The following is a 52,373-nucleotide window of genomic DNA, read 5'->3' as shown; positions in this document are numbered from 1 at the left end:
TCGCCCCCCCCCGCCCCCACCCCCCCCCCCGGGGCCCCCACAACCCCCCCCCCCCCCCCGGGGGGGGGGGGGGGGGGGGGGGCCCCCGGGGGGGGGGGGGCCCCCCCACGCCACGATGAGGGTTACGCCTTCGGCATCAGAACGGTGTCGATGATGTAGACGTTGGCGTTGGCGGTCTTGACGTTGCCGCAGACCACGTTGGCGGAGTCGTTGACCTTGTACGACTCGTCGGAGCCCGCGGTCGTCAGCTTGGACTTCTCCAGTGTGGCGAACGAGCCGTTGTTCAGGTCCTTGGGAGCCAGCTTCTGACCCACGACGTGGTATGTGAGGATCTTGGTGAGCGTGGCCTTGTCATTGAGGACCTTGTCCAGGTCGGCCTTCGGGATCTTCGCGAAGGCGTCGTTGGTCGGCGCGAACACGGTGATGTCCTGGGCGTTGTTGAGGGTGTCGACCAGGCCGGCCTTCTTGACCGCGCTCACGAGGGTGGACAGCGCCGGGTTGTTCGAAGCGGCGGTGGCGACCGGGTCCTTGGCCATACCGTCGAAGGAGCCGGAACCGTTCTTGGGCACGGAGGCGCAGGCCGGGCCGAACGGCTCGTCCTTGCCGCTCATGTCGCCCGACCCGGTGTCGGTTCCCTTGGCGGTCGACTTGTCGGAGGCGGCGGACGACTTGGTGTCCGAGGATGCCTTGTCCTTGCCGTCGTCGCTCGAGCAGGCGGTCAGGGCCAGCGGCAGCATCGCCGCCGCGGCGAGAACGAGGGCTCCACGGCGGGTACGGCGGGTGATGACAGTCATCTTCTGCTCCTTGATGATGTTGGTGGTTGCAGGTAGGTAAGGGTTGGAGTCGAGGAAGTCAGGAATCTTGGGTGGCTCAGTCCACGGTGACCACCACCGAATGCCGGCCGCTGGCCCCGTCAGGGATGGTGGGGGTCCGTTTCGCAGTCTGTGTCTCGCCGGTGCGGTCGGTGGCTCGGACGGTCAGGGTGTGGCCGCCGGAGGTGGCCTCCCACGCGTAAGACCACTGCCGCCAGGTGTCCCGGGTGTCCTCGGCCGCGAGCGTGGCACGCTCCCACGGCCCGTCGTCGACACGCACCTCGACCTTGTCGATGCCACGGTGCTGAGCCCAGGCCACCCCGGCCACCATGACCATGCCCGCCATGGGCCGCGCGAACGGCTTCGGGGTATCGATCCGGGACTGCGTCTTGATCGGCGCTTTCCGGGCCCAGTCCCGCTTCACCCAGTAGGAGTCGTAGTCATCGAACGTCGTCAGCTCGATGTCCTGGATCCACTTGCACGCCGACACATAGCCGTACAGGCCCGGAACCAGCATCCGCACTGGGAAGCCATGCGCGAACGGCAAGGGCTGACCATTCATCCCGAGCGCCAGCATCGCGTCCCGGCCGTCCATCACGTCCTCGACCGGACTGCCGATCGTCATACCGTCCACCGACCGCGCCACCAGCTGGTCCGCCGGTCCACCCTTCGACGGAGGCGTCACACCACTAGCGGCCAGCAGATCCGCCAGACGTACGCCGATCCAGCGCGCGTTGCCCACGTACGGCCCGCCCACCTCGTTCGACACACACGTCAACGTGATGTCCCGCTCGATCAACGGCATCCGCAGCAGGTCGTCGAACGACAGAGTCCTCTCCCGGGCGACCCCCTTCCCATGGATCCGCAACCGCCACGTCGTTGCATCCACTTTCGGCACTACCAACGCCGTATCGACCCGGTAGAAGTCCTGATTGAGCGTCATGAACGGGCTGACGCCCTTGATCCGCAGCCCCGCTCCCTTGGGCACGGGGGCGGCGGCCGAGGCCGGCGCCGGCAGCATCACCTGCGTCCGGGAAGCGACCGCGTTCTGCCCCTGCGAGCCATTCAACGAACGGCCCAGCACTCCGACGCCCGTAGAGGCAGCCGCCGCAGCAGTCGCGGCGACGATGAACCCACGCCGGTCCCAGCCCGACTCCCCCTCGTCCCGCATCGAGGCTTCTCGGCCGCCCAAGACCGTCATGCCTTCATCAACTAGAGGCTCTTCGCCGCGGGCCCGCCCTCTCCGCGACCGCAGGCGACCCGACAGCCAGTACAGAAGGCCCGCTCCCACCACGGCGCCGACGACCGAGGGCAGTGCGTCCGAGACGCTCGTGGAGTCGGGCCGACTCGTCGCGGCCACAGCCCCGACGACGCCGAACAGCAGCACTCCAGCCGAGCCGATGCGCCGGTACCAGACCGCCACCACACCGAGGACGAGAGCGAGAAGGGCGAGGACAACGAGGATGCCCAGTTGCAGGACGAGTTTGTCGTTCGTACCGAAATGGCGGATCGCCCAGTCTTTGACCGCGGCCGGCGTGCGGTCGATGGCCGCACCACCCACCGACACGACCGGACTGGACTCGGGACGCACCGCCGCGGACACCAACTCGGCCGTCGCCAGAGCGGCATAGCCGGCCAGGAGGCCACTCAACGCGCCAAGGCCCGCCTGGCGCCAGACCACTCCTGTGCCCCTCGATGCCTTCGCTTCTTTGCTCACACCGGCTATCCGGAGCCGCGACAGGCCGCGGATTGGTCTCCGATCGGTCACTCACTCATTTGAGGGAAATATTCTTCTTCGACCAATCTAAAGGGCCCGCAGATTCGAATAGATGGGCCGCGTTCCTTGACCAGGCCCTCCTGTCGCCGAGTGTGCGGCGGCTGCTTGGCAGCCTCGCGTCCCCATGAAGTCGCCTTGGAGCAAGTGGTATTCGGGCGGCGATCCGGTAGGCCCGCCGGCCCCGTCCCTCAGTGGCGACGAAGCACAACCACCGGCGGCAGCGAACAGCCCTTGCGGCACCTGAGGATCTCGATCGTCCTGTTCACCTCCGACCTCCGCGTACACGATCACCCGCCACTGCGGGCCGCACCCGCGTCGGCGGACGCGGTGGTGCCGCTGTTTGTCCGGGACGCGGGGATCGCCATCTCCGGTTTTGCGGCGCCCAGCGGGAAGGCGTTCCTCGCCGGCCCACTTCGTGGCACAGGCAAGACGCTACGACCCTGACGGCACCCATGTGCGCCGCTGGGTTCCTGACCTCTCCGGCCTCACAGGGCCCGCTGTGCACGAGCCGTGGAAGCTTCCGGGCCCTCAGCGTGCGGCGCATGACTTTCCCGACCCGATCGTCGCGCTCCCGGAGGGGCTGGACCGGTTCCGGCGAGCACTTGGGCTGGACTGACCGACATATACGGGAACGCGGCCAGGGCCGACGTAAGACCATTCAGCGTGGGGCGGACCAGTCCGGTGCTCCCGGCCGCTCCGAATTACTCACAAGCAGGGAGGTGATGGTGCGATGACTGACGAAGAGTTCGACGAACTGATCGCTCAGGCCCGTCGGGAGATCCGGCAGCGGCGCCTAACTCCGCCGCCTCCACGCGACAAGCGGGACGACGTCTACGCTGCGAGCGCACGGCACGCGGAGTTCGGGGCCTGCGCCCACTGACACCGCCAGGAAGCGGAGATCGTTCGCCCACGCGGATGAGAGTCAGCTTCCAACCCTATACACCGGACCGAGCTCCATGGAGAACCGATCGGGGGGTGTGACAGCGGCCCTCGCGGCAACATCTGCGTCTGCGGGTATAGACAGCGCCAATCCGCGGCGGCGTCGGCTACGAATCAAGGGCGGCTCTCCGAAATTTCCACGGTGAGGACAGGCACTGACTCGAGTCGGCGATGATGTGGGCATGAGGCAAGCGGTGTTCATCAGCGGCAATCCGGACGACAAACCGGACCTGGCCGCACTGATGAAGCAGATCGCCGACGGCGATGAACAAGCCTTCGACAGACTCTACGAGGCTGTCGCAGGGCCGGTCTTCGGGATCGTGAAGGCCGTGGTACGCGACGTTGCGCAGTCCGAGGAAGTGACGCAGGAAGTGCTGGTGGAGGTGTGGCGTCATGCCGCCGCTTACCGGCCGGAACGGGGATCAGTGATGAACTGGGTGCTCACGCTGGCGCATCGGAGAGCCGTCGATCGCGTCCGATCCGTCGTGGCCTCCGCCGCACGTGAAGAGCGGGCCGCCCGACGCGAGCGCCTACCTGAGTTCGACGTGACCGAAGCGGAAGTCGAGGCCCGCCAGGAACGCGAAGACGTGCTGCGGTGCCTGGGAACACTGACGGAAATCCAGCGCGAGTCGATCACTCTGGCGTATTACCAGGGCCTGACCTACCGCGAAGTGGCCGAGCGTCTTTCCGCATCGCTCGGGACGGTCAAGACGCGCATGCGGGACGGACTGATCCGGCTGCGTGACTGCCTGGGGGTGGCTACATGAGTCTCACCGACCCCCACACCTTCGCCGGCGCCTATGCGCTGGACGCTCTGGATGCCGACGAGCGTGCCGCGTTCGAGGCGCATCTGGATGCCTGCCCGGACTGCCGTCTGGAAGTCGCGGAGTTCGCGGCCACTGCCGGGCGCCTCGCTCTCGCCGTGGGCGTTACTCCGCCTCCCGCACTCAAGGACTCCGTCCTCCGGCAGATTAGCAACGTCCGGCAGGAGCCTCCGCGCACGGGCCGGGATCCGCAGGTCGAGCGATCGTCCGGGCGGTCTTTGCTCTGGATGCGCCGGTGGATGCTTGCCGCCTGCTTCGTCGCAGCCGCCCTGGGCGGCGTGGCGACCTGGCAGCACCAGGAAGCGCAGGACGCACAACAGCAGGCAGATCAGGCTCAGGCCAGTGCCGAACAGGTGGCCGCGGTTCTCGGCGCGTCCGACGCCAAGACACACGCGACGTCCTTGCCCGACGGCGCCCGAGGCGTCGTCGTAGTGTCGAAGCGCCAGAACCGTGCAGTCTTCACCGCATCCGGCCTCAGCACACCGCCCGAGGGCAAGGTCTACGAACTGTGGTTCGACGACCACGGCACCATGCGCCCCGCAGGCCTCCTCGGCCCGGACCGGAGCAACCAGATCACGCTCATGGACGGCACCGTCGACCAGGCCAGCGGCGTCGGCATCACCGTCGAACCCGCAGGAGGGTCCAAGACGCCCACACTGCCACCCGTCGGCCTGATCGAGTTCCCCGCCTGAAGTCGTCAGGCGGCAGCATGCGCCGGCTCTTCTCCGGCCAATCCTTCGCCGCAGTGGCTCCGAATCACTCGTGAGAGCTCCGGACGGAGCCGGCGGGAGGAACGGATCCATGACGCAGGCAGCACAGCGGATACGGACGGCGGTCGTAGGAAGTGGTGTAGCGGGCCTGACCGCCGCCCACATCCTCGGCCGCTGCAACAAGGTGGTGCTGTACGAAGCCGACGACAGGACCGGCGGACACGCACACACCCACGAACTGCCGTCGGCCGACGGAAGCCTGCACCGGGTCGACTCCGGCTTCATCGTGCACAACCGCAGGACCTACCCGAATCTGCTGCGGCTCTTCTGCGAACTCGGCGTCGCCACGCAGGAGTCGGAGATGAGCATGTCGGTACGGTGCGAGGGATGCGGTCTCGAGTACGCGGGCGCGCGCGGGCCCGCCGGCCTGTTCGCCCAGCCCCGCAACGCCGCGCGCGGCCGGTACCTGCGCATGCTGGGCGAAGTGCCAGTGTTTCACCGGGCGGCCCGCCGCCTGATCGCCGACGGTAACAAGGACAGCCTCACGCTCGGCGAGTTCCTGGCCCTTAACCGCTTCTCCCCCTACTTCGTCTCGCACTTCATGACCCCGCTCGTCGCCGCCGTCTGGTCGTGCGACGCGGCCACCGCGCGGCGCTATCCGGCGGGCTACCTGTTCCGCTTCCTGGCACACCACGGAATGCTGTCGACCGGCGGCTCACCCACATGGCGCACCGTGACCGGCGGCTCACGCAGCTACGTCGAACGCGTCGTCAAGCAACTCGACGCCGTACATACCTCCACCCCCGTTCGAGCCGTGCGACGCCACCCAGCCGGCGTCGAGATCACCACCGAGGACGGGCAGACCTCGTCGTACGACTCGGTCGTCATCGCCACCCACCCGGACCAGGCGCTCCGGCTCCTCGCCGACCCCACACCCGAGGAACTCCAGGTCCTCGGAGCCTTCCGCTACTCGCGCAACGAAACCCTCCTGCACACCGACACCAGCATCCTGCCGAAAGCACCGGGCGCCCGCGCCGCGTGGAACTACCTCATGCCCTCCTGCGACGTGGCCGCCGACCGCGTCCGGGTCAGCTACGACATGACCCGCCTCCAGCGCCTCACCACGTCCGAGACCTTCGTCGTCACCCTCGGCGGCGAGGACCTGGTCGACCCCGGCAGCGTCCTGGCCAGAATGACCTACGAACACCCCGTCTACACGCCCGAGTCCGTAGCCGCCCAGCGCCGGCTGCCCGCTCTCAGCGGGCCCGTCACCGCATTTGCGGGTGCCTATCACGGCTGGGGTTTCCACGAGGACGGCTGCAGCTCCGGAGCTGCGGCAGCCGCGGCGCTGGGGGTGGTCTGGTGATCCCCACCCCCGCGCTCTATCCCTGCACGGTCACCCACGTACGGACTGCGCCGAAGCGCCACACGCTGCACCACCGCACTTGTCTGTGGCTCATCGACGTCGACCACCCACCCCAGATCCCCACCGTTCTGCGGCCCCTGGCCCGGTTCCGGGCGCGCGACCACTTCGGGGGAGACGAACCCACCCTGCGCGCGGGATTGGAGAAGTTCCTCACCGCACACGCCGTCGCTCCCCCGCGCGGCAAGGTCGTCATGCTGGCGCAGGCCCGCGTGCTGGGCTACGTCTTCAACCCCCTGAGCCTCTACTGGTGTTACGACCCACAGGGCGAACTGCTCTATGTCGTGGCCGAGGTCCACAACACCTACGGCGAGAGGCACTGCTACCTGCTGCGTACCGACGCCGCGGGACGGGCGAGCGTGGACAAGGAGTTCTACGTCTCGCCGTTCTTCCCGGTCGACGGGCACTACCGGATGCGCCTGCCGCCGCCCGGGGAGCGGCTCGATGTCGCCGTACACCTGGAACGGGCCGACGGCCGGCCATTCACCGCGACTGTCCGCGGGAGCCGGCGAGACGCCACCTTGAAAGGCCTCGTGCGCGCCGCGGTGCGCTACCCGTGGTCCACTCTCGCGGTCTCGGCCGCGATCCGGGTGCACGGCATCCGCCTGTACTTGAAAGGGCTGCCGGTGGAGCCCCGCCCCCACCACCGAGTACAGAAAGGCATGAAATGAACTTCCCGGTGACCCGCCGCCACAGCGTGGAGCGACGATCCGCCGCCCAGGCAGTCGACGCGACCCGCTGGCCGCACGTCGCCACGCCGCCCCACGCCTCGCGCGCGCGAGCCGCCGTCGCCGAGGCTGTGGTGCGCGGCGCCCTGGCCCGCCTCCCTCTGCGCGTACATCTGGCTGGCGGGAGTCAACTCGGTCTGGGCGGCCCCTTGTTGAACATCCACGACCCAGACGCCTTCTACAGGCGTATCGGCGTGTCCGGGCTGGTCGGCTTCGGCGAGTCGTACATGGCCAGGGAGTGGGACGCACCCGACCTTGTGGCGGCCCTGACCGTGCTCGCCGGCCACGCCGCCGATCTCATCCCTGGGCCCCTTCAGCGACTGCGCAAGGTGTGGGCACTGCGGCAGCCCGCGTCCCAGCGCAACACCCCCGCTGGTGCCCGCGACAACATCAGCCGCCACTACGACCTGTCCAACGACCTGTTCGCCCTGTTCCTCGACGAGTCGCTCAGTTACTCCTCCGCCATCTTCCGCGGCTTCCCCGCGACCTGGCAGCGCCTCGAGACGGCACAGCACAACAAGATCGACCGGTTGCTCGACCTCACCGAAGTCGGTCCGGGCACACGCCTGTTGGAGATCGGCACCGGCTGGGGAGAACTGGCGATCAGGGCCGCCGCTCGCGGAGCCCGCGTCACCACGCTCACCCTCTCGGCTGAACAGCGGGACCTGGCACGCGCACGCGTCGAGGCAGCAGGGATCGCCGACCGCGTCTCCATCGTGCTGTGCGACTACCGCGAGGCCACCGGGACGTTCGACGCCGTGGTGAGCGTCGAAATGATCGAGGCGGTGGGCGAGGAGTTCTGGCCCGTCTACTTCCAGACCCTCGACGCACGCCTCGCACCCGGCGGCCGCGTCGCCCTCCAGGCCATCACCATGCCGCACGACCGGATGCTCGCCACCCGCGACACCTACACCTGGATCCACAAGTACATCTTCCCCGGCGGTCTGCTGCCCTCCGTGGAAGCGATCGACAGCACGGTGCAAGACCACACCGGGCTGCACACCGTCCGCCGGGACGGCTTCGGCATCCACTATGCCGAGACACTGCGCCTGTGGCGCGAGCGCTTCACCGAACGCGCCGACGAGGTCGATGCGCTCGGTTTCGACGAGACGTTCCGCCGCATGTGGACCTTCTACCTCGCCTACTCCGAGGCCGGCTTCCGCTCGGGCTACCTCGACGTCCAGCAGTATCTGTTCACAAAGGGAGCATCGTCCGCCGGCAGCACCACCAGGGACGCGGGCCGGCAGCTGGGCGGGTCCGGGCGATGAACGGATTCGCCTGGGCCGCGTTCTCCCAGAACCTCGCCCTGTCGGCGGGCGCCGTCCTCCTCGTCATGCTGGCCACCTTCGCCCTCGCGCTGCGCGTCGGTGTGCACCGGATCGTCGACGTGGCATGGGGCATCGGCTTCACCGCCGTCGCACTCGTGTCCTTCGCAGCGTCGGACGGACAGGGCGACGTGGGAAGGCGGCTGCTGATCACGGCGCTCACCTCGGCTTGGGGGCTTCGCCTTGCCGTGCACATCGCCCGGCGCGGCCGGGGCCACGGCGAGGATCCCCGCTACCAGCGACTACTCTCCAAGGCCCGCGGCAACCGCGACCTGTACGCGTTGCGCATCGTCTATCTGCTGCAGGGCGCGCTGATCTGGTTGGTGTCGCTTCCCGTCCAGGCCGCGCAGTACGGTGCGGTGCCCCTCTCGGGCCTCGCCCTGGCCGGTGGCACTCTGTGGGCAGTGGGGCTCTTCTTCGAGGCGGTCGGTGATCATCAGCTCGCCCGTTTCAAGTCGGACCCTGCCCATCAGGGCCGCGTCATGGACCGCGGCCTGTGGCGCCTGACCCGGCATCCCAACTACTTCGGCGACTTCTGCGTGTGGTGGGGACTCTTCGCCATCGCCTGCGACGCCGGGTCGCCCCCAGCACTCGTTGCCATCGTCTCCCCGCTGACGATGAGCTACCTGCTCATCAAGGGCAGCGGGAAGCCTCTGCTGGAGCGACACATGGCCGAGCGGCCCGGATACGCCGCATACGTCGCCCGCACCAGCGGCTTCTTCCCTCGCCCACCGAGGGGAGACGGTTGACTCGGGACCACGGCCGAACCCAAGCCGACCCGCGCGTCGTCCGCCGAGGGGCATATGCGTCCTCATCCTTGCATCAAAATCGTGAGACACCCGTCAGCACACCGCGAAAGGTCGCGACCTCGGAGGGCATGACCGTCGGGTCATCCGCGACATCTGTCAGGTCCCGCAGGCCGACAATGAGTCCGGAACGTACCTGCGTAGTGTGCTGCTCCCCTACCGAGCCGAGACCCTCTGTCAGAGGCTCGCCGGTTCGGGGTGGGGGGCGCCCAGGTAAGGAAACTGGGTCTGCAGGTCAGTATGGGGACCGATATGGTCGCTGGTGATCTTGCCGCCGGAGACCATGTTCAGCCGGGCGGAGGTGACGTCGTCGGTGAGGGCGCGTCCGTTGGGGTAGGCCGCGGGCTTGGAGCGGTCGAAGCGCAGGATGTCTGGCAGGACCGTACGCAGTGCTTCCTCGGCGGCCTGTGTGTCATAGCCTCCGGTGTGCTGAAGCACCTCGGTCCACGGCTGGAGGTAGGTGTCCCAGTCCTGGGCGGGCTCGGCTTCGTTGTACGCGGTCTTGGCACTGTTCTCGGGGTTGAAGTAGGCGGTCAACGACGGGTGCGCGCCGCGGTCCACCGACTTGAGCTGACCGTCCTGGCGCAGGCTCACCCGTCCCCACAGCCCGATGACCGGGTCTGGACCCAGCTCCGAACTGGGCATCTCCAGCGCGATGCTGAAGATGTTCTTGTCGGCGCCCCAGTCCTTTCCAGTCCACTTGAAATCCTGCGCGATGCCCTCCAGATCGGCGAAGAAGGGATCGCTGCGCAGTCCGGCGGAGAACATGAACGGACCGGAGGTGACCGTCCGGGGTTCCGCGCCGAAAGCAACAGGCCCGCCGCTGACGATCTTTTCGCCCCCTGCTTCGTGATCGCGCGCCTGCTGCCCGGTCGCCCGGAACACGGTGACGGTCTGCCGGCCGTCTTGCGGTGGAGAGAAGACGAAGCTGAACGCCACGTCCGCCTGATGGTCCCCGTCGGTATCGACATTGATGCGGTAGACCGCATCGGGGTGGAACGCGGAGCCTTCCTTGGGAACGGCCGGGTGAGCGTTCATGATCAGTACGGTGCGGTCCCCCGGCACCGTGAACGCGAAGAGATCGGTCATGTCCAGCCGGGCATCGCCCATGGGTGAGCGCAGATCTGGGCCACTGAGGTGATGAGACATAGCCCCAATGCTGCACCGGCCACCAGGACACGACATGGAAGCTGCGCCGCACACCACGCCGGATCACTCCGTTGCTCACAAGTGACACGGTTGGCTTCTGCAGTGCACTGAAAGAGCGCGACGTGCGGGAAGCGGGCACGAGGCAGGCCGATCGCGAGAGCCCAGCTCCCCCTGGTTGACACCACTCGGCACGTGACACCAGCTGGTCCCGCCTGCGCAGGTACGTCCGGGCGCCGAGTTCGGTCGTGAGGGCGCTAGTTGTATTGAGCATGAGCGTTGTTGACACGCGCGGGCCTTGAAGAAGGCGAAGGCCTCCGTGTGTGGTGGAGGTGTCGAATCTGCACCGCACGGAGGCCTTCATGTCCCACCGTAACGCCCGTCTGACCCTTCACGGCAGGCGGATCCTGGTCGACCGAGTCTGCTCCGGACGGCCAATTGCGCACGTCGCAAAGGAAATGGGCATCTCCCGCCCCACCGCCTACAAGTGGGCACGACGCTGGCGAGGGGAGGGAGAGGCCGGGCTTTACGACCCGCTCCTCTCGCCCTTACGCAGCACCGCCCGCTGGTCCACGGCCACGGTCGGGCCGGACATCCACATCAAGGTCGGCCGCACTCTCTACTCGGTTCCCTGGAAACTGATCGGCCGCAAGGTCGATGTCCGGGCAACGGCCACGATGGTGCAGATCTTCCGCGACGGCGAACTCGTGAAAACGCACGCGGCCCTCGAACAGGGAAGACGCACCGACAAGCACGACTACTCGCCGGAGAAGATCGCTTTCCAGATGCGGACGCCGGTCTGGTGTCGTGCCCAGGCATCTGAAGCCGGGGATTCATGCAGGGAAGTGATTGACCACCTCCTGGAGGTCAACGTCCTCTACCGTCTCCGAGCCTCTCAAGGAGTTCTCGGACTCCGCAAGAAATTCGGTGACACGAGACTCGAGGCCGCTTGGTCGGCTGGCTCGGCGATCGTGCACCGGATTCCCCGCCTGCGCAGATAGGCACGGTTGGCGGCCGACGAATACGCCTTGTCTGCCCGCACCCGCACCGGAGTCCGCCGGGGACGGCCCGCCCCGACCCGCGGCACTCGGATCGCCTCCAGCACCGGCACGAACTGCGGACTGGCCCCCGACTGGCCCGCCGTCACCAGCAATGACAGCTGCTTCTGGACCTGCTCGCAAGCGAGATGTTCGTTCCGAACCCGCCCCGCGATAGGCCCAGCCCGTGATCGTTCGGCTCACGGACCACGCCACCTGGCGGTTCTTTCTGCCCGGCGCCGTCCCGCCGCGCACCAGCCGCGTGTTGATGGGCCCGACAGACCGTCGAGTCGACACTCACCTCCCACGTGATGAGCCCCGCCACATCAGCCCTCGCCTGCAAGAGCGTCAATACCCGAGTTCAGGTGCCCTCCCGCTGCCAGCGGCTGAACAACCCGTAAACGGTCTGCCAAGGCCCGTACCCAGGCGGAACATCACGCCACGGAGCGCCGGTCCGCAGCGTCCGTGAGGTAGCACGTCACGTTGGACACCCGGCCCGGCTCCCACGGATACGTCCGCGCCCCAGCCGAGCCGTCACCATCCCATCGAAGGGGCGCTCCTTCTCGGTGCAGGAATTTCATCACATTGCTAATTCTTTTGACTCTTGAAGACGTAGTCGGTGAAGGGTCCTCCAACGTGGCATTCCGCAAGGCTGTCGAGCGTTCCGGCGAGGAGCCAAGCGATGGCATAGCGCAGACGGCCCACCATGCGCCCCGATGGGCCGTCAGGAATGATCGACTCTAGCGGCTGATTGGGTCCTCTGAGTTGATTGCGTCACGCACTGCGGTGAACTCCTCCTCTGCTTCCGGGTCGCGATCCATCATGCGTTCCCAGAAGTCTCCGGAAATCCAGCCCTTCGGCCCCATGCTCAACCCACCTTGGGCATAGAGCTCCACGCTCCAAAGGGAAGGGATTACGCAGGAGATCTGCTCGAAGAATTCACCGCTGAACAAGCCAGCAAGGTCTCCACGAGCGTGCTCGATCCGCAAAGACGAAGACCCGTCAACCCGCACATGGAGTTCAAGTACGACGCACTCCTGCCCCGGCGTGAAGTAATACCTGCCGTCAATCGGCTTGGGAGGGGTGCCCGGCGCACCCAGATAACGAACCCTCATCACCTCACTCCTCCACCAAGCCTTGTAGTCATAGTAGTAAATTTCCCCATTCACTTCATTCTTATAGAAGTGACATCAAAGGTTCCTTCCCGTCCCGGACGACGCCTGCACGGATGCCGAGGCTACGAAGTCACGGCCGAGCTTCCCACTCGCGCCGCTGCCACCGAGTCGGCTCCATTTCTAGCCCCGAGGACCCGGCTGACCCAGGGCGCATTGCGGCAAAAGGTAATCGACCATCTCCACACCCACCCGGAAGAGGCATTCACCGCGACTCACATCAGCCGAGTGATCGAAAGAAGCTCGGGCGCGATCGCGAACGCGCTCGCCATCCTCGCCCGGCAGGGAATCGCCGAGCAGGTGAGCGACACACCGCGCACCTACCGACTGGCAACCCCAGAAACCGCTACCGAGTAGACGTCGCCAGCACGGCGGCGGGCGCCCATCAAGGGGTGCCCACCGCAAGGCCTCATGCGCTTGAACAGTCACGGCCCACTCTGGGCCAGCTCCTTGCCCCAAGCAACGAGGGGTAAGCGAAGTATCCGATTCAGTCCACGTGCGCGTCCACTTTCAGAAGCGTATTCACCGCTACTCGAACATTACGACAAACCGCTCCTCGAGGTTGAATCCCTCATCTTGCGCCTGGACCCTCAAAAGGACGTCACGCAGCGCGGAGAAGTCGGAATCACCCATCGCCCTCCGGCTCAGTTCGGAATCCCTCCAAACGAGCCTTATCGGCCTTTCGATGTCCACCGAAAGAATGTCCCACAATGCCGCAAGATTCGGACGGTAATAGGAGCCGAGATCCAAGGCATTCGCCAGCCAGGAATGGAACTCGGCTACCGAATTTACCTTAGCCCCGTCAATTTCGATGATCACTGCTGCTACTTCCAATTGGGTATCTGATAGAAGGAGTCGTAATGGTCGCTCGTGACGTATGCCAATCCGTCATTTGAGTAAAGCAAACGCGTCCCCGGCTGCTTCGCTCGCGTGCGACTCGAGTCGATTCCAATATCTGCTTCATACCACGTGCGCCCCTGTGTCGATGGAAGCCTTCCATCAGAATTCTCGAATACGTCGCCACCAAGCTGGGCGCCCGGAATCTTGTTACCCAGAGCCTTTCCTGGCTTCCATCCCGCTGCGATAGCCTCCGCCTTGGTTACATAGTTGCCGGGCAGCTTACCGGTGAGTCTCAGGCTCTCTACACCGTCGTTGGCCAACTCGGCCGTAGCCAGATCCCGCTTCAGAGCGGCGCCCTTTGCGGCTGAGGCCGCACCACTCGTTCCTGCACCGCCGGTGGCGATCTCAGCTACGGCTTCAGCACAACCTGCAGGGTTCGCCAAACAGACCGCCGCGATCTCCGGACCTAGAGCCACCGCGACAGGACCAACAGCTGCGACCAGGCCAATGCCACCGGCGATGCCGATCAGCACTTTCTGCCAGGTCGAGAGGTGACGGTTGAATCCGTCGCTGACGTTGGGGTCGTAGTTGGGGTTGGTGCCCATGGCCCAGCCGTGGAAGACCGGGGGCTTGTGGTCCACGTGGGTGGTGAACAGCGTCTTCTGGCCGAGGTCGAAGTAGCGGGTCGTGGTGCGACCGGTGCCGTTGCTGAGGGTGGTGGTCTTGGTGCTGCTGCAGACTCCGTAGTGGCAGTAGCCGGCCGAGCTATTGCCGGGGTCGACCGGGCCGGTGGTAATGATTCGTCCGGAGCCGTCTGCGTAGGGGACGCCGATGCCGCACTCGTCCGGTCGGCACAAGCCGCTGGGGTCGGCGTAGGTGACCGGGTTGTTGCCGCTGTAGGCGTAACCGTTGAGGGTCTGCGGTTCGCTGGAGTTCATCAGCGGATCGACGCTGATGAACCGGCCGGTGGTCGGGTCGTATTCACGGGCTCCCAGGTGGGTGAAACCCGTGTCGCCTGTGTCGTCCGTACCTCCGACGTACCCCTTGCTTCCTGGCCACCTTGTCGGCTTGGAGCCTCGTGTGTCACCGAAGGGAGCGACACGACGCTGTTGCAGCGTCAGATCAGCTGCGTTGATGGCGAGTTGAGCGGTTCCGTTTGCGTCAGCGACGAGGAAGGAGAGCTTGCCGTCGTCGGTTCGAACGGCCTGGTTGCCGCTGCCGAGGCCGTAGTAGCGGGTGGCTTTGGCAGTGGAGGCACCCTTGGTGAGGGTGAGTTCGGTATTGCCGAGGTAGAGAGTGGTGGTTGCGTCGTTTCGGCGAATGAGCCGGGTGCCGTCTGCCTCGTACAGGTACGACGTGGTCTTGGTTCCGCCGCTGCCGTCGTCTGTAGTGGCCTTGGCCAGGTGGCCTTCGCTGTCCCAGTCGAGGGTCTGCTTGTCGCCGCCGCTGGTGCGTGTGCTCGTATTGCCGGCCTTGTCGTAGCTGTAGCCGGTCGTCGTGTTGCCGTCTGGGCCAGCAGTGTCGACTTCGGTGAGGGCGTGGGGCTGGGCTGTGCCGGCATCCGGGTAGACGTATGTGCGCTTGACGTCCTTGGTGCTGTCACCTGAAGCGTTGTGATCGGTCTCGGTCTTGCGGTTGCCGACCAGGTCGTAGGTGAAGGACTGCCAGTACGGTGCGGGACCGCCGAGCGCACCACTGCCCGGGGCGCTGGCACAGGTATCAGCGGACTGGGCCCAGGCTTCGGTGAGGCGGCCGAGGTAGTCGTAGTTGTAGCACTGGTTGTCGGTGCCGTCTCTGGAGACGTCCTCGATCGAGGTGATGTTGCCAGCCTCGTCGTAGGTGTAGGTCGCCGACTTGTCGGTCCCGTTGACGTCCTCACGCCGGACGTTGGAATTGCCCAGGCGCTGCGTGCCCCACTCGTAGGTGTTCGTTACCTGGGTCTTCTTGGCGCCGGTGGCCTGGTACGAGTACTGCAGCGGCTTGCCGGTGTAGCTGTACTGCGTGTCGGTGACGTAGGTGGCGCCGCCGGTGCCGCCCAGCGTCTTGACGCGCATGACGTCGTCGTAGGTCGGGGTGAGGACCTCGCTGGCCAGGCTGCCCGCAGCCGGGTAACTGGTCGACTGGACGGTGTCGTCGAGGTTGTACTTGGTGTTGGACTGGTACGAGCCGGCCAGCGCGCCCTCCGTGACGGGAATGCTGACGGTGGTGCGAGTGGGGCGGTACAGGTTGTCGTAGAGGCTGTAGGCCGTGGTGTAGGCGCTGCCCGTGGCACCTCCGACGTAACGGGTGGCAGAGGTGAGCTGGCCCTTGTAGCCCGTCGGGTCCCACACGTGCTTGGTCAGCAGAGGGGCGGAGGGACTGTCGCCGTCGTGGGTCTCGGTTTCGCGCCCGAGGTCGTCATAAACGTACGCGATGGCCTTGTTGTGGGAGTCGGTGGTCGAGATCAGCTGGTTGCGGTCGTCGTACTTCGACGTGGCGTCACCCTTGTCGGGATCGTGCACCTTGGTCTGGTTGCCGCGCTGGTCATAGCCGTAGGTCCACTTGTTGCCTGCCGGGTCGGTGAGCTGGGACAGCTGACCGGACTGAGGGTCGTAGTCGTAGTGGGTGGTGTCCGCGGCGCCTGTGGGAGTGTCGCCGTGGTACTGCAGCAGATCCGTGGTGCGGCCGCGGACGTCGGCAACCGTGGTGGTAGGGGTGCCGCCCTTGGGCGGGGTGACCGAGACACGGTCACCGCCGTAGACGGTGGTTCCCGTGGCCAGCACCTTGCCGCCGTCACCGTTGCCGGCGACCTGCTGGGACTTGGTGATGCGGCCGAGACCGTCGTAGGTGTTCCACGTCTGGGTCTCCACCGACAGTGCATCGTCCAGCACGAGAAGGCCAGTGGAGGGCGCGCTGGTGTTGTAGTACGGAGCGAATTCCTTGGCGTTCAGACCGCGTTCGTCGTAGAAGGTGTCGCCAATCAGGCGCCCGCCGTCCGGGCCGGGGACCTGGGTCTGGCGCGCGCGGAGGAGGCCGTCGTAGAGGGTGTAGCTGGTGCGCTGAGTGCCGTCGCTCTTCAGCGTTTTGGTGCCGACCGCAATCGGACCGCTGCCGTCGATCGTGTACGTGTATTCGCTGTTGGGAGTATCGCCGTTGGCCTTGGACCGGTTAGGCAGCCACACCTTGAGCTTGCGCCCCAGCGCATCGTATGTCTGGTCGGTTCGCTTGTTGTTGGCGTCCAGCACGGTGACGGGCAGCCCACGCAGCGGATCGAGTGTCGAGGTCGTGGTCTGCGCCGTGGTGGCCGCGCCGGCGGTGGCGGGAGGCGTGGTGACCGCAAGTGTGGTCGGAAAGCCTGTGGTCGGCGTGTAGGTGGTGGTCGTGGTCCGTCCGTCAGTGCGGCCGGTGCGCACGGGGGCAGTGGTCTCGGTGGCGGCGACGGTGCCGGTGAGGTCAGTGACCTTCAATGGCCGCCCGTAGGCGTCATAGTCCGTGCCGGACTCGAGGTATGTGGCGGTGGTGCCATCGTGGGACTTGAGCGTTGCCGTGTGTGTGGCGTCACCCTTGGTCGGCGCCGCTCCGTATGCCTGGCCGTCGTAGGCCGTGCGGACATCGGAGACCACGGCCTTGGAGCGGTCAGGGGTGTCGGCACAAGCCGCGGCGACGGTCTCGACCCGGGACGGTTCGTCGAGGATCCAGTCAGTGGTGTTGTCGACGTAGGTGGTGCGGGTGCACTCGTTGTCCGCGGCGGTGGAGGTATCGCCGGCGTCGTGCTGGACGGTGATGCGGCCGGCGGTCTTCTCATGGGTGTAGGAGACGTAGGTCTTGCGCCACTGAGAGCCCGCGCCGTCATCCAGCGAGGTCCAGCCGTAGCTGTTCTGGGTGCCGGTGAGGTTGGCTGTGGTGGTGCCCCAGGAGCGCACCCTCTTGGCAGTTTCGTAGTGCCAGGGCGTGCTGGTTGTCTTGGTCAGGACCTTGCCGCTGGGGCCACTGTAGTTCTCGGTCTTGTACTCGTAGCCGGCCCGGGGGTCGTCGTCCGTGATGGCGCTTCCGTTGTCATCTGTGACAGTGACGGACCGGGTCCCGCCACTCGCGTCTGACTTGTCACCGTTCATGCCGCGCAGGAAGTAGTGGTCGGTCTGGGTCTTCATTCCGACCGGATCCTGGCCGCCTGTCTGCACCCGGACGTGGCCATAGCCGCGCCAGGTGGACCAGGTCTTGTACTTCTCTTTGGTCAGCCCGTCATCGTCGTCGTAGTGCCAGGCCGCGCCGTCGAGGTAGGAATAGCGGGTGACCATGTCGGGCGAGGCGCCAGTGCGGTCGGTCTGCTGGACCTGAGTGACGACGTATTTGTTGAACCACTGCAGACTCGGGTCCGCGTCGCCCTGTTTCGTGAAGTACACGGGATAGCAGCGCGTGGTGTTGGTCTGCGGCGTGGGCAAGTTGCCGGCGTCGCAGGCGGCGGTGGAGTAGGTGACATCGGTCTGTCCGCCGGATTCGTCATCAATGGTCGCCAGGCGTTCCTTGATGAACGGCGAGGTGTCGTCTCCGGCGATATCCAGGCGGTTGGCCCGCTGGTCGTAGGCGAAGGTGACCTTGGGCAAAGTGATGTTCGAGGTTGCCGACTTGCCGGTGTGCTGGACGGAGTCCAGGAGCAGCTGGTAGTCAATGTCGGACATGCCCCACTTGTGGTTGAGGGACCAGCTGTCGACCGCAGCGTAGGTGTCATCCGACTGCAGCACCTCGGTGCTCACGCCAGTGAGGCGCTTACGCGTCCAGAAGGTCGGAGAGGCCGATGCGGTGCAGTCCTTGCCCGAGGTGCAATTCAGGTCCCATGGGGTGTCGTACCAGTAGAACGCCTTGTCATCGATGGTCGATGCGTCGCAGGTGACCCCGGCCTGGGGAAGGCAGCGTTCAGCGGAGGTGAAGTCCACCTTGGCCAGCGGCTTCTTGGAGTAGACGGCGGACGACTTCAGTCCGTACTCGATACGGTCAAGTGAGCCGCCCCGGTCGTAAACCGTCTCGTCGGCCGCGGTGAGGTTGCGGGCGTAGTAGTTAGTTTCCTTGTTGTAGTAGTTGGCGATCGCGTTTCCGTGGACATCGACGGCGTAGTCAAGGTTCCAGCGCCATGCCTGCTGGCACCACGAGTCCGCGAACGCGGCCGCGTGGCAGGGCTCGCCAGCGTCGTCACCGTAAACCGGCACGGTCCAGGTGGAGTCGGTGGCCTCATTGCCGCTCGCGTAGCCGGGCAGCCTGTTGTAGCCGAAGTAGTAGCGAGTGCCGTCGGTTGTGGTGACCCTCCAGTACTCGTCGTTGTGAGCACCGTTTCCGCGCACGTTGGACGAGTCGCCGTACAGCCGGTCGACCTTGGTCCCGTCATCGTTCTTGATCTTGAAAGAGTTGGAGCCGCTCGGGATCAGCTCACCGGAGTGCCCATTGAAGGAGATCGTCGCGTTGTCGTACGCCCAGCACAGGTCACCCGGCTTCTTGCCGTCCGCGTTCGTGGCTCCGTCCTCGTCGCAGGACTTGTAGGTGCGCTCGATTGACCCAGGCCACAGACTGAACCCGTCACCAACCCAGGATGCCTGGTTGTTCGTATTGGAGGTACGGCCATCGACGCCGCCCGAGGAGTACGACAGACCGACCTCGGGGGTCAGTCCGCCGGGCACATCCGGCACGGGCATGTTGTACGACCAGCTGAAGTCACCCGTATTCAGGTCGGTGTTCCACGTAGCCGACGGAGAGAGGGAGGTGGCCTGAAAACTGCCGTGATCGCTGGAGGTACCGCTGACGGCCGCCAGCACCACTGGCGTGGACGCCTCACTGTCACTCGCGGCAAGGGGCACTGTAGAAGCCGACAGAATCTGCGCCTTGGCATCGTTCTCCGTGGCGAGCGGCTTAGCCGCGGTGCACCTATCACTTCCGGGATCGGTGATCGCACAGGCCGGCAGGCGTACCAGATGCAGGCGGGCGGCATAGGCACCGCCATATGCCCGCGTGAAGTCGGAGTAGTCCACCGCCACTGCGGTCTGGCCTGCCTCGGCGCCTGGCTGCGCCTGGAGGGTGAACATGAGGCCGTCAACCCCTGCACGCTGGGCGGTCTTGGCATCCAGGATGCGGACCGTGGCCTTGCCCGAGAAGGACGGGCGGTTCGCCGTCTTCCCCTTGACTGCCTTCGATGCCTTAGCAGAGGGTGACGCGGTGAGCGAGATCGGCAAGTCGCCTGCTCGGGCGGGGGAATTGGCTCCGGCCGTGAGTGTAGCGGTGGCTGATCCGGGCTTTGCCCAGGTGTGCTTGGGCGCTGTCTTCGGGACGCGGGGCAGGCTATCCCTCTTGCGCGGCTTCATCTTCACGCTGTGCCCGGACACCGGCTTCTCCGATGCAGGCACCTTGGCCAGGGTGCTCGCCTCGGCGTCGGCGGTGATCGTCGTCTGCAACAAGGTGCCAACCAGCACCGCAGAGATGCTCAACGCGATCTTGCGACGTATCCGGCCGTGCGCTCTGCCTGCCATGGCTGTGTCCCTCACTGATGTCATCCCCCGCCGGGCGCGCCCTGTGGACCCCGCTCGGCGGGGCATCGTTGCCTGAAGAAGCCTGTGCTGGCTGCCGTCCTACACACGGTCAAAGACGGTGGGTGGGGCCGCTGCAGCCGGGCGGCCCCCACCCGTTGTCGTCATGGGCCAGGACTGGTTGGAATGTCCTCGCCGTTGGCCAGTGCCGAGATCTGGGTGTCACTGGCCGCGCCCTGGAAGACCCACACGTCGTCGATAGCACCGGCCCAGTACTCGCCCCAGCCGCTGGCGCTGGTCTTGGCCCGGCCCAGCTGCAAGCCCTTGGTCGCGGCGAAGGGGAGGACGGAGGAATCCCAGGAGACCTTGTCGGTGCAGGTTTCCTCGTTGGGTGTGCCGTCATCGTTGTCGTCCGCGCACAGGATCTGCTGAACAGCTCCGTCGACGTACAGGCGCATCTGTCCGGCGTAGGCGTCGTAGACGACCGCGAGGTGGTTCCAGGAGCTGTTGTTCTGGAAGTTGGTGTGCTCGGCCGTCGACGTGACCGCCGTCGTCACGTCGGCGTTGGCCATCTGCAGCTGCCAGCGGCCCGCGTTGGCCGGGTCCGTGCTGTCGGGCACGTAGCGCACTACAAACCCGTTGGTGTTCGCCCCGGCCATGCTCATCACCGTCACCGGCTTGGTCGGCCGGGCGGGCGCTGTCACCCATGCTGAGGCGGTGAAGCTGGCGCTGGTGTCGATCGGCGAACTGGCCGTGGAGGCATAACCGCTGGCGGTGCCGTCCAGCAGCAGGCCGCCGGTGCCGACCATGTTGTTGCTGCCCGTGGCGTCGACATTGGCACCGGATCCCAGGGTGAGCGGCCGGTTTGTGTGGTCTTCACGACTGGCATCGTCGGCGCTGGTGGCCGGGGAGCCGGAGGCCGCGTCCAGCTTCCAGCGGCCCTCCACACTGACCTGGTCGTCGAAGAGTTCGGCCATCTCTGGTGCGGACAGTGCCCGGTCGTAAGTCTGTACGTCCGAGATCTGTCCAGGGAAGAAGCTGCTGGCCGCGCCGCTGTTGCTGCTGGCCCCGATCTGCAACGGTCCGCCCGCGTAGAAGGGGGTGGAGTAGTTGATCCGTGCGATGTACTGGCCCTGCACATAGAGCCGCAGGTAGTTGTCGACCGCGTCGTAGGTGCCGCCTACTTGGGTCCACTCTCCGCCCGGCGCCATGTCGGGGCTGCCCTGGGCGGCTCGCTGCGGGGTGCCGGCCGAGTCGTCCGAGCTGTACTGATTGAACGACCACCCGTAGGTGGGTGAGTAGTACAACTCGAACCCCGGCTTGGTCGTGCCGGTCTGCGCCACGATCGTCGCCGCGTGGGTCGGCTTGGTCTTGGCGAGCTTCGCCTGCGGTGGGCCGTGGACTTCGATATCCCGAAGCATGGCGGCAATGCCCGCCAGGCGCATCCACTGACCAGGACGTAGACGATGGCCCCGAACAGCGTCTGATCAGGTGTGTCCTGCGTCCCACCACCCTGCGGCCGCACCTTCGACGGAGGGATCAGCGGCTCAGCGATCTCCCACAGGCCGTCCGGAACAATCCAACTCCACGTACCCCGCCCCATAACTGACCCAACAATTGGCTCCTGCGGTAGCAGATGAGGGTGCAGGCGATGCTCGTGAAGGCGAGGAAGTGCTCGGCTTTGCGTTCGTAGCGTCGGTGGAGGCGGCGGCAGCCGGCGAGCCAGGCCATGGTGCGTTCAACGGTCCAGCGGTGGCGGCCCAGTCGCTGTGAGGACTCGACTCCTTTCCTCGCGATGCGGTGCTGGCCGAGATGGGCGGTCGTGGCGGCGACGGCGGGACCCACATACAGGCTCCTACGCCCTCGAAAGGTGCCAAAATGGGGACAACGAGGCAGCAATGCGGCCGTACAGGAGACCCGTTCGACGCCAACCGGTCATTTCGGTGTCGCCGCTCCCGGGCGGCCGAGCTTCGGAAGGGAGCCCTCTCATGGCCGACATCAACGTCGCGCTGCACGTACAGGTCGAGGCCCTGCCCGGCAAGGAGGAAGAGGTCTCCGCCTTTCTCTGCGAGGGCCTTGCCCTCGTGCAGGAGGAGCCCGGCACCATCGCCTGGTTCGCCGTGCGCCTGAGCCCGTCCACCTTCGCCATCTTCGACGCCTTCCCCGACGACGACGCACGCCAGGCCCACCTCGCCGGCCGCCTGAGCAGCGCCCTGACGCAACGAGCCGGCGAACTGTTCGCCCAACCGCCTTCCGTCGAGCAACTCGACGTCCTGGCCCACAAACTCCCCTGAAGACCAGGCGGACTGGTCCACGCCCGGCGCATCGGACTGATCCCGACCCAGCCCGAACGCGTCTGCCTGGAAGCGGGGTTGCCGGGCAGTCCGGCCGACACGGCCGTATGGGGGTGAGCGCCCGCCCATGCACTGCTGTGGTCCGGCAGTCGTCGCCCTCTTTCCGTACAGAACGCCCCTCATGGGCTCTTGACCGCGGCCCGCCAAAAGGCGTTGGGGTGGTGCTGATCATGCCGGGTCGGGTCGCGCTGGGCCATGCCGACGAGCGCAGAGGAGACGGTCAGGTTGTCCCGAAAGGTCTCCTCCTGGCGCTGGAGGAGCCACCGGCGAGGCCCGCCCAACCGTCTCCGGGCGGAGCGCGGTCGGGCGCGCCGCAGCGGTGTCACAGCATTTCCAGCGGCCGTTTGCTGCCAGGCGGCGGGAACGCCCGGTCCAGGGTCGCGAGGTCCTCGGCGGTCAGGTTCACCTCCAGAGCCGCCCTGTTCTCCTCGACGTGCCCGCGGAAGGATGCCTTCGGGATCGCGATGACGTCCTCGTGCCGCAGGACCCACGCCAGGGCGATCTGCGCGGGCGTCGCACCGTGGGCGGCGGCCACCTCCCGCAGCGCCGTGTGGTCGAGCAGACGGCCCTGCTCGACCGGCGAGTACGCCATGATGGGGATCGACAGTTCACGGCACCTGGGCAGCAGACTGTGCTCAGGCCCTCTACGGCTGAGGTTGTACAGCACCTGGTCGGTCTGCGGCTGGGCTCCGGGCAGCAGGTCCGCGAGATCCTCCACGTCCAGGTTGCTCACCCCCCAGGAGCGGATGGCACCCTCCCGCACCAGGGACTCGAACGCCTGGACCGTCTCCTCCAGCGGCACGGCTCCGCGCCAGTGCAGCAAGTACAGGTCGATCCGGTCCGTGTGCAGACGGCGCAGGCTCCCCCGGCACGCCTCGGCCACTCCGCGGGCGTCCGCGTGGGAGGGGAGCACCTTGCTGACCAGGAAGACCTCGTCCCGCCGTCCGGACATCGCCTCGGCCACCACTTCCTCCGCTGCGCCGTCCCCGTACATCTCCGCTGTGTCGATGAGGGTCATTCCCAGGTCCAGGCCGGCACGCAGGGCCGACACCTCGGCCGCGCGGCGCCCGGCGTCCTCCCCCATCCCCCAGGTGCCTTGGCCGAGCGCCGGGACCGCAACCCCGCAGGGAAGGACCACCGTCCGTGGATCCGCCATGACTTCCTCCTCGCTGAGACGGTGGCCAAGACTGCCAACCACCCACTGCATACATCAGATCGCAATGGAATTCTCCGTAACTGCCCTGTACGCCGACCGGCTCTGCGCCGGTGCTGGAACGGATGGCCCCGGGCACAGTGGATCTGTCAGAACCGCTTAAGGCCCGGTCTCGAAGGGTCAAAACTTCGAGATCCTGAACAAGTGCAACCAACCGAGCGCGGAAGAGTTTTCTGAACCGGTCTGACACGAAATGGTGGCCTGCGGGAAGGCTGGCGTGTGCCGGCTTCGTCGCCGCTCGTCGCTGCCCCGTCGGAGCGGGCTGCGCCGACTGTTGGGGCCTTCAGCGGGGCTGGCCGAGTGCGGCTGCTGGACGCAGGTTCTCCTCGAGTCCTTCGGCCATGGCCGCACCGGCCAATGCCCGTCCCAGCCGGGGTGCCTGTTTGAACAGGTTGTGCCCGGCGGCGAAAAAGATTCTGTCGGCTTCCCAGACCGCCATGCCGTCTTCGCTCCAGGGCAAGCTTGTCACCCAGCAGCGCAGGTACTCGACGGGCTCGGGGTCGAGGCCCGGCAGTGCGCGGGAGACGTACGCCCGGGCGCGGTCACCGAGTGCCGCCAGTGCTTCAGGGTCCACGAAGCTGCCGTCCTCCCGCACCTCGACCGTCTGGCTGAGGCCCGCCGCATATCGACTGTTGCCAGGGTAGGGAGCTGCGTAGACGCCAACCTCCCCGAAGTCGCCGCTGCTGTCCTGCAGACAGGCGACCCGGTCCGGGGGCGCTCCCCTGACCTGGAAGGTGAGGCGGACGTGGGCTGCCGGCCGTATCGGTAGCGAAAGCCCCACGTTGCGCGCCAGCCGCGCGGTGCCCAGGCCCGCGCACACCACGGCCGTTGCGTACTCTTCGCGGCCGGCGGCCCTGAGCACCTCCACCGTGCCGCGGCCCGTCGGATGCAGCGAGATGACCTCGTCGGAGACCACAGCGTCACCCAGCACATCCACCAGGCTCTCGACCGCGACACGGGTGCGGATGGCACCGCCGTCCTCATCGAGCATCGCGGGACCGCGGTAGTCGGCAAGCAGCGGCATGCGAGCGTGAAGCTCGGCGCTGTCCACGGTCCGGACCCGCATGCCGCCGGCATCCTGCAGAATGCGCAGTCTCCCAGGAACGGAATCTCCCAGGGCGACCACTCCGTCCTGGGAAATCAGTTCGGCGCCCAACCGGTCGGCCCACTCGTCCCAGACGGCGCGGCCCTGCCGGGTGAATTCGACCAGACGGGCGTCGTCGTGGGCGTGACGGAATATGCGGGACTGGCCACCGGACTGCCCGTTGCCTGGAACGCCGCTTTCGTAGACCCGCGCCGTCGTTCCGCGTTCAGCCAGTGCATAGGCGGTGCACAGTCCGACGATGCCGGCTCCTACCACGGCCACCTCGGGAACCCGGTCCATTCAATCGCCTCACTTCGCGTCCCGGAGCTGTCCCCCACGGAGCAGGGGTTCGGTTCATCTGTCGCCGCCCCGAACTGGTGGGGTGGGTTACTGGAACCCCCTGGGCGGCACTGCCAGGCTCTACGTGAGCGGCGGAACCGCGCCTTCTTCAGCCTTACACCGGTCCCCTGGACTCCCTTGCGGAGGTCGACGAGTGGCGTGGGAAGGGCATCGCGCGCGCCCTGGCCGCCGAAGTGGAGAAGGTAACGGGCTCGGATCCCAGGGATGGCCCGCGTCGGTCAGCTCGAGCCGTTGGGGTGGAGGACGACCTTGGTCCAGCCGTCGTCACGGGCGTCGAAGTGCTGGTAGCCGGCGGGAGCCTGGTCCAGCGGCAGCTCATGGGAGACGATCCATGAGGGCTTGGCCTTGCCCTGCTCTATCAGGGCGCACAGCTGTCGGTTGTATGCCTTGACGTTGGCCTGGCCAGTCCCCATCGACTGGCCCTTGAACCAGTACAGGCCGTAGTCGAAGGCAACCTCGCCCTCCGCCTTGTACAGCTTGTCCGGGCTCCCCGGGTCGTGCGGCACGAAGACACCCACGACCCCGATCGTCCCGGTGAACTTCACCGAGTGCACCAGGTTGTTGAGCGTCAGGTTCGGGTGCTCGACACCCTGAGCGTCGTGCGCCTGATAGCCCACGCACTCACACCCACGGTCCGCCCCCAGACCGTTGGTGAGTTCGTTGATCTGGTCGATCGGCGAGGCCTTAGAGTCATCGATGGGAATCGCACCGATCCGCTCTGCGAGCGCGAGCCGGTCCGGGTGACGGTCGACGACCATCACCTGCGCGGCGCTCTTGAGATTTGCCGACAGCGCCGCCATCAGACCGACCGGGCCCGCGCCATAGATGACAACGGTCTCGCCCGGCTGCACGCCAGCCAGCTCCGTGCAGTGCCAGCCGGTCGGGAAAATGTCGGACAGCATCACGTAGTCGGTCTGCTTCTCTCGCGCCTCCTCCGGCAGCACCAGGCAGTTGGAGTCTCCGTACGGAACCCGCAGGAACTCTGCCTGACCGCCACTGTAGGGGCCCATTCCCGCGAAGCCGTATGCGGCACCAGCCATCGTCGGATCCACCGGCGTGGTCAGGCAGAAGGCCGTCAGCCCGTTGTCACAGTTGCGGCAGAACCCGCAACTGATGTTGAACGGCAAACAGACCAGGTCCCCCACCCGAACACGGTCCACGCCGTCGCCGACCTCGATGACCTCCCCCATGTTCTCGTGGCCCAGGACACGCCCCGTCTCCATGTCCGTGCGCCCCTCATACATATGCAGGTCCGACCCGCAGATGTTGGTGGAAGTGATCTTCACCAGCACATCCGTCGGCCGCTCGATCCTCGCGTCCGGCACATCCTGCACGGTCACCGAACGCGGCCCGTCGTACACCAGAGCCTTCATGAGATTCTCTCCTCCTGTCCGATATTTCGGATATCGATGGAAGGAACAAATTCGCGAATGAATCAGATCCGCCGCGTGAAACGCGCACGCAGGACGCACGCGACTGCCAGCGCCAGCACGCACTGGCAGGTCTCGCAAAAAAACTCACTCGAAATCGACGCGAGCAACTCACCGGGGAGGAACTCATCGGGGAGGCGCACGGCCTCAATCGCCGGGCCGCTGCATCACGTTGTCTTTTCAGCCGCAGCATTTGACGCAGCAGGGGCGCCCCGCGGACTCACTTCAAGCCTCCCACCGGGACTCTGCATGTCAACTGGAGACTGAGGTTTTCTCAGCGGTGATCACTCCCAAATTCCGTTGAGGACGAAATGAGTTCTCGCCCAGTCTCGCGACTCGATATAGCCGGGGTCGTCGGTCGGCCTGGTCCTGGACGTCATCGCAGCCATGTCCGCCCTCTTCTACGGCAGCGCCGAGGCCCCCGGGGCGGCACGGAGTGCCCCCAGCCCACACGCACCCTGGGTTCGACGCCGAACTGCACGACCGCGTACTGCGCGATCAGCTCAGCCGGGCGCTCGGACGTTCTCCGGCGACGCCTGGTTCGGATGGGGTGACGTTCTCCGGCGTGGCCTCGTTTTACTGGGCGTCGTTCGAGACGGCCTCGCCACTGGGTCCTCTCGTTTGCCAGGGAGCCCTCGGCCTGTCCGGCACACAGTGAGCTCTTTGAGCGTTGCCGCTCCAGGGTGAGGACAGCCGCGGCGCCCGCGCCCCCCGAGAGAGCACGGTTGACCGTTCGCTGGCTTGGCGTGAGGTCGCGGCCCGGCTGGCACCTGAGGAGTGTTCACCACCCACGGGACGGGGACACTCTGGCGTTCACAGATCCGGATGATCCGGTGGGCACGGGCCAGGGCCGTGGGCACGGCCGGGCAGTGCAGGCGAGATCCACAGCAGCCGCCCGGCTGGATCGCTCACTACCTGGATTGTTCTCCCCGCGCCGATGCTTGTGGGAGTAGTCGGCCCGGCCGTCGCCGGCCCGGTCGCACTCCTCGAGGGTGCCGTCATCGGCCGTGCCTGCGGAGGTACACGAGGCCGACCAAGGCACCCTGGTGTTCGGGGGACTTGCGGCAGCGGCCACCCTCACGGGTGACGATGAGCAGGTGACCCACTCGGCCGGGGCGTGAAGGAGGTCGAGTGCAGCAGGATAGGGAACCAACGAGGCTCCTGAGCAGGTGAGTTGAGACTTCGAACACCTCCCTCAATGGCACGGGTGCCTCGTGCGTTGCGGACACCGATCCCCTCACTCCGGTCAGTGGCCACGCTGAAGAGCTCAGCGGCTGCCGGCTCCCGGAGAAGTCTGGGCGGGAGCCAGACAGCCGTGGAAAATGTACGGCAGCGGGATGGGAAGGACGCTGCGAAGCCTCAGGACACGCCGACCGTTCCTGTTGGCGCAGCGCTGCCTTTCCGGCATAAGGTCCATGGATGAGCAAAAAAAGGGGGTGTATCACCCCGTCAGAAGGGGGCGAGCCGGTGGGGGCGGCGGATCAAGCATGATCCGCCCCTGCGCCCCCGGAGCACCAGCCCAGCCGGCGGCGGTGCAGCCCGGACGGGACGTCGGGCAAACCAGCCCGATAGGCCCGGCACAGCACTAGCGTGACGCCCCGGTCTTGGCGAACTGGTCGACGATGGCCCGGCAGAAGGCCGGCAGGTCCGCCGGCGAGCGACTGGAGATGAATTGTCCGTCGATGACAACTTCCTCGTCGACGACCTCGGCACCGGCGTTGCGCAGATCAGTGCGCACACTAGGCCAAGAGGTGAGGCGGCGTCCGCGCACGACGTCGGCTTCCGCGAGTGTCCACGGGCCGTGGCAGATGACGCCGATCGGTTTCCCGCTTTCGGCGAAGGACTTCACGAAGCCGACGGCGTCCTTATCCATGCGGAGTTGGTCGGGGTTCATGGTGCCGCCCGGCAGGAGCAGCGCGTCATAGTCGTCAACGGAGGCGTCGGCCACGAGCCGGTCAACGGGAAACGTCCCCGCGGGATTCAAGTCGAACTGCCGCGCCTGGATCTCGCCTGGGTGAATGGAGAGGATCTCACTCTTGGCCCCAGCACCATACAGGGCGCCTCGCGGCTGCTCGAGCTCTACGCGCTCGACTCCGTCGGTGGCCAGAATCGCGACATTCCGGTCCTGCAGTGCGTGTCCCATGGTGTCTACTTCCTGTCCGCTGCCTTACGGGATACCCCTCGACGGTCAGCTGGGGGCCTGCTCGCGGTACGGCGAATACGTCCGGTGCCGGGCGTTAAGACGCCACGGCAACCTGCTGCGTACTTCGGCTGGTTCGGCTCTTTCTCCGCGTCAACCACGTGAGAAGGAATCGGCGTAGGGGCCGCGTTCGCGATCGTGCGCAGCCCAGCTCTGGACCACATGCCACCCGGGCTTTTGGTGACGGCCCAGTCCCACGGTCGCCATCGCCTCTCCACCCTCCCACTCCCCCCATGGTTGTCAACCGCGGCGCCCTCACGCTGCCTCTACCCCGTTGACCAGAGCGCCATCACGCCCTGGCGCGCGCTCGGACTTCACCGAGCGCCGCCCCGGATCAGGTCGATCCGCACACCACTTCCGTGGACGCAACCCCCGGCACTGCCGGGTGTATGTTGCCCACGACCGGCGAGGTCGTTCCTCTCCTGCAGATAGCTCAGTCCAAGACCGACCGCCCAGCGCGATGGCCCAGGTAGCGCGGCGATCCTGGTGAAGGGCATCCCAGTGAAGATAGGAAAGCGCGGTACCCGTATCGGGGTCCAGAGTGGGTCTGCCGGACACGAACGACAGCCGTCGACCCGGCGCTTCCTCACGGCACGACTTCGCCGTCGATGTCGAGGTGCGGTCCCACACGTGCACCGTCCCTCCGGTCCGCAGCGGGCTCCCAGTTGCGCCCTCGGCCGCCATGAGCTGCCACGCGCTCAGAGGCCGCGTGCAGCCCGGCGTCCACCGTGTCAGGCTCGACAGGGCCGAAGCGGAGGCCGCCCATGAAGCTCTTCGCGTCCCATCCGAGTCGGGCCCGCGCGCCCTGGCGGTGCTGGTCGAACATCACCAGCCGGTGCGCGGTGTCGGACCGCCTACCTCGTACGCCGAGTATCGTGTGCAGGCGGGCTGTCCGGCCGAGCGTCGACGGCGCAACCGCCTCGTTGCATGGAGCTCGCCCCGGCTGACGGCGGGGTGTGCGGCTTTGGGAGCCTGTTGTGTGTGCACGATGGGGTATGACACGTGGTGCACACCTGCTCCGTGACGACGCCTGGCTCCTCCTTGGTGATCAGCAGTTCGCCGTGGAGGTTGACCTGGGCCTGTACCTCCCGGACACGGGGTTGTGGGGCGGCATCCTGCGCCACGTTCCCCCGGGTGCGGATGTCGTGAGCGCCTCTGAGCATCGCTTGCGTTTGTCGAGCGGCCTTGAGCGTCGGATCCGTCCTCTTGCCATCCCCCACTATGAATCGCCTGTGTCCTTCATCGGTGAAGGAACGGCACTTTTCTAAAGAATCCCGCTGGTGACGTGCTGGCACAGCCGCGTCTTCGCTGGGGCCGGTGACGCACCGGGCCCAAAGCCGCTCTGGCCCAGGAGGACGAATCGTCACTACGTCCCGCCCGTGCGCGCGTGTAGGGACGCGGAGCATCACGAGGCGGGCTCCATCCGTGCGCGAGCTCGGAGTGGCCGTGGAGCTCACCAGCACTTCCAGCGCCGAGTATTACCAGCGACGGCCCCAGGAAGGGAGCCTGTTGGTGGAGACCAGGAGCCGGTACGGCGACCGGTGCGCGCATTGTGGACAATGATCCGGGGGGCTCATATTCACCATTCGTGAAGTCCGACAGCCACCCCGTCTGGGCCCGGACCACCGGCTCAGGCGTGGCCGTAGAGTGCGACGCGAGCGGCCGTGAGCGGCGACGAGGCCGACCAACTGTCATCCTGGAAGCTGGACAGCTCCGCGCCGGCCCGCCGGGACGGCAGCGCGGCCTGAAGACACGACAGGGGGGCCATCATGCTGATCAGCTACAGCGTCGACGGCGACGCCCTGCACATGAGGCTGCACGACAACGTCGACGTCAACTCCCGGGCTGCGGCCGCCGTGGAGATTGAGGCCCTCGTCCACACCCACCGGCCCCGCCGCGTCACCGTCCAGGTCACCGAAGGGGAACCGACGCCCGCCACGCTCAGCGTCGTCGTCCGCGCCCATCGCATGTGCAAGAGCCTCGACATCCCCCTCAGCCTGACCGGAGCCACCACAGCTGCCCAACGCCTGTTCACCGTCAACACCGCCTAGTCAACTCCCCCTTGCAAGTCGGGGATGAGGGCGTGGGCGAGCCCGGCCTGCCTGCCAGCACGTCCGATGCTCGGATCCAGCCCGGTCTCGCGTTGGCAACCCGGACGATCCACAAGGCCTTGAATCCGCACGATTACAACAGTAGTTCGAGCGCCGAACTGCTTCCCTCTCTGTGGCTGTTTGACATCCCTCGTTGTACGGCCCGGCTGTCAGGACACACGCTTGGCTGGTGGTCATGACTTCTGGCGCGAAGCGGAGACCCTCGGCACGCGCCACGCTGCGGGTGCCGAAGCCACCACATTGACCGCAGCCGCATTCGAGCATGAAGCAGCGTGTCCACGTTGACGCTCCGGTCTGCGCTGGTCACCGACCGTGCGGAAACGGCTCCGACTCCGCCTGGTGAGCCGGAAGAGCTCCGAGGTCAGCTGGGTGGCTAGCCGCAGGCGCTGCAGCTCGCCGCCCGAGAACGTGCGCGTGGTGCGGTCCAGGGAGAGGTAGCCGAGCCCCAGGTCGATGACGGGGCGCAGGCGGTCGACCAGCTCCGCGCCCAGGCGTGCCGTCGTGGCCAGCTTCTCGACCGACCGCCGATTCCGGCATGCATACGTTGGGTGGCAGTCCTACCTTGGGAAAGCCGAGATCGCAAAGCCACCCAAATGACCGCCGCCACTTCCACGGCCAAGTTGCCCTGGATCAGCAGAGCAGATCGTCATGGCAAGCAGCAACCGCGCTGTCGTCTTCCAGAACCCGAAAGACATGCGCGTCGAGTCTCTCGACTTCCCGAAGCTTCAGATGCCGAACGGGAAAAAGGCCCCGCATGCCGTCATCCTCAGAATCGTCGCCACCAACATCTGCGGTAGCGACCTGCACATCTACGGCGGGTCCTTCCCGGTGCCTCAGGGCATGGTGATGGGGCACGAGATGACCGGGGAGGTCATCGAGGTCGGCCCCGACGTCGAGTTCCTCAGTGAGGGCGACCTCGTCTCCGTCCCGTTCAACGTCGCCTGCGGCCGATGCCGCAACTGCAGGGCGCGCCGGACCGACGTCTGCGAGACCACGAACCCCAAGGTGGCCTGCGGAGCGTACGGCTTCAACCTGGGCGACTGGACCGGCGGCCAGGCCGAGTACCTGTTCGTCCCGTACGCCGACTTCCAGCTCCTGCGCTTCCCGGACAGGGAACAGGCCATGGCGAAGATCCGTGACCTGGCGCTGCTCTCGGACATCCTGCCCACCGCGTTCCACGGTCTCACGGAGGCCGGTGCCAAGCCGGGCTCGACCGTGTACATCGCCGGCGCCGGCCCGGTCGGCCGCTGCGGCGCAGCAGCGGCGCGCCTCCTCGGGGCGTCCTGCATCATCGTCGGCGACTACAACACACCGCAACAGGGACGGCGTCGAGAAGGCCGTTGTGGTGCTCGTTTCCTGGCACCCGGACAGCGCGAACATCAGGGCCAAGCTGCAGCACGCAAGCTACCTGACCGCCTTCAAGAATGCGCTCGGCTTCGCGCAGCCGGTGCTGGAAGCCGACACCCTGGAGGAAGCAAGCCGCGGCGTACTCGAAGAACTCGTCGGGGCTGCCCGGAGCGAGTCCTGACGGATGGGCGGTGGGAGCCGATGAGGGCCGGGGCACATCGCCGACGAAGTCGCCCTGGCCCGGGGGGCTGCCCGTCACCAAGGAGAGAGCGGCAGTTGTCCTGCACGCGCAGGGACGGCAGTCGGTGGCGCCACAGGTGAACAAGATCGAAATTGGAAGTCCGCGCATTGGCTGCGGGGCAAAGGTATGAACCCCGGAAGAGGACGGCGCGGAGCAGGCGCGCCGCCGCCGTGGCCGGCCCGGGGCCGTCACGGTCGGCGCCGGGCTGCCGTTGAGAGCGGCACTGACCTCCTGTGTCAGTGGCTCGATCGGGTGAACCTCGTGGTCCATGAGCTGTGGGGATGTCCCGCCAGTAGGCCCGGGAATCGGGGGCACGGCGCCATCGGGCGGGTTTCACGCCCGTTCTAGGGGTATGCCGGTGACTTCTAGGGTGCGGATCATGAGCATTCCTACTGAGCCGATCGGCAGCCTTCCCCGTCCGCGCGCACTGGTGCAGGCGTACAACGACCACGCCCAAGGACGAGTGAGCGAGGCGGAGTTGGCGCGCGTCCAGGACGACGCCGTCGCGGACACCCTTTCCCGGCTGGCGGAGCTGGGCAGCCCGGTTCTGGTCGACGGCGACCAGCGCAAGCCGAGTTCACTCACCTACCCCCTCACCGGCCAGGCGGGCCTCGGTGCCGACGGCGCCGTCATCCCGTTCGCCGACGGGCACACCCGGCAGCTGCCCGTCCTGACCAGCGGACCGTTCCGCTACCAGGTGCAGGCCGAGACCTACCTCCGCGCCGCCCGCACCCGCACCACCCTCCCGATCAAGCAGGCCGTGGTCGCACCCTCCGCCCTCAGCCTGCTCTATCCGGCCGACGGCATCGACGGGTACTCCCGCCAGGCGTTCCTCAGCGACCTTGCCGACGAGTCCGAGGCCGAGATCCGCGGATGCCTCGACGCGGGCGCGCACTGCGTGCAGCTGGACTTCACCGAGGGTCGGCTGTCGTTGCAGCTCGACCCCTCCGGCACTCTCCTCGACGACTTCGTCGCCCTCAACAACAACGTCCTGGGCCGGTTCACCGCCGACGAGCGGGCCCGCATCGGCGTGCACACCGACCCCGGAGCCGACCACGACTCCACCCACAGCCTCGACGTCGACTACGCCGAACTGCTGCCCAGGCTGTTCCAGCTCACGGTCGGTAACTTCTATCTCGCCCTGTCCGGCGAGCCCGACCGCGAGCGCGTCCTGAAGACCGCCGCCGACCAGCTGCCGTCCGGGGCCCGGGTGTTCGTCGGCGTCACCGACCCGATCGACCCCCGCGTCGAGACCCGCGAGGAGGTACGCGACCGCGTCCTGGAGGCCGCCCGCCACATCCCGGTCGACCAGCTGGGCACCTCCGACGACGCCGGCTTCGCCCCCTACGCCGACGACACCTCCACGTCGCGGGAGCTGGCCTTCGCCAAGATCGAAGCCCGCCTACGCGGCACCGAACTCGCCGCCCAGGACCTCGGCCTGTAGGCGTCGCCCATTGGCGGAGCAGGTCAGCGGCATCCACCTGGATCGTCGTCAGGTTGGCGACCTGCGGCTTCGTCCGGATCGGGGAGCGGCTCAAGTTGCACGGGATGCAATTCGTCTCGGACTCGCACGAAACGGACCGGGTGGCGGTAACGGCCGGCGTCAACGGCGGTGCCGGCGACGAACTCGGCGACCAGGTCCGGCTGGACGAGCCGGTACTCCAGCTCGGTGCGGGTTCCCCATCCGGCTCTGAAGTGCCGCCCGTGCCAAGGGTGTTCGGGCCCCGCGGCCTTCAGCTGCGGGGCCACATCGCGGCGGGCCGCCGTGGTGAGCGTGCCGCGATGTGGCCAGACGCAAGCGGCCGGCCGCGTCGTAGCGGCCCAGCAAGAGGGCGAGCGGCGTCGTCACGGTGCTGGTGACGGCGGCGATCACCGCTTCGGTCGTGGTGTGGGCGCACTGGCGAAGTGCCGGTATTCGAAGGGTGCAGTATTCATCGGGCCTCTTCGGTGGCCTGAGGGCCTGAGCGACGTAACCGCGCGGGCCTCGTACCTGCACTTGGACTGTTCGTCAGTGATGTTGGATCACGAGCAGCGAGCACAAGTGCCGATAGCCGTTGAAGGCGCAACGGATACAGGGCTTCGCTCAGGGTCGCCCCCGTCGGGCCGGCCTACTGACGGAAGATTTCGACTTTCTGCAGGACGACGTCCGAGTCGGGGCGGTCCCGTGTGGTGGGCACGTTGGCGATCGTCTTGACGACGTCCTGACCGGTGACGACCTGGCCGAAGATGGTGTGCTTGTTATCCAGGTGGGGTGTCGCGTCCTCGGTGATGAACCACTGAGAGCCGTTGGTGCCCGGACCGGAGTTGGCCATGGACACCACGCCGGGGCCGCTGTGGCGCAGCTCCGGGTGGAATTCGTCAGCGAACTTGTAGCCGGGGCCGCCTGTGCCCCACTGGTTGACCTGGTCGGGGTAGCGGCTGAGAGGGTCTCCGGCCTGGATCATGAAGTTGGGGATGACCCGGTGGAGGCGGGTGCCGTCGTACATCGGCGTGCCTTTCATCGACGTCCGCGACTTGGGGTCCTTCCATTCCATGGCGCCTGTTGCCAGGCCGACGAAGTTCTTGACCGTGTTGGGCGCGCGGTCTTCTTCGAGGCGAACCACGATGACGCCGAGCGAGGTGACCACGCGGGCATGGAGCTGGCCGGAGCCAGGTACGGAAATAGAGGGAAAATCCACAGTCGGTGATCCTTCTGGGTTCGTGGCGACAGCACAGCCGCGATGTCGTTCCCATCGCGACTCGGGTCGCCGGGGATGGTCAGGTGGCTCAGACTTAGTCCCTGCGATCGTCTCGCTGTACACCACCAGAACCGCTTGGGCGCGGCGGAGGCCGAGCAAGTGGGGCTCCGGTTCACCCAGGCGGGCTCAAGCACCCGACGTACGAGATGACTCAGGAACTCGGACTGGCGGTCATCGGTCCAACTGCAGTCTGGTAGGTCGTCAGCTGCTGCATTTCGGTACTAACCCCACGACCTGTCCCATCGCGGCCTGCGTACTCCCGGCCAGGACCAGCACCGAGCCGGCCGCAGCCGGGGAAACGACCAAGATCCGTCCGACTCGTTCACGGTCACCCCATTGGCCGCCCACACCCTGGTGGCCCGGCCCGCCCACCAACGTCGGCCCGGCCCCCCCCCCGCGGGGGGGGCCCCCCCCCGGGGGGGGGGGGGCCCGGCCCCACCAGGGTGTGGGCGGCGCCGGTGCGGCGCGCCCGACCCTCCAGCCGTCCTGTTCTAGATTGCCCGGTTATGGGAGATGGTCGTGGGGTCAGCCGCCGGTCGGTGCTCAGGACGGCCGCGGCCGCCGGCCTCGTGCCGGTGACGGGCGCGGGAACGGCAACGGAGGCGGCCCCTGGGCTGGGGCCGGGGGCTTTCCCGCAGCCCACGACAGTGCGCCGGCGGACGGCGCCGGGGCGGGTGCCGTCAGTGCTGGAGCAGGTGCTGGACGTGCGGTACGCGGACGTCGTGGTGCCGGGGCACGGGCGGATCACCACTCGGGCCTACAACGGGGGCTTGCCGGGGCCAACGCTGCGGGTGCGGGCCGGGGACACGATGCTGCTCACGCACGTCAACGGGCTGCCGCCGAACCCCGCCCAGGCCCCCGACGCCGGTGCCGGGCACGGGGTGCGGATGGCGCACCGGCCCAACAGCTTCAACGTGCACACCCACGGCATGCACGTCTCGCCTTCCGGCCTTGGCGACAACGTGCTGCGCGAGTTCGCCCCGCACACTGCGCCCGGCGGGCCGGAACCGCGCTACGAAACGGTGCTGCACGTCCCGGCACACCATCCGGCCGGGACGTACCTGTACCACCCGCACCTGCACGGCTCGACCGCCGAGCAGATGGCCGGGGGCATGGCGGGGGTGATCGTGGTGGAGGGCGACATCGACGACGTCCCCGAGGTGGCGGCCGCGGCCGATGTGGTGGTGTGCGTCAACGAGCTGAAGCTGCGCGGCGGCCGGGTGCCGCCGTTCGACGCAGGGGCCTGGCTGACCGGGGTGCCGTCGGTGTTCACCGTGAACGGCGCGGTCAACCCCGTGGTGGCGCTGCGGCCGGGCGAGGTGCAGCGATGGCGCCTGGTCGGGGCGACCGCGTTCACCGCGCTCCGGCTGCGCCTGCCCGGCCCCGAAGGCGCCTTGACGATGCACCGCATCGCCCAGGACGGCATCACCCTGCCAGCGCCGGTGGCCGCGCAGGCGGTCGAGCTGGTGATGGGCAACCGCGCGGACGTGCTGGTCCGCGGCGGGGCGCCCGGCCGCTACGAACTGCGGGCCGACCAAGTCCCGGATCCGCTGCTGACCGTGGAGGTGGCCGGCCCGCCCGTCACCCCCCCGATGGCCCTGCCGCGGGTGCTGCCGCCGGGCCGGCCGTTCCTGGACGACCGAGAGGTCACCGGCCCGGACCGGGAGGTGGTCTTCCACGTCGACCCCGGCGTCTTCCCACTGCCGTTCCCGGACGCGTTCCGGGTGCTGGGCACCCACGTGACCCCGGCCGCCCATCCGAGCGGCGACCTTCGCTCGGACCCCGCCTACGGGCTGTACGACCCGGGGTACGTCAACCATGTGCTGCCGCTGGGCCGAATGGAGCGCTGGACGGTCCGCACCGGCGAGACCTCCCCCGCCTTCAACCACCCCTTCCACCTGCACACCAACCCGTTCCTGGTCACCCACCGCAACGGCATCCGGCTCGACCCGCCGGTCTGGCACGACACCGTCGGCCTGGCCGGCGGCACCCCCGGCGAGTCGGTGACCTTCCTGGTCCGCTACGAGAACTTCACCGGCCGCGCCATCGCCCACTGCCACCAACTGCACCACGAGGACCTGGGCATGATGCAGACCGTGGACTACGTCGAAGGATGACGGCCGGCCCGGCCGCGGAGAGATCCAAGGAACGCCGGACTATCGCCCCCATCTCCGCCCCCGCGTCCCCAACCTCATAGGGCAATACACCTAGCCCGTCCGTGTGGTGACGGGAGAGTTGAAGTGTTCGGCCGCCGCCGCTGGTGTTTCCTGGTCGTGCAGTAGCAACAGCACGACCGACTTGGGAGCTTTAGTGATCGACCCGAAGCAGCTGACCGACCCTGCCGTCCGTGCTTTCGTCACCGCCGTCAACGCGAACGATCAAAGCGCCTTCTTCAGGGCACTCACCCCCGACGCGACGATGTCCGATGACGGGTCGGACCGCGACCTGGGGCTTTGGGCGGAGCGGGAGGTCTTCTCCTCCAACGGCCATATGGACGTGGAATCGGAAGCCGACGGCGGACGGACCCTGGTCGTCGACTACCGCAACGACACCTGGGGCAGCATGCGCACCAAGTGGAGCTTCGAGGTCACCGACGGACACATCAGCCGCTTCGAGACCGGCCAGGCCTGAACAACCCGCGTCCCCGCCCGGCCGACCGCCGACCGCACCCCGTGCCGGATGCGGTCCGGACAAACAGCACCCGCGTACTACCGGCGCTCTGCCTCCAGACCGAGGCCGCGCTAGGCGTCGTGGCTTCGACCATGATCCGCCGGTCAGGCCCTAGGCATCTGCGTCGCCCGAAGACGGCGGGCACAAGCACTGGACGACCGAGCATGCCTGACCAGGCGGCAGACCGCCGGAACTGTCGCGGGCGGCCTGCTCCAGCCGGGGTTTGAGCCGTCAGCTCGATCCGGACCAGTACCGGGCCAACGCGATGCGCAGAGCCGCGAACGTAGGCATGTGCCCCAGGTCGTTAGGGCCTGTCCGGTGGGTCGGCAGGACCCCCCTGCCTACCTTCTAGGCTGGCGCCATGGACAACGGGCTCGCTCACGAGGGAAGCGTCTTCATCAACTTTCGCCGCTACGTCCCGGATCCGAAGGAGCACGGGTTTCGATGGGTCGACATCAAGCAGCTCCGCTTCCCCGCGGAGTCCGTGGACGACACAGGGCTACTTGCCGCACTGATTGGGCATGAGCAGTTCCGAGACGACTATGCAGGTGGTGGAGTGCTGCCGGAGGGACCCCGGCACGGTCCATATTGGCTACGGTTGATCACTCCCGACATCTACGAGCCCGTCAGCCAGGAGAAGGCCGTGCAGATCCTGCGGGAGTGGGTGGATCCGCTCTGGGACGTCCCCACCGAGCTGGAGGCAGATCTACAGCGGGAGGTGTTCGACCGCCTGGTCGCAGCTGACGGCATCTACTACCTCAGCGAGCTCGGTGATGAGGCGATTCACGACTGGGGACGTGTGCACGACTACTTTCACGAGTTCGTGCTCATCGACCGCTCGGTCGGGCAGATCACTCTCATCGTCGCCGCCGACGACTGAGGCAACCATCCCGGCATCCGCTGCGGTGGCTGAGATCAGTCGCGGAGCCACAACCGAATCGCCGCAAGAGTGACCGTGCCGTGGAAGACGTAGGCCCTCTTGTCGTAGCGAGTCGCCACGGCTCTGGAGCCCTTCAGCGCATTGAAGCAACGCTCTACTTCGTTCCTTCTTTTATAGGCAGCACTGTCGAAGCCGGTCGGCCGCCCGCCGTGGCTACCGCGCCGTTGGCGGTTGACCTTCTGATTCTTCGGCTCGGGGATGGTGTGCTTGATCTGCCGTCGCCGCGGTAGCGGCGGTTCCGGCGCGAGCTGTACGCCTTGTCGCCACACCCGTAGTCCGGTCGCGTCCACGGGTGACCGCCAGCTGGGCGCGAGACACGAACACGATCCAAAACCTTGATCAACTGTGGCGCGTAACCCGTCTGTCCGGGAGTGATCAGCACAGCCAATGGCCTGCGGCCGCTGTCACTCGCCAGATGAATCTTCGTCGTGAGGCCACCCCGTGACCGGCCGAGCGCCTCGTCAAGGCGATGTTCGGCCGGACGGCGCCGGCTGCCCCAGCACCCGAGGCAGGCGGTGATGAACCCCGCCCGCATGCTGATGGGCGCGGCAGACCGTTGAATCCACGCTCACCACACTCCAGTCGATCCGCCCCCCGCTATCGGCGTCAGCCTGGACCGTCCGCAGGTCCAGGGGCCATCCGCGGACCACCTTGGATTGGGGTCATAGACCGTCTTCCACTTCCCGAAGCGGGTCGGAAGATCTCGCCACGGCAGGCCGGTGCGTGCCGGAACAGAATCCCGTTGATCACGAGTCGGTGACACTGCCAACATCCGCCCCCCAAGGTTCTTGGGCAGCCGCGGTTCGAGTCGAGCCCACTCGTCATCAGAAAGATCGCCCCGCCCCACACCGGACAGAACGACCGACCGACAGGCGGGTTACCCGACCCATCGGACAAGCCCTGGGCATCACGCTCGTGTACCAGCAGAGGAACAAGGTGCAGGTCAATACGTGATTTGCCGCGACGGCGGCACGCGAGACAGTGATGGACGCGGCCTCGAACCCGAGATGGCCGGAGGCGGGTTCAGAGAAATTTCTTCGCCATCCTTCTCCGGTGGCCTGACACGGCAAAGGTGCAGGTCGGTGGCAGATCCGCCATAGCGGTCAGGGGTGTGGCAGGACCGCGGCGGAACGGTGGCGCGAGTGCGCCTTGATGACGGCGGGGGCGTGGCGGGGGTGGCTGGCGGGATGGGCGGCGTCCGCTTCGCAGCTCGTAGGCAAGGAGCCCCTGTCATGCGACGTACGAACACCCGCCCCTCCCGCCCGGTCCTGTCCGTCTCGCCGCTGGAGGAGGTCGAGTCGGCGTTCCTGGCGCTGGCTTCGCTGCCGTGGCCGCTCACGCTGCCGGGGTCGTTGCTGCCCGAGCCGGAGGCCGGGGTGCTGGCGGTGACCCGGGTTCGCTCGCGGATGGCGCATCCCAGCTGCACCGCTGAGGCCCGTGCCCGTGTATGGCGGGAAGTTCTGCGCCGCCGCCAGGCGCACGGTGAGCCCTGGGGCACCGTGGCAGTCGGTTTCGCCATTCCCGGGCTGCGGCGAGCGCTGGCGCGGCTGCCCCGGCTGGCGGAGGTCGAGGCGTGCGAGCTGGAGCAGGATGTGCTGACCGCGGTGACCATCGAACTCACGGCCATGCCGGTGGGGACGGAGGAGGCCGGACTGCGGCTGTTGCGTGCCGGGGACCGGGCCGCGCATCGTCTGCTGTACGCCGCGCAGCGGGCGCGGCGCACGGCTCCCGTGCCGTTGGACGAGAACACGGTTGCGCGGCCGCTTCCCGTCGGCGGGCACGCGGAGGTGTTCGGGGTCCTGGAGCGGGCCGTGGGTGCTGGGGTTCTCGGGAAGGAGGAGGCTGAACTCATCGCGCAGACGCGGCTGGAGCGTCGGCTTATGGCTCAGGCGGCGAGCGAGGTGGGGATGAGTGTGCGCGCTGCCTTCCGGCGTCGGTCCGCGGCTGAGCAGCGTCTGGCCGCTGCGCTGGCCGCGGGGGCGTTCTGAATCCGGCCCCTGGCACGATCGCGTCCGGTTTTTCTCCTTAGAAGTGTGAAGGCATCTGCGGCAACTCCCGTTCCGTAGCGCCCCTTCTGCGTCATCTGTCCCTGGGGGTTCGGGCACGGCGTCCCGTGCTGACACTCGGCTCCGCCCTCCGCGTTCCAGTAGCTCGCCTTCCCACATGAAGGAGGTGAAGCGCTGTTGCGGGCCAGCCCGGACCCCCGAGGACGAGGCACCACTTCTCCCCCGCTCCTCGCCCTGCCTTCTCCCCTTGTGCCGCTCCAGGAGGTGTGTGCACGTGCTCGTACGTCTGCGCCCACCGCGGGCCGGAGCCCGCCGACATGCCCGGCGGCGCCGCGCGGGCTGGAACGCGGCCCGGCTGCTCTTCGTCGTGGCCTTCGCGCTCGTCACGCTTGTGTCCGATCCGCCGTCGTCGTGGGCGGTCGCGGACATCCCCACAGTGATCAACAATCTGCGGACCTGGATCGTAGGTCTCCTGGCCGGGCTCGCCACGCTGTTCCTCACCTTTGGCGGCCTGCGTTACCTGATGGCCGGCGGCGACCCGGGCGAAGTCGAGTCCGCCAAGCGGGCTTTGAAAGCCGCGGCCATCGGATACGGGCTGGCCGTCATGGCCCCCGTCCTGGTCACCGTGCTTCAAGGCATCGTCGGCGCCGGCGGCGGGAGCGGACAATGACCCCTTCCCGCCGCCGCACCGGCGTCCTGCTCCTGCTCTTCGTCTCCCTGGGGTTCGCTCTCGGGCCGCTGACTTCCCCGTACGCCCTGGCGGCCCCGCGCCATGCACCGGCCACACCGGCCGATCCGGAACCTCGTCCCGCGCCCGGGCCTGCACCCGATCCGCATCTGGAGCCGGCGCAGCCTGAACCTTCGCCCTCACCCGGCCCTTCACCCGCCCCCGGACGTCCCAACCCCAAGCCGAAACCGCCCTCCGCACCCGAACCTGCCCCCGGTCTGATTCCGCCGGCTTGCGAGGTGGAGGGCACCGACTGCACTCCGGGTGGCGGTTTCGGCTTCGGCGCTCTCCTCGATGTCCCCGGAATGATCGTGAATGCGGTCACCTCGTTCCTCGGCATGCTCGTCGAGCAGGTCATGAAGCCGGTGCGCCAGCTCCTGGCGGTCACCTTGCTTGCCACCCCGGACGTGACCCGGCAGGCTGACATCAAGCGCCTGTGGACCGGCTCGTTGGGGATCGCAGCGGGGATCTACGTGCTCTTCGTGACCGCGGGCGGGATCACGGTCATGGGCTACGAGACCGTCCAGACCCGCTACGCCCTCAAGCAGATCGCGCCCCGGCTGCTCATCGGGATGATCACCGCCGCCCTGTCGCTGACCGTGATGGGCAAAGCAATCAGCCTTGCGAACGCCCTGTCATACGTGGTGATGGGCACAGACCTGTCGGATGCCGGCCAGGGGCTGGTGGAACGCGTCATCCCGTTCGCGCTGTTCGGCGTCGCCGGGCTGCAGCTCTACCTGCTGATCCTCACCGTCATCATGGTCGTCCTGATCGTCGCTGTCCTCATCGGATACATCGTGCGCGTGGCCGTGATCGCACTCCTCGCGGTTTCGGCGCCGCTCGCGCTGTCCTGTCATGCGCATCCGGTCACCGATCCGCTGGCGCGCATGTGGTGGCGCGGACTCGCGGGCTGCTTGACGATCCAGGTGGCACAGTCGATGACGTTCATCGTCGCGCTGAAGCTGTTCTTCGCCCCGGGTTCCAGCCTGCTGGGCTTTCCCAAGCCGAGCCAGCTGGGCACCACACTCGCCGGCCTCGCCCTGTTCTGGATCCTTTTCAAAATTCCCGGCTGGTGTCTGCGGTCCGTCCTGCGCTCAACCCCCGTGAACCTGAATGCCCCTGCGCCGCTGCGGATCCTCCAGTCCGTCGCCATGTGGCGACTGTTGAACGGTGCGGCACCTGGACTGGGTGCCCTACGTCCCGCGGGCGCGGGTCGAGGCGGCGGCTGGGGTGGAGGCGGGAGCGGGCGCCCTCGTGGCGGTGGCCCACCCTCACGAGGGCCACGCGGTGGCGGAGGCGGCGGACGACCTGGCCGAGCTCCCGGCGTGGTCGGCCCGCCGCGGCCAGGGGGCGTCGCCGGGTTCGCCGTCCGGCGCGGTAGAGCCCTGCTGACCGGACTCCGAGCACGCGCCACCCATGTCGCCTCTGGCTCCGGTGGGGCACCGCAAGGGCAGGTCAACGCACAGACTGCTGCTCGGCGCGGCGGCGCCTCGACCGGGACATCGCGTCCGACGGGAGGCCCTCGCTCCGTGATCCACCCCGCGCAGGCCCGGCATAAGCGGCAGTTGGCCCTGCCCATCCCCGCGAAACGTGTCCCCGCTCGTCCCGGGCGGCCAACTCAGCTGCGTCTGCCGATCGCAGTCCAGCGTGTTCCCCGCACTGCACGCGCTCTCCCCGGCGGTGTTCCCCACACGGGCAGTTCCGGACCGGGTGTTCAGCCCATCGTGCGGCCGGGTGGGCAGCCGGGCGCGGCCGCCGCGCCTGCTGCCACGGCAAATGCGAGGCGGAGGCCGCAGCAGCTGGCCCTGCCCGTGCCTGCCGCCCGCGTCCGCAAACGCCCCGCCCGCCCAGTGCAGTTGCGCCTGCCCCTGGAACCGCCCACTCCCCCAGCCTCCCGGAGGTGACTCCGCTGTGACCGACCTGGATGACGAGTACGTCGCCTCGGCCCGTATCCCGGCCGACGTGAGTAAGTCGGATCAGGTGCTGGGCCCGCTCACCGCGCGCCAGTCCGCCATCCTGGCCGTGGCCGGACTCCTGCTGTACGCCGGGTACTGGGCAACGCGCCCGTTCATGGCACCGCTCGCCTACCTGGCACTCGTCGCACCCATCGCCGTCGTAGTGACCGTGGTCGCGGTGGGTCGGCGGGACGGCATCGGCATGGACCGGCTGCTGCTGGCCGCGGTCCGCTTCCACCGCGCGCCGAAACGGCGTGTACCTGCCCCTGAGGGCGTCCGGCCGCTTTCGGGCCTCGTCCCCGGCGCGTGGCGTGCGCAGGCCGGCCGGGAACCGGCCGCTCTGCGGATGCCGTGCCGTGAGGTCAGCGACACGGGTGTACTGGACCTCGGTCACGAGGGCCGGTCCGCGCTCGCGGTGTGCAGCACGATCAATTTCCATCTGCGCACTGGAGGCGAACAGCAGGCGCTGACCGAGGCGTTCGCCCGCTGGCTCAACGCCCTCACCGGCCCCACCCAGATCCTGGTGCGTGCCCACCGTCTGGACGTCGCCCCGCTCGTCGATGAACTGACCGACGAGGCACCGCGGCTTCCGCATCCGGCGCTCGAGCAAGCAGCGCTCGCCCACGCCGACTTCCTCGATCAACTCGCCGCGGAGCGTGACTTGCTCACCCGCCAGGTCCTGCTCGTGGCCCACGAGCCGTCCTCTTCAGGCGGGGCACGGGCCGGCCACCGCCTCACCGAAGCAGCGCGCGCTTTGGAAGGCGCCGAGATCACCGTCACCGCGCTGGATGCGGAGGCCACCGCACACGCGCTCCGGCTCGCAGCCGACCCCGATGCCACCCCGATGGGAGGGGCGTGATGCTCCGCTTCCGGCAACGCTCCGCCGCTCAGGACGAGTTGGTCAACGCGCGTGAAGAGTTCGCTCACCTGGGCCCTGACGCCATCGAGGTGCACGCCCGAACCCTCGCCGTCGGCGACTTTCTTGCCGCCACTCTCGTCGTGACCGGGTATCCCGCCGAGGTGGTGCCGGGGTGGCTGGACCCGTTGCTGACCTACCCCGGCCGGCTCGATGTCGCCCTGCACATCGAGCCCGTCACGAGCGCGCTCGCCGCGCAGCAGCTCAAGAAGCAGCGCGCCCGCCTGGAATCTTCCCGCCGCGCCGGATCGGACCGGGGGCGGCTGGACGACCCTGACACCGAGGCAGCCGCGCAGGATGCGGCCGAACTGGCTTACCGGATCGCCCGCGGTGAGGGAAAACTCTTCCGCCTCGGCCTGTACATGACCGTCTACGGCGAGAGCGAAGAACACCTCGCAGATGAAGTGGCGTTGGTCCGCTCGATCGCCGAGTCCCTGCTGGTGTCCACCGCTCCCGCCACCTACCGGGCGCTCCCGGGCTGGCTGGCCACCCTCCCGCTGGGCATCGACACCTTGAACGTGCGCCGCACCTTCGACACCGAGGCGTTGGCCGCCTGCTTCCCCTTCGCCTCCCCCGACCTGCCCGCCGACGTGGCGATGGCTCCGGGCGGCGTCCTGTATGGCGTCAACACGGCCAGCGGCTCCCTGGTCCTGTGGGACCGCTTCGCCCAGGACAACTACAACTCGGTGCTCCTGGCCCGCTCCGGGGCCGGCAAGTCGTACCTGACCAAACTGGAGCTGCTGCGACTGCTGTTCACCGGCACCGAGGCCATGGTCATCGACCCGGAAGAGGAGTACGTCCGCCTTGCCGAGGCCGTCGGCGGCACCGTCATCCGTCTCGGCGACCCCGCGGTACGCCTCAATCCCTTCGACCTGCCGCATGAGAGCGGCACGGAGTCTGATGTCCTCACGCGCCGCGTCCTGTTCCTGCACACGTTCCTGACGGTGCTGCTTGGCGGGGAACTGGCCACGGCGGAACGGGCGGTCCTGGACAAGGCCGTACTCGCCGCCTACGAGCAGGCGGGCGTCACGTACGATCCGGCCACGTGGTCCCGGCCCGCGCCACTGCTCGCCGATCTGTCCGCCCAGTTGCTCTCAATGAAGGACTCCGCTGCCTGCGAGCTGGCGACGCGTCTGGAGCCGTACATCACGGGCTCCCACCGGCAGCTGTTCGCCGGGCCCAGCACGACCCGCCCCACCGGTCACCTGGTTGTCTTCTCTCTTCGCGAGATCCCCGAGGAACTAAAGACCGCGGGCATGCTCCTCGCACTGGACGCGATCTGGCGCCAGGTCGCCCACACCGGCAACCGACGCCGACGCCTGGTCGTCGTCGACGAGGCCTGGCGCCTGATGCGCGAAGCGCACGGTGCGCGCTTCCTGTTCCAGATGGCCAAAGCAGCACGTAAGTACTGGGCCGGGCTCGCGGTCGTCACGCAGGACGCCGACGACGTCCTGGCATCCGAACTCGGCCGGGCCATCGTGGCCAATGCCGCCACCCAGCTTCTGATGCGCCAGGCTCCGCAGTCGATCGACCAGATCGCCACCGCGTTCCGCCTCTCGCGCGGCGAACGGCATCACCTCCTGGCCGCGCCCCGCGGCTGTGCCCTCCTGCTGTCCGGCCGGACCAAGATCTCCTTCAGCCCGATCGCCTCCAACACGGAGCACGAGCTGATCACCACCGACCCCGTCGAACTCCACGAAGCCGAGAACGCCGAGCAGGGCGAGGCGAACGATCCCTACGGACTCCCCGACCTCACCGGGCTGGAACTGTGAACACCCCTTCTCCGGACGGGCCTCTCGGCACGTTCCTGACGGACCCCAGCCACTCCTGGCCCACTCTGGTGCCACGCGGCGGACGCTTTCTCGCCGACGCCTGGCCATGGCTGGCGCCCATCACCGTGCTGGCCTGCGTCAGCGTCTTCGCTCTGCGCACCTGGGTGCAGCGCGAGCGGCAGCGATCGCTTGCCGCCGAGGCCCGACTGGTCACGATCCTCGCCCCGCCCACCGTGCCCGCCAAGGGCGGCGAAGTACTGTGGGCGCAGCTCTCCGGCCTACTGCGCCCCTGGCACCGGCGCCTCCTGCACGGCCAGCCGCACATCGCCTTCGAGTACGCGTGGAACACCGGCGGACTGACGGTGCGGCTGTGGCTTCCCGGCTCCATCCCCACCGCCCTTGTCCGCCGCGCTGTCGAGGCCTCCTGGCCCGGGGCCCACACCACTGTCACTGATGCCGAACCACCTTTCCCTCCTAATCAGTTGACTACGTCGGGCCGGCTCCGCTTGGCGCGGATGGAGGCGCTGCCGCTGCGCACGGACCACAAGGACGATCCGCTGCGCGCACTGCTCCAAGCGGCCACCGGCATGGCGGAGGAGGAGCACGCTTTGGTGCAGTTCCTGGCCCGGCCCGCGACCGGCGCCCGGCTGCGCCGCGCCAAGCGCATGGCCCGCAGGCTCAAGGCCGGGCACACCGCGCCCCGCCTCTCCTCAGTCTTCCGGCTGTTCACCCATGCCCCACAGCGCACCTCACCCGCCGCCATCGACCCCTCGCACGGCGTTGAGGTGCGCCAGAGCGTCGGCAAACTCACCGGCCCGCAATGGGACGTTCAGATCCGCTACGCCGTCGCCCTCCCGGCGAAAGCGGAGGGGGCCGAGGCCCGGCTGCGCGGTCGCGCCCACGCCATCGCCTCCTCGTTCTCCCTCTACGCGGCACGGAACTGGCTGGCCCGCCACCGATTGCGGGAACCACACGTGGCGCTGAGCACCCGCCGCTTCCTTCACCGCGGCGATCTCCTGTCGGTGCCCGAACTCGCCGCCCTCGCCCACCTCCCCGCAGACCCCGACGCCCCCGGTCTGGCCCGGGCCGGCGCTCGTTCCATCGCACCGCCACCGGCCATCCCCACCCCAGGGGTCGGCGTCAAACCGCTCGGCACAGCGGACACCGGAGCCCGCCGTGGTGTCGGCTTGGCCGTCCCCGACGCCCGACACCACCTCCACCTCATGGGCGCCACCGGCTCCGGCAAATCCACCCTCGTCGCCCAGCTCGTCCTCGACGACGTGACCGCAGGCCGCGGCGCGATCGTCATCGACCCCAAGGGCGACCTGATCACCGACCTCCTTCACCGCCTCCCGACCTCATGCGCCGACAAGCTCGTGGTCATCGACCCCGACGACACCCACACCCCGCCCTGTCTCAATGTCCTGGATGGAGCGGACATCGACGTCGTCGTCGACAACATCACCGGCATCTTCCGCCGCATCTTCAGCGCCTTCTGGGGACCGCGCACCGACGACATCATGCGCGCCGCCTCCCTCACCCTGCTGCGTCACGCCCAGGCCACCAACCGCCTGGTCACCCTCGCCGACATCCCCCGCCTCTTGGGCGAGTCCGCCTACCGCATCCGCATGATCCCCACCATCAAGGACCCCGTCCTCAAAGGCTTCTGGCTCTGGTACGAGTCTCTGTCCGAGCCCTCCCGGGCCGCTGTCGTCGGACCGATCATGAACAAGCTGCGTGCCTTCCTGCTGCGCTCGTTCGCCCGCCAGACCATCGCCTCCGGCGAGTCCACCTTCGACCTGGCCGACGTCCTGGACGGCGGCATCCTGCTGGCCCGCCTACCGAAGGGCGCGCTGGGCGAGGAGACCACCCGGTTGCTCGGTTCCTTCATCGTCGCCAAGACCTGGCAGGCCACCACCGCCCGCGCCCGCACCCCGGAACGCGACCGGATCGACGCCTCCCTCTACGTCGACGAGGCACACAACTTCCTGACCCTGCCCTACCCGTTGGAGGACATGCTCGCCGAGGCCCGCGGCTACCGCCTGTCCATGGTGCTCGCCCACCAGCACCTCGCCCAACTCCCCCGAGACCTGCGCGAGGGGATCTCCGCCAACGCCCGCAACAAGGTCTTCTTCAACGCTTCCCCCGAGGACGCGGGCGCACTGGAACGCCACACCCTGCCCACCCTCGGCGCACACGATCTCGCCCACCTCGGCCCCTACCAGGCCTCCGCCCACCTCCTGGCGCGCGGCGCGGAGTCCTCGGCGTTCACCCTCACCACCCGGCCTCTGGCCCCGCCTGTGCCGGGGCGATCCGCCGAACTGCGGGCCGCCGCAGCCGCCCGGGTCGGCGGCACCACCAGCCGCTCCCGCTACCTCCCCCTGTAATCCCTCCCCAGGTCCTCCGCGCGCAGAGCTTTCGACGAGGAGAAGGTCATGCCCACGACCAGTCCGAACCCGGGCTACGTCCCCCGCGCCGCCTCCCGGCGGCGCCGACCGGTCCAACCCAACCGGGCCCGCACCGACCTCTCCCAGCTCGCGACCCGCCTCACCCCACGCGATCTGTGGCTCATCGAAATGCTCTACGAGCACAAGGTGCTCACCTCACACCACATCACCGCGCTCGCCTTCACCGGCCACCGCACCGCCAACCGCCGCCTGCGCGAGCTGTACTTCATGGGTGTCACCGACTCCTTCCGCCCGCTGCGCCAGGCCGGCTCCGCACCCGAGCACTACACCCTCGGCCGCGCGGGCGCCGAACTCCTCGCCGCCCGCGCCGGCACCGACCTTGCCGCCACCGGCTGGCGCAAGGACACCTGCGCCCGCATCGCGTTCTCCCCCACCCTCGACCACACCCTCGGCGTCAACACCCTCCTCATCCAACTCGCCACCATCGGAGACCTGAACGAGTGGCTGTCCGAACGCTCGGCAACACGGCTCTGGGGCGACTGGATCCGCCCCGACGCCTACGCCCACCACACCACCGCAGGCCATCAACTCCTGCCGTTCTTCCTGGAGTACGACACCGGGTCCTACAACCTCGCCCGCGTCGAGGCCAAACTCCACGGATATGCCGCCCTCGCCTCCACCACCGGCACCCGCACCCCGCTCCTCATCCACACCGCCACCGCACGCCGCGAGACCGCCCTGCGCCACCGCCTCGCCGAGAGCGCGGACCGCCTCGAACTGCCCATCGCCACCGGCAACACCCAGCTCGCCGAACCAGCCGGCGCCGCCTGGCTCCCCCTCGGCCCCGCCCCGGCCGGGCGCCTCACCCCCGCCCAGCTCGCCGCCCACTGGACGGGCCTCATCCCCGCCCTCACGCCGGACGCGGCTCTGTCTTCGCCCGGCCGCCCCACAGCCCTTCCGTGGCATCCTGTTCCGCCCCAGCCGCCGACCCCCGGCAACTGACCCGTGAGCACGCTCGCCAAAACCGCCGCTGGGGTGGGCTGCGCCGTCCTCGCCCTGCCGCTGCTCGCCGCTCTCGTCGTCGCCGCGCTGATCAGCTCAGCGATCCCCGGCTCCGGTGGCGCGGCCGCCTCGCCCAGCAAGCACGCGCTCGCCGACATTCCGCGGGTCATGCTCGCCCTCTACCAGCGGGCCGCGCCCGAATGCCGGGGGCTGTCGTGGACGATCCTGGCGGCGATCGGCAAGGTCGAAACCGACCACGGCCGCCACCCGACCATGATCTCCTCGGCCGGTGCGGTGGGCCCGATGCAGTTCCTGCCGTCCACCTTCAAGTCATACGCGCACCCGGTCCCGGCCGGCGGGAAGAAGCCGCCCACCCCCTGGGATCCGGTCGACGCCGTGTACGCGGCAGCAAGGATGCTGTGCGCCAACGGCGCGAAGAACAACCACAACCTGCGCTCCGCCATCTTCAGTTACAACCACGCCAACTGGTACGTGGACAAGGTTCTGAAGATCGCAGCCCAGTACGAGGCCGCCGCCTCCGCACCCACTGCGGCCGCCGCGAAGGCCGTCGCGTTCGCCCGCGCCCAGCTCGGCCAGCCCTACGTCTGGGGCGGCGACGGAGCTGCTGAGGGAGGCTTCGACTGCTCCGGCCTCACCCAGGCCGCCTACCGCAAGGCCGGGATCAGCATCCCGCGCGTCGCCCAGGCGCAGTATGCCGCCGGCCTCCACCTCTCGGCCAAGTCAACTCTCGCACCCGGCGACTTGCTGTTCTTCGGCAGCAGCCCTGCCCACATCACCCACGTCGGCATCTACAGCGCGCCAGGCCGCATGATCGACGCACCCCACCCCGGAGCCGTCGTCCGCGAACGTGCCATCGATCCCGCCGCCAGAGGCGACTTCCAGGGCGCCACCCGCCCCGCCGGCCACGGAGGTCCACGGTGAGCGCTCCCGCCCCGGCCGAGGCCCAGGCGCTGCTGAGCGCGCTCACCCGGGCTCTGGCCGGAGTAGCCGTCCTCGCGCTGGTCTTCACCGCCGTGAACGTCACCCTGTTCGCCACCAGCCGCGGCGTCGCTCCCGCCATCGCCATCCTGCTCGATCCGATGGTGGCCCTGGCACTCGCAGCGATCCTGTACGCGGACGCCCGGCTCGCCGCGTGGGGCATCCGCCCGCCCCGCTGGTCGGCAGCACTGCGCTGGTTCACCGGGATCACCGCCACGCTGATGAACACCTGGGACTCGATCTGGCCCGACCGACAGATCGGAACACCGATCCATGCAGATCCCGCAGGCATCGTCCTCCACGGAGTACCGACCGTCCTCCTAATCCTGCTCACCGAAACCATCGCCGCCTACCGTCGCACCGTCGCCCCACTCCTCGCCCCGATCACCCCCACCGCCCCCACACCCGACCCCTATCCGAGCGGCCCAATGCGATCCGGCGAACCGGTCGCGCTCTCCCGCCCGTTGGGATCACCAGGACCAGCCCCGGGTGAGGGCACCGCAGCCGGTGGGCCCCACAGCGCCGACAGTCCCCCCGGCGCGCCCGCAGGTCCCGATGGCCCCGCCGGGGCGATCGACGCGGCCCTGTGGGCGCATGCCGTGGCGATCGACGATTCCGTGCGCACGGCGACCGGACGGCCGGCCAGCGTGTGGCGGCTGCGCTCCGAGCTGCACCTTGGTCCAGATCGCGCCAAACAGATCCACGCCCAGCTCCTCAAGCACGGCCCCGATGGGGCGCCACCACTCTCGTGACCAGCACCGATCGGCCTTTCTTACTCTGATCGGAGAGTAGGGCGAGCGGTTTGACTTCGTCCCGGGCCAGAGCGTCCATGGTGGTCCGCCCACCGGCCCACGGGGTTCACACATTCCGAGACCTGGCGGGCGGATCGGCGGGAGCATTCCGCGCCGCGCACGCGGCCCGCCGAACCCGCAACCGCCCCTGCGGCTGCACCCCGGCCGGGAACCTCACCCACCCTCAAACGCACTGGAACGAGGCCCCACCATGTCCGAGACCACCACCGAAGGCCGCACCCTCAGCGCCGTCCCCACTCCCGAACCGCTCACCGGCCTGACGGGCGCACCCGCCGCGATCTACATCGAGCTCCTCGCCTCCCCCGGCGCGACCGTCACCGAACTCGCCCTGGCCGCAGGCATCGGCCGCTCCACCGCTGGCAAGGCCCTCACCACCCTCGAAGAGCACGGCCTGGCCATCCGTGACCAGGGCGAGCGCACCGGGCCCCGCCGCACCCCCGACCGCTGGCGGTGCGCCCAGGGCGAGCCCACCAACAGCAGCGAAACGGAAGAGCCCGACGACACCGTCAGCGCCACCCCGAACGAGTCCTCTGCCACGAAGCCCGTCCGCACGGAGGAGGCCGCGAAGACCGACGCCTCGCCGACGCCGGGTGATAGCCCCGCGACCGAAGTGGCCGCGAAGGCACCGACACACGGCGAAGCCCATCGCGCGCCCGAGGCGAACAGCGACACCGCGACTCCGGCGCCCGACGGCGCTCCCCAGGCAGCCGGACCTGCCAAGCCCGCCGCCGATGAGCCCCGCCACACCGCGGGAAGGACACAGGTGCCGATTCTGGCCCCGAAGACACGGCTGGCCCCCGGTGCGCTGCGCCAGAGGGTCATCGACCACCTCCAGGCCCACCCGCAGGACGCGTTCACCGCGACCCGGATCAGCCGAGTGATCGAACGGAGCTCTGGCGCAATCGCAAACTCCCTCGTCATCCTCGCCCGGCAAGGCATCGCCGAGCAGGTATCTGACAAGCCGCGCACCTACCGCCTGGCCAGCCCGGAAGCGGCTACCGAGTAGAAGCGAGCACCAGCACGGTGGCGGTCACCCCCTGGCGGGGTGGCCGCCCCCCGAA

At 68.0% G+C, this 52,373-nt stretch carries 39 protein-coding genes and 8 pseudogenes; 30 read left to right on the top strand and 17 right to left on the bottom strand.

Annotated features, from left to right (window positions below; all coding sequences use genetic code 11):
* Nucleotides 1-122: 122 nt before the first annotated feature.
* Nucleotides 123-785, bottom strand: a complete 663-nt coding sequence (locus ACIPWY_RS03745) for a fasciclin domain-containing protein (RefSeq protein WP_393706119.1) — start codon at nt 783-785, stop codon at nt 123-125.
* 85 nt (nt 786-870) lie between these two features.
* Complete coding sequence (locus ACIPWY_RS03740; protein ID WP_401532158.1) at nt 871-2,529, bottom strand: molybdopterin-dependent oxidoreductase; 1,659 nt, start codon at nt 2,527-2,529, stop codon at nt 871-873.
* A 300-nt stretch (nt 2,530-2,829) separates the two neighbouring features.
* On the opposite strand from ACIPWY_RS03740, the pseudogene ACIPWY_RS03735 reads away from it, so the two are divergent.
* The 9 genes and pseudogenes from ACIPWY_RS03735 to ACIPWY_RS03695 form a co-directional block, all read left to right on the top strand.
* A pseudogene (locus ACIPWY_RS03735) lies at nt 2,830-3,027 on the top strand (deoxyribodipyrimidine photo-lyase); the annotation flags it as partial.
* Nucleotides 3,005-3,205: pseudogene (locus tag ACIPWY_RS03730) on the top strand (FAD-binding domain-containing protein); the annotation flags it as partial. The pseudogenes ACIPWY_RS03735 and ACIPWY_RS03730, both read left to right, overlap by 23 nt.
* Nucleotides 3,206-3,319: 114 nt before the next feature.
* Nucleotides 3,320-3,469, top strand: coding sequence for a hypothetical protein (locus ACIPWY_RS03725; protein ID WP_393706113.1), 150 nt, complete (start codon nt 3,320-3,322; stop codon nt 3,467-3,469).
* A 241-nt stretch (nt 3,470-3,710) separates the two neighbouring features.
* Nucleotides 3,711-4,295, top strand: coding sequence for an ECF RNA polymerase sigma factor SigK (sigK, locus tag ACIPWY_RS03720; protein WP_401532157.1), 585 nt, complete (start codon nt 3,711-3,713; stop codon nt 4,293-4,295).
* Nucleotides 4,292-5,044, top strand: a complete 753-nt coding sequence (locus ACIPWY_RS03715) for an anti-sigma factor domain-containing protein (protein ID WP_401532156.1) — start codon at nt 4,292-4,294, stop codon at nt 5,042-5,044. Before sigK ends, ACIPWY_RS03715 begins: the two co-directional genes overlap by 4 nt.
* Nucleotides 5,045-5,153: 109 nt before the next feature.
* The gene (locus ACIPWY_RS03710; protein ID WP_401532155.1) at nt 5,154-6,428 is read left to right on the top strand and encodes an NAD(P)/FAD-dependent oxidoreductase; all 1,275 of its coding nucleotides are present in this window, start codon (nt 5,154-5,156) and stop codon (nt 6,426-6,428) included.
* Nucleotides 6,428-7,156: a DUF1365 domain-containing protein gene (locus ACIPWY_RS03705; protein ID WP_401532168.1), complete on the top strand. Its 729-nt coding sequence runs from the start codon at nt 6,428-6,430 to the stop codon at nt 7,154-7,156. Before ACIPWY_RS03710 ends, ACIPWY_RS03705 begins: the two co-directional genes overlap by 1 nt.
* Nucleotides 7,153-8,481 carry a class I SAM-dependent methyltransferase gene (locus ACIPWY_RS03700; protein WP_401532154.1) on the top strand — a complete coding sequence of 443 codons (1,329 nt, stop codon included), beginning with the start codon at nt 7,153-7,155 and terminating at the stop codon, nt 8,479-8,481. The genes ACIPWY_RS03705 and ACIPWY_RS03700 overlap by 4 nt, the downstream gene beginning before the upstream one ends.
* On the top strand, nt 8,478-9,287 hold the full coding sequence (locus ACIPWY_RS03695; protein ID WP_401532153.1) for a DUF1295 domain-containing protein: 810 nt from the start codon (nt 8,478-8,480) through the stop codon (nt 9,285-9,287). The genes ACIPWY_RS03700 and ACIPWY_RS03695 overlap by 4 nt, the downstream gene beginning before the upstream one ends.
* Before the next feature lie 234 nt (nt 9,288-9,521).
* On the opposite strand, the gene ACIPWY_RS03690 is transcribed toward ACIPWY_RS03695, so the two are convergent.
* Nucleotides 9,522-10,493 carry a DUF4331 family protein gene (locus ACIPWY_RS03690; RefSeq protein WP_401532152.1) on the bottom strand — a complete coding sequence of 324 codons (972 nt, stop codon included), beginning with the start codon at nt 10,491-10,493 and terminating at the stop codon, nt 9,522-9,524.
* Between the two features lie 359 nt (nt 10,494-10,852).
* Here ACIPWY_RS03690 and ACIPWY_RS03685 point away from each other — a divergent pair.
* Both ACIPWY_RS03685 and ACIPWY_RS03680 read left to right on the top strand, forming a co-directional pair.
* Nucleotides 10,853-11,063: pseudogene (locus ACIPWY_RS03685) on the top strand (helix-turn-helix domain-containing protein); the annotation flags it as partial.
* A 20-nt stretch (nt 11,064-11,083) separates the two neighbouring features.
* On the top strand, nt 11,084-11,491 hold the full coding sequence (locus ACIPWY_RS03680) for a Mu transposase domain-containing protein (RefSeq protein ID WP_393706117.1): 408 nt from the start codon (nt 11,084-11,086) through the stop codon (nt 11,489-11,491).
* A 397-nt stretch (nt 11,492-11,888) separates the two neighbouring features.
* Here the strand turns inward: ACIPWY_RS03680 and ACIPWY_RS03675 are convergent, their stop codons facing one another.
* The gene (locus tag ACIPWY_RS03675) at nt 11,889-11,987 is read right to left on the bottom strand and encodes a transposase (protein ID WP_393706116.1); all 99 of its coding nucleotides are present in this window, start codon (nt 11,985-11,987) and stop codon (nt 11,889-11,891) included.
* A gap of 280 nt (nt 11,988-12,267) precedes the next feature.
* The gene (locus tag ACIPWY_RS03670) at nt 12,268-12,696 is read right to left on the bottom strand and encodes a hypothetical protein (RefSeq protein WP_393706106.1); all 429 of its coding nucleotides are present in this window, start codon (nt 12,694-12,696) and stop codon (nt 12,268-12,270) included.
* Between the two features lie 231 nt (nt 12,697-12,927).
* Between ACIPWY_RS03670 and ACIPWY_RS03665 the strand changes: the two genes are divergently transcribed.
* Nucleotides 12,928-13,056, top strand: a complete 129-nt coding sequence (locus ACIPWY_RS03665; RefSeq protein ID WP_393706105.1) for a hypothetical protein — start codon at nt 12,928-12,930, stop codon at nt 13,054-13,056.
* Between the two features lie 171 nt (nt 13,057-13,227).
* Here ACIPWY_RS03665 and ACIPWY_RS03660 read toward each other — a convergent pair whose 3' ends face one another.
* From ACIPWY_RS03660 to ACIPWY_RS03640, 5 genes and pseudogenes are all read right to left on the bottom strand, one after another.
* Nucleotides 13,228-13,518, bottom strand: a complete 291-nt coding sequence (locus tag ACIPWY_RS03660; RefSeq protein ID WP_393706104.1) for a barstar family protein — start codon at nt 13,516-13,518, stop codon at nt 13,228-13,230.
* A 5-nt stretch (nt 13,519-13,523) separates the two neighbouring features.
* The gene (locus ACIPWY_RS03655) at nt 13,524-20,030 is read right to left on the bottom strand and encodes an RHS repeat-associated core domain-containing protein (RefSeq protein WP_401532151.1); all 6,507 of its coding nucleotides are present in this window, start codon (nt 20,028-20,030) and stop codon (nt 13,524-13,526) included.
* Between the two features lie 161 nt (nt 20,031-20,191).
* On the bottom strand, nt 20,192-21,448 hold the full coding sequence (locus tag ACIPWY_RS03650; RefSeq protein WP_401532150.1) for a LamG domain-containing protein: 1,257 nt from the start codon (nt 21,446-21,448) through the stop codon (nt 20,192-20,194).
* Nucleotides 21,412-21,630, bottom strand: a pseudogene (locus tag ACIPWY_RS03645) (transposase); the annotation flags it as partial. The pseudogene ACIPWY_RS03645 and the gene ACIPWY_RS03650, both read right to left, overlap by 37 nt.
* Before the next feature lie 20 nt (nt 21,631-21,650).
* A pseudogene (locus tag ACIPWY_RS03640) lies at nt 21,651-21,827 on the bottom strand (transposase); the annotation flags it as partial.
* Nucleotides 21,828-22,015: 188 nt separating this feature from the next.
* Between ACIPWY_RS03640 and ACIPWY_RS03635 the strand changes: the two are divergent.
* Nucleotides 22,016-22,321 carry a putative quinol monooxygenase gene (locus ACIPWY_RS03635; RefSeq protein ID WP_401532149.1) on the top strand — a complete coding sequence of 102 codons (306 nt, stop codon included), beginning with the start codon at nt 22,016-22,018 and terminating at the stop codon, nt 22,319-22,321.
* 382 nt (nt 22,322-22,703) lie between these two features.
* Here ACIPWY_RS03635 and ACIPWY_RS03630 read toward each other — a convergent pair whose 3' ends face one another.
* The 5 genes and pseudogenes from ACIPWY_RS03630 to ACIPWY_RS03610 form a co-directional block, all read right to left on the bottom strand.
* Complete coding sequence (locus tag ACIPWY_RS03630; protein ID WP_401532148.1) at nt 22,704-23,537, bottom strand: aldo/keto reductase; 834 nt, start codon at nt 23,535-23,537, stop codon at nt 22,704-22,706.
* A gap of 340 nt (nt 23,538-23,877) precedes the next feature.
* Entirely contained in the window at nt 23,878-24,978 is a 1,101-nt protein-coding gene (locus ACIPWY_RS03625; protein WP_401532147.1) for an NAD(P)/FAD-dependent oxidoreductase, read from the bottom strand.
* Between the two features lie 278 nt (nt 24,979-25,256).
* Nucleotides 25,257-26,411, bottom strand: coding sequence for a glutathione-independent formaldehyde dehydrogenase (locus ACIPWY_RS03620; RefSeq protein WP_401532146.1), 1,155 nt, complete (start codon nt 26,409-26,411; stop codon nt 25,257-25,259).
* A 730-nt stretch (nt 26,412-27,141) separates the two neighbouring features.
* Nucleotides 27,142-27,621 (bottom strand): annotated as a pseudogene (locus ACIPWY_RS03615) (IS5/IS1182 family transposase); the annotation flags it as partial.
* Nucleotides 27,622-28,053: 432 nt separating this feature from the next.
* The gene (locus ACIPWY_RS03610; RefSeq protein WP_383097094.1) at nt 28,054-28,611 is read right to left on the bottom strand and encodes a type 1 glutamine amidotransferase domain-containing protein; all 558 of its coding nucleotides are present in this window, start codon (nt 28,609-28,611) and stop codon (nt 28,054-28,056) included.
* Between the two features lie 1,826 nt (nt 28,612-30,437).
* Here ACIPWY_RS03610 and ACIPWY_RS03605 point away from each other — a divergent pair.
* The 4 genes and pseudogenes from ACIPWY_RS03605 to ACIPWY_RS03590 all read left to right on the top strand — a co-directional run bounded on the left by ACIPWY_RS03605 (nt 30,438) and on the right by ACIPWY_RS03590 (nt 33,811).
* Complete coding sequence (locus ACIPWY_RS03605; RefSeq protein ID WP_401532145.1) at nt 30,438-30,719, top strand: hypothetical protein; 282 nt, start codon at nt 30,438-30,440, stop codon at nt 30,717-30,719.
* Between the two features lie 708 nt (nt 30,720-31,427).
* Nucleotides 31,428-32,087: pseudogene (locus ACIPWY_RS03600) on the top strand (alcohol dehydrogenase catalytic domain-containing protein); the annotation flags it as partial.
* A gap of 34 nt (nt 32,088-32,121) precedes the next feature.
* A complete protein-coding gene (locus ACIPWY_RS03595) occupies nt 32,122-32,307 on the top strand; it encodes a hypothetical protein (protein WP_401532144.1) in 186 nt (61 codons plus the stop codon).
* 439 nt (nt 32,308-32,746) lie between these two features.
* Nucleotides 32,747-33,811 (top strand): cobalamin-independent methionine synthase II family protein, encoded by a 1,065-nt coding sequence (locus ACIPWY_RS03590; RefSeq protein WP_401532143.1) that lies wholly within the window; start codon nt 32,747-32,749, stop codon nt 33,809-33,811.
* Between the two features lie 664 nt (nt 33,812-34,475).
* Here ACIPWY_RS03590 and ACIPWY_RS03585 read toward each other — a convergent pair.
* Nucleotides 34,476-35,045 (bottom strand): peptidylprolyl isomerase, encoded by a 570-nt coding sequence (locus ACIPWY_RS03585; RefSeq protein ID WP_401532142.1) that lies wholly within the window; start codon nt 35,043-35,045, stop codon nt 34,476-34,478.
* Nucleotides 35,046-35,788: 743 nt separating this feature from the next.
* Here ACIPWY_RS03585 and ACIPWY_RS03580 point away from each other — a divergent pair.
* The 3 genes from ACIPWY_RS03580 (at nt 35,789) to ACIPWY_RS03570 (ending at nt 38,655) form a co-directional block, all read left to right on the top strand.
* Nucleotides 35,789-37,222, top strand: a complete 1,434-nt coding sequence (locus tag ACIPWY_RS03580) for a multicopper oxidase family protein (RefSeq protein ID WP_401532141.1) — start codon at nt 35,789-35,791, stop codon at nt 37,220-37,222.
* Between the two features lie 193 nt (nt 37,223-37,415).
* On the top strand, nt 37,416-37,736 hold the full coding sequence (locus ACIPWY_RS03575; protein ID WP_401532167.1) for a nuclear transport factor 2 family protein: 321 nt from the start codon (nt 37,416-37,418) through the stop codon (nt 37,734-37,736).
* 400 nt (nt 37,737-38,136) lie between these two features.
* Nucleotides 38,137-38,655, top strand: coding sequence for a hypothetical protein (locus ACIPWY_RS03570; RefSeq protein WP_401532140.1), 519 nt, complete (start codon nt 38,137-38,139; stop codon nt 38,653-38,655).
* 35 nt (nt 38,656-38,690) lie between these two features.
* On the opposite strand, the pseudogene ACIPWY_RS03565 reads toward ACIPWY_RS03570, so the two are convergent.
* Nucleotides 38,691-39,571, bottom strand: a pseudogene (locus ACIPWY_RS03565) (IS5 family transposase).
* 376 nt (nt 39,572-39,947) lie between these two features.
* Here ACIPWY_RS03565 and ACIPWY_RS03560 point away from each other — a divergent pair.
* From ACIPWY_RS03560 to ACIPWY_RS03515, 10 genes are all read left to right on the top strand, one after another.
* Nucleotides 39,948-40,703: a hypothetical protein gene (locus ACIPWY_RS03560; RefSeq protein WP_401532139.1), complete on the top strand. Its 756-nt coding sequence runs from the start codon at nt 39,948-39,950 to the stop codon at nt 40,701-40,703.
* A gap of 292 nt (nt 40,704-40,995) precedes the next feature.
* Nucleotides 40,996-41,391 carry a pilin gene (locus tag ACIPWY_RS03555; RefSeq protein ID WP_401532138.1) on the top strand — a complete coding sequence of 132 codons (396 nt, stop codon included), beginning with the start codon at nt 40,996-40,998 and terminating at the stop codon, nt 41,389-41,391.
* Nucleotides 41,392-41,687: 296 nt separating this feature from the next.
* Complete coding sequence (locus tag ACIPWY_RS03550) at nt 41,688-43,352, top strand: hypothetical protein (protein WP_401532137.1); 1,665 nt, start codon at nt 41,688-41,690, stop codon at nt 43,350-43,352.
* 7 nt (nt 43,353-43,359) lie between these two features.
* Nucleotides 43,360-44,262 carry a PrgI family protein gene (locus tag ACIPWY_RS03545; RefSeq protein WP_401532136.1) on the top strand — a complete coding sequence of 301 codons (903 nt, stop codon included), beginning with the start codon at nt 43,360-43,362 and terminating at the stop codon, nt 44,260-44,262.
* Nucleotides 44,262-46,091, top strand: coding sequence for a VirB4 family type IV secretion system protein (locus ACIPWY_RS03540; protein WP_401532135.1), 1,830 nt, complete (start codon nt 44,262-44,264; stop codon nt 46,089-46,091). The genes ACIPWY_RS03545 and ACIPWY_RS03540 overlap by 1 nt, the downstream gene beginning before the upstream one ends.
* Nucleotides 46,088-48,478 carry a type IV secretory system conjugative DNA transfer family protein gene (locus tag ACIPWY_RS03535; protein WP_401532134.1) on the top strand — a complete coding sequence of 797 codons (2,391 nt, stop codon included), beginning with the start codon at nt 46,088-46,090 and terminating at the stop codon, nt 48,476-48,478. Before ACIPWY_RS03540 ends, ACIPWY_RS03535 begins: the two co-directional genes overlap by 4 nt.
* A gap of 48 nt (nt 48,479-48,526) precedes the next feature.
* Nucleotides 48,527-49,501, top strand: a complete 975-nt coding sequence (locus ACIPWY_RS03530; protein ID WP_401532133.1) for a replication-relaxation family protein — start codon at nt 48,527-48,529, stop codon at nt 49,499-49,501.
* A 3-nt stretch (nt 49,502-49,504) separates the two neighbouring features.
* Complete coding sequence (locus ACIPWY_RS03525) at nt 49,505-50,443, top strand: NlpC/P60 family protein (protein ID WP_401532132.1); 939 nt, start codon at nt 49,505-49,507, stop codon at nt 50,441-50,443.
* Nucleotides 50,440-51,252 (top strand): extensin, encoded by an 813-nt coding sequence (locus ACIPWY_RS03520; protein ID WP_401532131.1) that lies wholly within the window; start codon nt 50,440-50,442, stop codon nt 51,250-51,252. The genes ACIPWY_RS03525 and ACIPWY_RS03520 overlap by 4 nt, the downstream gene beginning before the upstream one ends.
* A 250-nt stretch (nt 51,253-51,502) precedes the next feature.
* Nucleotides 51,503-52,318: a helix-turn-helix domain-containing protein gene (locus tag ACIPWY_RS03515; RefSeq protein WP_401532130.1), complete on the top strand. Its 816-nt coding sequence runs from the start codon at nt 51,503-51,505 to the stop codon at nt 52,316-52,318.
* The last annotated feature ends 55 nt before the right edge of the window (nt 52,319-52,373 follow it).

This window comes from Streptomyces sp. NPDC090032 (assembly GCF_044748025.1).
Taxonomy (GTDB): Bacteria; Actinomycetota; Actinomycetes; order Streptomycetales; family Streptomycetaceae; genus Streptomyces.
Note: the sequence above shows the minus strand (reverse complement) of the source record. Positions and strands in the feature narration are given on the sequence as shown.

Bases quoted from the DNA above. Each gene is read 5' to 3' on its own strand.
- ACIPWY_RS03650 (WP_401532150.1), bottom strand. From the start codon at position 21,448: ATGCTTCGGGATATCGAAGTCCACGGCCCACCGCAGGCGAAGCTCGCC.
- ACIPWY_RS03605 (WP_401532145.1), top strand. From the start codon at position 30,438: ATGCTGATCAGCTACAGCGTCGACGGCGACGCCCTGCACATGAGGCTG.
- ACIPWY_RS03690 (WP_401532152.1), bottom strand. From the start codon at position 10,493: ATGTCTCATCACCTCAGTGGCCCAGATCTGCGCTCACCCATGGGCGAT.
- ACIPWY_RS03655 (WP_401532151.1), bottom strand. From the start codon at position 20,030: ATGGCAGGCAGAGCGCACGGCCGGATACGTCGCAAGATCGCGTTGAGC.
- ACIPWY_RS03725 (WP_393706113.1), top strand. From the start codon at position 3,320: ATGACTGACGAAGAGTTCGACGAACTGATCGCTCAGGCCCGTCGGGAG.
- ACIPWY_RS03570 (WP_401532140.1), top strand. From the start codon at position 38,137: ATGGACAACGGGCTCGCTCACGAGGGAAGCGTCTTCATCAACTTTCGC.
- sigK (WP_401532157.1), top strand. From the start codon at position 3,711: ATGAGGCAAGCGGTGTTCATCAGCGGCAATCCGGACGACAAACCGGAC.
- ACIPWY_RS03635 (WP_401532149.1), top strand. From the start codon at position 22,016: ATGGCCGACATCAACGTCGCGCTGCACGTACAGGTCGAGGCCCTGCCC.
- ACIPWY_RS03540 (WP_401532135.1), top strand. From the start codon at position 44,262: ATGCTCCGCTTCCGGCAACGCTCCGCCGCTCAGGACGAGTTGGTCAAC.
- ACIPWY_RS03560 (WP_401532139.1), top strand. From the start codon at position 39,948: ATGCGACGTACGAACACCCGCCCCTCCCGCCCGGTCCTGTCCGTCTCG.
- ACIPWY_RS03710 (WP_401532155.1), top strand. From the start codon at position 5,154: ATGACGCAGGCAGCACAGCGGATACGGACGGCGGTCGTAGGAAGTGGT.
- ACIPWY_RS03625 (WP_401532147.1), bottom strand. From the start codon at position 24,978: ATGGACCGGGTTCCCGAGGTGGCCGTGGTAGGAGCCGGCATCGTCGGA.
- ACIPWY_RS03590 (WP_401532143.1), top strand. From the start codon at position 32,747: ATGAGCATTCCTACTGAGCCGATCGGCAGCCTTCCCCGTCCGCGCGCA.
- ACIPWY_RS03610 (WP_383097094.1), bottom strand. From the start codon at position 28,611: ATGGGACACGCACTGCAGGACCGGAATGTCGCGATTCTGGCCACCGAC.
- ACIPWY_RS03530 (WP_401532133.1), top strand. From the start codon at position 48,527: ATGCCCACGACCAGTCCGAACCCGGGCTACGTCCCCCGCGCCGCCTCC.
- ACIPWY_RS03620 (WP_401532146.1), bottom strand. From the start codon at position 26,411: ATGAAGGCTCTGGTGTACGACGGGCCGCGTTCGGTGACCGTGCAGGAT.
- ACIPWY_RS03715 (WP_401532156.1), top strand. From the start codon at position 4,292: ATGAGTCTCACCGACCCCCACACCTTCGCCGGCGCCTATGCGCTGGAC.
- ACIPWY_RS03700 (WP_401532154.1), top strand. From the start codon at position 7,153: ATGAACTTCCCGGTGACCCGCCGCCACAGCGTGGAGCGACGATCCGCC.
- ACIPWY_RS03515 (WP_401532130.1), top strand. From the start codon at position 51,503: ATGTCCGAGACCACCACCGAAGGCCGCACCCTCAGCGCCGTCCCCACT.
- ACIPWY_RS03695 (WP_401532153.1), top strand. From the start codon at position 8,478: ATGAACGGATTCGCCTGGGCCGCGTTCTCCCAGAACCTCGCCCTGTCG.
- ACIPWY_RS03630 (WP_401532148.1), bottom strand. From the start codon at position 23,537: ATGGCGGATCCACGGACGGTGGTCCTTCCCTGCGGGGTTGCGGTCCCG.